General features: G+C 69.4%; 49 protein-coding genes, 4 tRNA genes and 5 pseudogenes (2 of these 58 only partly in view). 23 read left to right on the top strand and 35 right to left on the bottom strand.

All coding sequences use genetic code 11. The annotated features are described in order from the left end of the window. Together BW730_RS20120 and BW730_RS01575 are read left to right on the top strand one after the other, a co-directional pair. A protein-coding gene (locus BW730_RS20120; protein ID WP_335340876.1) for an IMPACT family protein crosses the window boundary here: on the top strand, window positions 1-205 show its final stretch. Its footprint begins 452 nt before the window's first position; the window shows 205 of its 657 coding nt (coding positions 453-657); its start codon lies off the left edge, out of view; it ends in the stop codon at window positions 203-205. Between the two features lie 45 nt (window positions 206-250). Then, window positions 251-1,096 (top strand): hypothetical protein, encoded by an 846-nt coding sequence (locus BW730_RS01575; RefSeq protein ID WP_077684770.1) that lies wholly within the window; start codon window positions 251-253, stop codon window positions 1,094-1,096. 1 nt (window position 1,097) lies between these two features. On the opposite strand, the gene BW730_RS01570 is transcribed toward BW730_RS01575, so the two are convergent. Beyond that, window positions 1,098-1,589 carry an SRPBCC family protein gene (locus BW730_RS01570; protein WP_077684769.1) on the bottom strand — a complete coding sequence of 164 codons (492 nt, stop codon included), beginning with the start codon at window positions 1,587-1,589 and terminating at the stop codon, window positions 1,098-1,100. Continuing rightward, a complete protein-coding gene (locus tag BW730_RS01565) occupies window positions 1,586-1,945 on the bottom strand; it encodes an ArsR/SmtB family transcription factor (RefSeq protein WP_077687474.1) in 360 nt (119 codons plus the stop codon). The genes BW730_RS01570 and BW730_RS01565 overlap by 4 nt, the downstream gene beginning before the upstream one ends. A gap of 328 nt (window positions 1,946-2,273) precedes the next feature. Between BW730_RS01565 and BW730_RS01560 the strand changes: the two genes are divergently transcribed. Beyond that, window positions 2,274-2,355, top strand: a tRNA-Leu gene (locus BW730_RS01560). A gap of 179 nt (window positions 2,356-2,534) precedes the next feature. On the opposite strand, the gene BW730_RS18940 is transcribed toward BW730_RS01560, so the two are convergent. After that, window positions 2,535-2,813 (bottom strand): 2'-5' RNA ligase family protein, encoded by a 279-nt coding sequence (locus BW730_RS18940; protein ID WP_226997255.1) that lies wholly within the window; start codon window positions 2,811-2,813, stop codon window positions 2,535-2,537. A 59-nt stretch (window positions 2,814-2,872) separates the two neighbouring features. Beyond that, a pseudogene (locus tag BW730_RS20225) lies at window positions 2,873-3,070 on the bottom strand (2'-5' RNA ligase family protein); the annotation flags it as partial. 87 nt (window positions 3,071-3,157) lie between these two features. On the opposite strand from BW730_RS20225, the gene BW730_RS01550 reads away from it, so the two are divergent. The 6 genes from BW730_RS01550 to BW730_RS01525 all read left to right on the top strand — a co-directional run bounded on the left by BW730_RS01550 (window position 3,158) and on the right by BW730_RS01525 (window position 9,549). Further along, window positions 3,158-3,565: a VOC family protein gene (locus tag BW730_RS01550; protein WP_077684767.1), complete on the top strand. Its 408-nt coding sequence runs from the start codon at window positions 3,158-3,160 to the stop codon at window positions 3,563-3,565. A gap of 244 nt (window positions 3,566-3,809) precedes the next feature. Then, a complete protein-coding gene (locus BW730_RS01545) occupies window positions 3,810-5,186 on the top strand; it encodes an ABC transporter substrate-binding protein (RefSeq protein WP_077684766.1) in 1,377 nt (458 codons plus the stop codon). 74 nt (window positions 5,187-5,260) lie between these two features. Then, complete coding sequence (locus tag BW730_RS01540; protein WP_077684765.1) at window positions 5,261-6,289, top strand: carbohydrate ABC transporter permease; 1,029 nt, start codon at window positions 5,261-5,263, stop codon at window positions 6,287-6,289. Continuing rightward, a complete protein-coding gene (locus BW730_RS01535) occupies window positions 6,286-7,125 on the top strand; it encodes a carbohydrate ABC transporter permease (protein WP_077684764.1) in 840 nt (279 codons plus the stop codon). Before BW730_RS01540 ends, BW730_RS01535 begins: the two co-directional genes overlap by 4 nt. Further along, complete coding sequence (locus BW730_RS01530; RefSeq protein WP_077684763.1) at window positions 7,125-8,573, top strand: GH1 family beta-glucosidase; 1,449 nt, start codon at window positions 7,125-7,127, stop codon at window positions 8,571-8,573. Before BW730_RS01535 ends, BW730_RS01530 begins: the two co-directional genes overlap by 1 nt. Further along, window positions 8,554-9,549 (top strand): LacI family DNA-binding transcriptional regulator, encoded by a 996-nt coding sequence (locus tag BW730_RS01525; protein ID WP_077684762.1) that lies wholly within the window; start codon window positions 8,554-8,556, stop codon window positions 9,547-9,549. The genes BW730_RS01530 and BW730_RS01525 overlap by 20 nt, the downstream gene beginning before the upstream one ends. A 7-nt stretch (window positions 9,550-9,556) precedes the next feature. On the opposite strand, the gene BW730_RS01520 is transcribed toward BW730_RS01525, so the two are convergent. From BW730_RS01520 to BW730_RS01510, 3 genes are all read right to left on the bottom strand, one after another. Continuing rightward, window positions 9,557-10,894: a DNA polymerase IV gene (locus tag BW730_RS01520; protein ID WP_077684761.1), complete on the bottom strand. Its 1,338-nt coding sequence runs from the start codon at window positions 10,892-10,894 to the stop codon at window positions 9,557-9,559. A 34-nt stretch (window positions 10,895-10,928) separates the two neighbouring features. After that, window positions 10,929-12,314 (bottom strand): FAD-binding oxidoreductase, encoded by a 1,386-nt coding sequence (locus tag BW730_RS01515; RefSeq protein WP_077684760.1) that lies wholly within the window; start codon window positions 12,312-12,314, stop codon window positions 10,929-10,931. 258 nt (window positions 12,315-12,572) lie between these two features. Next, the gene (locus BW730_RS01510; protein WP_077684759.1) at window positions 12,573-14,438 is read right to left on the bottom strand and encodes an AAA family ATPase; all 1,866 of its coding nucleotides are present in this window, start codon (window positions 14,436-14,438) and stop codon (window positions 12,573-12,575) included. A gap of 174 nt (window positions 14,439-14,612) precedes the next feature. On the opposite strand from BW730_RS01510, the gene BW730_RS01505 reads away from it, so the two are divergent. Further along, the gene (locus BW730_RS01505; protein WP_077684758.1) at window positions 14,613-15,572 is read left to right on the top strand and encodes a hypothetical protein; all 960 of its coding nucleotides are present in this window, start codon (window positions 14,613-14,615) and stop codon (window positions 15,570-15,572) included. Here the strand turns inward: BW730_RS01505 and BW730_RS20220 are convergent. Together BW730_RS20220 and BW730_RS01495 are read right to left on the bottom strand one after the other, a co-directional pair. Beyond that, window positions 15,520-15,732, bottom strand: a complete 213-nt coding sequence (locus tag BW730_RS20220) for an NAD(P)-binding protein (RefSeq protein WP_077684757.1) — start codon at window positions 15,730-15,732, stop codon at window positions 15,520-15,522. The genes BW730_RS01505 and BW730_RS20220 overlap by 53 nt on opposite strands. 39 nt (window positions 15,733-15,771) lie before the next feature. Then, entirely contained in the window at window positions 15,772-16,287 is a 516-nt protein-coding gene (locus BW730_RS01495; protein ID WP_077684756.1) for a dihydrofolate reductase, read from the bottom strand. Window positions 16,288-16,520: 233 nt separating this feature from the next. Between BW730_RS01495 and BW730_RS01490 the strand changes: the two genes are divergently transcribed. Next, window positions 16,521-17,684 carry a M20 metallopeptidase family protein gene (locus BW730_RS01490; protein ID WP_077684755.1) on the top strand — a complete coding sequence of 388 codons (1,164 nt, stop codon included), beginning with the start codon at window positions 16,521-16,523 and terminating at the stop codon, window positions 17,682-17,684. 2 nt (window positions 17,685-17,686) lie between these two features. Here the strand turns inward: BW730_RS01490 and BW730_RS01485 are convergent, their stop codons facing one another. The 6 genes from BW730_RS01485 to BW730_RS01455 all read right to left on the bottom strand — a co-directional run bounded on the left by BW730_RS01485 (window position 17,687) and on the right by BW730_RS01455 (window position 21,338). After that, complete coding sequence (locus tag BW730_RS01485) at window positions 17,687-18,877, bottom strand: peptidoglycan-binding protein (RefSeq protein WP_077684754.1); 1,191 nt, start codon at window positions 18,875-18,877, stop codon at window positions 17,687-17,689. Window positions 18,878-18,962: 85 nt separating this feature from the next. Further along, window positions 18,963-20,045 carry a UDP-N-acetylmuramate dehydrogenase gene (locus tag BW730_RS01480; RefSeq protein ID WP_077684753.1) on the bottom strand — a complete coding sequence of 361 codons (1,083 nt, stop codon included), beginning with the start codon at window positions 20,043-20,045 and terminating at the stop codon, window positions 18,963-18,965. Next, entirely contained in the window at window positions 20,038-20,862 is an 825-nt protein-coding gene (locus BW730_RS20115; protein WP_335340875.1) for a MaoC/PaaZ C-terminal domain-containing protein, read from the bottom strand. The genes BW730_RS01480 and BW730_RS20115 overlap by 8 nt, the downstream gene beginning before the upstream one ends. Before the next feature lie 75 nt (window positions 20,863-20,937). Next, complete coding sequence (gene rpmG, locus BW730_RS01465) at window positions 20,938-21,108, bottom strand: 50S ribosomal protein L33 (RefSeq protein ID WP_077684751.1); 171 nt, start codon at window positions 21,106-21,108, stop codon at window positions 20,938-20,940. Between the two features lie 43 nt (window positions 21,109-21,151). Next, a tRNA-Met gene (locus tag BW730_RS01460) sits at window positions 21,152-21,227 on the bottom strand. Between the two features lie 38 nt (window positions 21,228-21,265). Continuing rightward, window positions 21,266-21,338, bottom strand: a tRNA-Thr gene (locus BW730_RS01455). A 602-nt stretch (window positions 21,339-21,940) separates the two neighbouring features. On the opposite strand from BW730_RS01455, the gene BW730_RS01450 reads away from it, so the two are divergent. Further along, the gene (locus BW730_RS01450) at window positions 21,941-22,891 is read left to right on the top strand and encodes a DUF559 domain-containing protein (protein WP_145952674.1); all 951 of its coding nucleotides are present in this window, start codon (window positions 21,941-21,943) and stop codon (window positions 22,889-22,891) included. Here the strand turns inward: BW730_RS01450 and BW730_RS01445 are convergent. Continuing rightward, the gene (locus tag BW730_RS01445) at window positions 22,888-23,598 is read right to left on the bottom strand and encodes a purine-nucleoside phosphorylase (protein WP_077684749.1); all 711 of its coding nucleotides are present in this window, start codon (window positions 23,596-23,598) and stop codon (window positions 22,888-22,890) included. The genes BW730_RS01450 and BW730_RS01445 overlap by 4 nt on opposite strands. Window positions 23,599-23,660: 62 nt before the next feature. Further along, window positions 23,661-23,743 (bottom strand) — tRNA-Tyr (locus tag BW730_RS01440). Between the two features lie 197 nt (window positions 23,744-23,940). Between BW730_RS01440 and BW730_RS01435 the strand changes: the two genes are divergently transcribed. The 3 genes from BW730_RS01435 to BW730_RS01425 all read left to right on the top strand — a co-directional run bounded on the left by BW730_RS01435 (window position 23,941) and on the right by BW730_RS01425 (window position 25,899). Further along, the gene (locus BW730_RS01435; RefSeq protein WP_077684748.1) at window positions 23,941-24,432 is read left to right on the top strand and encodes a YajQ family cyclic di-GMP-binding protein; all 492 of its coding nucleotides are present in this window, start codon (window positions 23,941-23,943) and stop codon (window positions 24,430-24,432) included. A 73-nt stretch (window positions 24,433-24,505) separates the two neighbouring features. Continuing rightward, complete coding sequence (locus tag BW730_RS01430) at window positions 24,506-25,006, top strand: GNAT family N-acetyltransferase (protein ID WP_226996972.1); 501 nt, start codon at window positions 24,506-24,508, stop codon at window positions 25,004-25,006. After that, window positions 25,003-25,899, top strand: coding sequence for an exodeoxyribonuclease III (locus tag BW730_RS01425; RefSeq protein WP_077684746.1), 897 nt, complete (start codon window positions 25,003-25,005; stop codon window positions 25,897-25,899). The genes BW730_RS01430 and BW730_RS01425 overlap by 4 nt, the downstream gene beginning before the upstream one ends. Here BW730_RS01425 and mptB read toward each other — a convergent pair. Genes mptB through BW730_RS01405 form a run of 4 tightly spaced genes read right to left on the bottom strand, consistent with a single transcriptional unit; the run spans window position 25,875 to window position 28,570 of the window. Continuing rightward, window positions 25,875-27,365: a polyprenol phosphomannose-dependent alpha 1,6 mannosyltransferase MptB gene (gene mptB, locus BW730_RS01420; RefSeq protein ID WP_077684745.1), complete on the bottom strand. Its 1,491-nt coding sequence runs from the start codon at window positions 27,363-27,365 to the stop codon at window positions 25,875-25,877. The genes BW730_RS01425 and mptB overlap by 25 nt on opposite strands. Further along, window positions 27,358-27,675, bottom strand: a complete 318-nt coding sequence (locus tag BW730_RS01415; protein WP_077684744.1) for a 4Fe-4S binding protein — start codon at window positions 27,673-27,675, stop codon at window positions 27,358-27,360. Before BW730_RS01415 ends, mptB begins: the two co-directional genes overlap by 8 nt. Further along, complete coding sequence (locus BW730_RS01410) at window positions 27,672-28,181, bottom strand: NADH-quinone oxidoreductase subunit C (RefSeq protein ID WP_077684743.1); 510 nt, start codon at window positions 28,179-28,181, stop codon at window positions 27,672-27,674. The genes BW730_RS01415 and BW730_RS01410 overlap by 4 nt, the downstream gene beginning before the upstream one ends. After that, the gene (locus tag BW730_RS01405; protein ID WP_077684742.1) at window positions 28,178-28,570 is read right to left on the bottom strand and encodes an NADH-quinone oxidoreductase subunit B; all 393 of its coding nucleotides are present in this window, start codon (window positions 28,568-28,570) and stop codon (window positions 28,178-28,180) included. The genes BW730_RS01410 and BW730_RS01405 overlap by 4 nt, the downstream gene beginning before the upstream one ends. A 264-nt stretch (window positions 28,571-28,834) precedes the next feature. Between BW730_RS01405 and BW730_RS18930 the strand changes: the two genes are divergently transcribed. The 6 genes and pseudogenes from BW730_RS18930 to BW730_RS01375 all read left to right on the top strand — a co-directional run bounded on the left by BW730_RS18930 (window position 28,835) and on the right by BW730_RS01375 (window position 38,020). Then, window positions 28,835-29,632: an SWIM zinc finger family protein gene (locus BW730_RS18930; protein WP_077684741.1), complete on the top strand. Its 798-nt coding sequence runs from the start codon at window positions 28,835-28,837 to the stop codon at window positions 29,630-29,632. Beyond that, window positions 29,569-31,782: a DEAD/DEAH box helicase gene (locus tag BW730_RS01395; protein WP_077684740.1), complete on the top strand. Its 2,214-nt coding sequence runs from the start codon at window positions 29,569-29,571 to the stop codon at window positions 31,780-31,782. The genes BW730_RS18930 and BW730_RS01395 overlap by 64 nt, the downstream gene beginning before the upstream one ends. A gap of 59 nt (window positions 31,783-31,841) precedes the next feature. Beyond that, a complete protein-coding gene (locus tag BW730_RS01390) occupies window positions 31,842-33,749 on the top strand; it encodes a 2-oxoacid:acceptor oxidoreductase subunit alpha (protein ID WP_077684739.1) in 1,908 nt (635 codons plus the stop codon). Then, window positions 33,749-34,791 (top strand): annotated as a pseudogene (locus tag BW730_RS01385) (2-oxoacid:ferredoxin oxidoreductase subunit beta). The gene BW730_RS01390 and the pseudogene BW730_RS01385 overlap by 1 nt, the downstream one beginning before the upstream one ends. Further along, entirely contained in the window at window positions 34,788-36,023 is a 1,236-nt protein-coding gene (locus BW730_RS01380) for a hypothetical protein (protein WP_145952672.1), read from the top strand. Before BW730_RS01385 ends, BW730_RS01380 begins: the two are co-directional and overlap by 4 nt. A gap of 51 nt (window positions 36,024-36,074) precedes the next feature. Beyond that, a pseudogene (locus BW730_RS01375) lies at window positions 36,075-38,020 on the top strand (M13 family metallopeptidase). Window positions 38,021-38,041: 21 nt separating this feature from the next. Here BW730_RS01375 and BW730_RS01370 read toward each other — a convergent pair. The 3 genes from BW730_RS01370 to BW730_RS01360 form a co-directional block, all read right to left on the bottom strand. Continuing rightward, window positions 38,042-39,250, bottom strand: coding sequence for a hypothetical protein (locus BW730_RS01370; RefSeq protein WP_077684737.1), 1,209 nt, complete (start codon window positions 39,248-39,250; stop codon window positions 38,042-38,044). A 91-nt stretch (window positions 39,251-39,341) separates the two neighbouring features. Continuing rightward, complete coding sequence (locus BW730_RS01365) at window positions 39,342-40,898, bottom strand: SLC13 family permease (protein ID WP_077684736.1); 1,557 nt, start codon at window positions 40,896-40,898, stop codon at window positions 39,342-39,344. Window positions 40,899-40,922: 24 nt separating this feature from the next. Next, a complete protein-coding gene (locus BW730_RS01360; protein WP_077684735.1) occupies window positions 40,923-41,411 on the bottom strand; it encodes a DUF1269 domain-containing protein in 489 nt (162 codons plus the stop codon). Window positions 41,412-41,594: 183 nt separating this feature from the next. Here BW730_RS01360 and BW730_RS01355 point away from each other — a divergent pair, with 183 nt between their 5' ends. Together BW730_RS01355 and BW730_RS01350 are read left to right on the top strand one after the other, a co-directional pair. Then, window positions 41,595-43,874 (top strand): winged helix-turn-helix domain-containing protein, encoded by a 2,280-nt coding sequence (locus tag BW730_RS01355; RefSeq protein WP_077684734.1) that lies wholly within the window; start codon window positions 41,595-41,597, stop codon window positions 43,872-43,874. Continuing rightward, on the top strand, window positions 43,829-44,251 hold the full coding sequence (locus BW730_RS01350) for a helix-turn-helix transcriptional regulator (protein WP_226996970.1): 423 nt from the start codon (window positions 43,829-43,831) through the stop codon (window positions 44,249-44,251). The genes BW730_RS01355 and BW730_RS01350 overlap by 46 nt, the downstream gene beginning before the upstream one ends. Here BW730_RS01350 and BW730_RS01345 read toward each other — a convergent pair. The 11 genes and pseudogenes from BW730_RS01345 to BW730_RS01295 form a co-directional block, all read right to left on the bottom strand. Continuing rightward, window positions 44,248-45,738 carry a leucyl aminopeptidase family protein gene (locus tag BW730_RS01345; protein WP_077684732.1) on the bottom strand — a complete coding sequence of 497 codons (1,491 nt, stop codon included), beginning with the start codon at window positions 45,736-45,738 and terminating at the stop codon, window positions 44,248-44,250. The genes BW730_RS01350 and BW730_RS01345 overlap by 4 nt on opposite strands. Window positions 45,739-45,849: 111 nt before the next feature. Beyond that, the gene (locus tag BW730_RS01340) at window positions 45,850-46,410 is read right to left on the bottom strand and encodes a hypothetical protein (RefSeq protein ID WP_077684731.1); all 561 of its coding nucleotides are present in this window, start codon (window positions 46,408-46,410) and stop codon (window positions 45,850-45,852) included. Between the two features lie 2 nt (window positions 46,411-46,412). Next, window positions 46,413-47,377, bottom strand: a pseudogene (locus tag BW730_RS01335) (polyprenyl synthetase family protein). 19 nt (window positions 47,378-47,396) lie between these two features. Then, window positions 47,397-48,983, bottom strand: coding sequence for an NADH-quinone oxidoreductase subunit NuoN (gene nuoN, locus BW730_RS01330; protein ID WP_077684730.1), 1,587 nt, complete (start codon window positions 48,981-48,983; stop codon window positions 47,397-47,399). Beyond that, on the bottom strand, window positions 48,980-50,491 hold the full coding sequence (locus BW730_RS01325) for an NADH-quinone oxidoreductase subunit M (RefSeq protein ID WP_077684729.1): 1,512 nt from the start codon (window positions 50,489-50,491) through the stop codon (window positions 48,980-48,982). Before BW730_RS01325 ends, nuoN begins: the two co-directional genes overlap by 4 nt. A gap of 16 nt (window positions 50,492-50,507) precedes the next feature. After that, window positions 50,508-52,412 carry an NADH-quinone oxidoreductase subunit L gene (gene nuoL / locus BW730_RS01320; RefSeq protein WP_077684728.1) on the bottom strand — a complete coding sequence of 635 codons (1,905 nt, stop codon included), beginning with the start codon at window positions 52,410-52,412 and terminating at the stop codon, window positions 50,508-50,510. 13 nt (window positions 52,413-52,425) lie between these two features. Further along, window positions 52,426-52,725, bottom strand: a complete 300-nt coding sequence (gene nuoK / locus BW730_RS01315; RefSeq protein ID WP_077684727.1) for an NADH-quinone oxidoreductase subunit NuoK — start codon at window positions 52,723-52,725, stop codon at window positions 52,426-52,428. Then, the gene (locus BW730_RS01310) at window positions 52,722-53,534 is read right to left on the bottom strand and encodes an NADH-quinone oxidoreductase subunit J (protein ID WP_145952972.1); all 813 of its coding nucleotides are present in this window, start codon (window positions 53,532-53,534) and stop codon (window positions 52,722-52,724) included. Before BW730_RS01310 ends, nuoK begins: the two co-directional genes overlap by 4 nt. Window positions 53,535-53,539: 5 nt before the next feature. Further along, the gene (nuoI, locus tag BW730_RS01305; RefSeq protein ID WP_077687473.1) at window positions 53,540-54,085 is read right to left on the bottom strand and encodes an NADH-quinone oxidoreductase subunit NuoI; all 546 of its coding nucleotides are present in this window, start codon (window positions 54,083-54,085) and stop codon (window positions 53,540-53,542) included. Between the two features lie 8 nt (window positions 54,086-54,093). Next, window positions 54,094-55,449, bottom strand: a complete 1,356-nt coding sequence (nuoH, locus tag BW730_RS01300) for an NADH-quinone oxidoreductase subunit NuoH (RefSeq protein ID WP_077684725.1) — start codon at window positions 55,447-55,449, stop codon at window positions 54,094-54,096. A 3-nt stretch (window positions 55,450-55,452) separates the two neighbouring features. Beyond that, a pseudogene (locus BW730_RS01295) lies at window positions 55,453-56,609 on the bottom strand (NADH-quinone oxidoreductase subunit G) (it continues 1,242 nt past the right edge of the window).

The following is a 56,609-nucleotide window of genomic DNA, read 5'->3' as shown; positions in this document are numbered from 1 at the left end:
GGGCGCCGTCGAGGACCAGTTGCGCGGGCTGGTGCTGCCTTCCGGAACGCCGGTGCAGGTCGACGGGGTCGACTGGACCGACCGGGCGCACATCCGGGTCGCGGTGCCGTCCTCGTCGGTTGCTGAGCTCGACGTTGCGCTCGCCAGCCTGTCCGCTGGTTCGCTGACCGCGGTGCCCGTCGACGAGCGCTGGGTCGACTGCTAGGCATCTTGGGCGGCCATTGCGCACCGGAGTCCCTACCATGAGCCCGTGGCGACCCTTGCATTCCTCGACCCACTGACCCGCTGGTGGTGGCGATTGGTCGGTCGCGAGATCGACATCACCGAGCTCAGTTGGCTTGACGCGCCGTCGAGCCGCACGAGCATGGTCGACGACGACGCCTGGATGGCGCAGTGGGCTGAGCGACTACATGGCAGCGTCGAGAGGCGATCGCCCGGCGCCGGGCTGATCCCTCACATGAGCGAGCTTGCTGGCCCCGGCCTCGACCCGGCCGACATCGCCGAGGAGATCCGCGACTTCTACGAGCACACGTCCGCTTGGTCAATGGAGGCGTGGGCTGAGTGGAGCCCGCTGTTCTGGCCAGGCGGTGAACTGATCTCGCGGCTGTTCGGCAAGCGGGTGCAGCAACTTGCCCTTCCCATGCGGGCCCTCGACGTGGCGCGCGGCATGGACAGCACCGTCAGCGTGATCAGGGACGCGGACGGCGTGCAGCAGACCGCTGGCTGGATCCGCCGGCTGCGCTCCAACGGCGACAAGGTGTTCTCCGGCGCCTACCGCGTCGGTCGGCTCCCCGCGTCGGACCGCGCCAGCGTCCACGTCACCTTCCCCCTCGAGAACGGCAGTGTGCAGGTCTACCTCCGGCCGCGCGTCGAGGCAGATGGCTCATTGTGGCTCGAATCTCTCCCCGGGTCGTTCGGCGGGGATGGCGCCTACATGGTTGTCCGGTTCGGCCGGCGCCACTTCGCCACCCGCGTTCCGGTGCACGAGACGTTCCACCTGTACCTCGATGAGTCCCGCGTGCTGCGCACCGATCACGTCTTGAAGCTGTGGAGCGCGACGGTGGTGCGCCTGCACTACAAGCTGACGCCTGCCTGAGTCAGGCCTCGACGCCGGGGAGCAGCGCCTCCAACTTGTCGTAACCCTGCTGGACGCCCGTCTCCATGCCCGAGGCAAGCCAGGCGTCGCGCCCCTCGAAGCTGTCGCACAGCGACTCGCCGATCAAGCGGGTGGTGCCGTCGCCAAGGTCCTCAAAGCGCAGCGTCTCGAGCGAGACCTCGTCGGGCATGCCCTCCCAGGTGAAGGTCTGGACGATGCGGTCATCGCGCACCGTGTGGAAGCAACCGCGGAAGCCGTACTCCTCGTCGCCGCGGCGGTGGATGTAGCGCCAGGAGCCTCCGCTGCGGGCGTCCCACTCGACGATCTCGTTGGCGAGGTCGTCCGGGCCGTTCCACTTGGCGAACAGTTCGGGGTCGATGTGGGCCTTCAGGAGTTGGGCAGGGGTGCCGCGGAAGTCGCGCGTGATGCGGATCAGCGGGACGTTCTGGTCGGCCTCGATGGCTGCCTGGGGGTAACGCGTTGGGGTGTTCATGACACCGCTCCTTCCGTGAGTCCTCCGTCGTCGGAGGCGTCGTTGAGGTCGTCGAGGACATCGTCGAGGCGCCGGAAGCGGGCCTCGGCCTCGCGGCGGTAGCGCTCGATCCACTTCGTCATGAGGTCGAACACGTTCGCCTCGAGGTGGACGGGCCTTCGCTGCGCGTCGCGCCCCCGTGTCACGAGCCCTGCCCCCTCGAGCACCTTGAGGTGCTTCGAGATCGCTTGGACGCTCACGTCGTAGGGCTCGGCGAGCTCCCCCACCGTCGCGTCGGCGGCCGCGAGCCGGGCGACCATGTCGCGCCGGGTCGGGTCGGCAAGCGCCGCGAAGACCTTGGAGAGCTCGTCCGTCATGACGACCACCTTTCAACCGTTTGGTTGAATACAAGCCTGCGCCCTGCGACCTCCTTTGTCAACCCTCCGGTTGAATAGCGGCGTGTCTTCGGTTTGAAGCCGGCGATCGGCCCCGGCGACGGGCGGGTCTGCGTAGCGTCTGAACATGGACCCCATATTGTGGATCGGCATCATCATCGCCCTCGCGGCAGGAATCGGCTTCGGCGTCGCGTACATGTTCTACAGTTCGCGCCGCAAGCGCGACGACCGCTGACCGAGCGGGCAGGACGACAGCAGACGACACCGACCGGTCACCTGCCCTAGACTGTTCCCGCTCCAAGTGGAGCGGGCCGAAGTGGTGGAATTGGTAGACACGCAGGATTTAGGTTCCTGTGCCTTCGGGCGTGAGGGTTCAAGTCCCTTCTTCGGTACGACACCTAGCCGGGGCCGGTTTCGGGCCCGGCGCGGGAGAGACGGCGCCCCCACGAAGCGCTCCGCATTCGCCCCCCGGATGGCTGTAGCAATGGCTGTAGTAAGTAACAACAGGGCGATGACCCCCAAGCACCTGTCCGCTCCCGCGTGACAACCAAGCCACGTCCTCGAGCCCAGATCAACCCAGCGGATAGCGGGCGACCACCTCGTAGTGCTTGCCCAGCCGCTTCGAGTCGACCAGGCACAACTCCTCCGCCTCCCAGGACCAACCGGGGAACGAGTCGAACACGCCGATCCATCTGCCCGCCTGCACCCCCGCACGGCTCCGCGCCAGCGTCAGGTGACCGACGAAGCGGGTGCCGTCCGCCTCGATGCCCGCGCGGCTCGCCGCCCGACGCGCCCCTGCGGAGAGCTCGGCGAGTTCGCCGTTGCCGTCGCTGACGCCGAGCGCGAGCACCTTGGCGCGCGAGGGTTCGGGAAGGCGATGCCGCCCTCGACCCGGAGCGGGAAGCGCGGCACCTTCGCGGCGACCTCGGCGAGCATCTCACCCAGCGGTTCGACGGCGTCGGGCGGGACATCGGCCATGAAGGACGTCGTGAGGTGCCACGCCTCGGGCCGCGACCAGCGCAGCCTTGCGTCGACCTCGCGGCGAGGCTCCAGCAAGGCATCGAGATCGCGGACGAGTTCCGCGGGCGGAAGCACCGCCGTGAACATGCGAGCACCCATGGATTCAGGGTAACGGCCGCGCACCGTCCAAGCCTCCTCCTACGGTGGTTATGCCCACCCACAAGGAGGAACATCATGCTGAAAATGAACCCCTACCTCGGCTTCAACGGCGAGGCGTCCGAGGCGCTGGCGTACTACAAAGGCGTCTTCGGCGGCGAACTGCGGATCATCACCTTCTCCGAGTTCGGCAGCGGCCCTCCCGGCGCCGACGACCTCGTGATGCACGGCCAACTCGACACGGCCAACTTCACCCTGATGGCCTACGACGACCCGGAGCGCAAGAACCCGACCGGCCGCGGCAACACGACCATCTGCATCTGGGGCGACGACTCAGAGATCGGCCGTGCCTGGTTCGCGAAGCTCGCCGAGGACGGCACGGTGGACGTCGAGTTCGCAGTGCAGCCATGGGGCGACTGGTACGGCACGGTGACCGACAGGTTCGGCGTCTTCTGGGGCATCAACGTGAGCACCGGCCAGAACTGAGCGCCCCGACAGACACGCGTTCGGGGCCGTCCGGCGTACCTTCCCCGGCGACCTCGAAATCCCCTCGCGACGCATCGTCTGCTGACAATGCCCCCGATTGTCTCGTTTTGATAACGATGAGAGAGCGCTCTCTTGACCTTCTCTTCGGAGGGATCTACGGTTCGGTCAACACCTGGAGATCCAGGTTTTTCACGCTCAGAGAGCGCTCTCTCCCGCGCGTGGAAGTACCCACAAAGGAGTGACCGTGACCACCTTCCGCCGCCGCAGTGCCATCGGCGCAGCGTTCGCCTCGCTGGCGTTGCTCGCCACCGCCTGCTCACCAACCGCGACAGACGCCGCGAGCCCCGGCGCCACCGACACCACCAAGCCGGCCACCAGCAAGCCAGCCACCAGTGAGCCGGCCGCGCCCGCAGAGAACATCGAACTGACGATCACCACGTTCGGCACCATGGGCCTCGACGGCCTCTACAAGGAGTACGAACAGGCCCACCCGGGCATCACCATCAAGGCAACCAACATCGACACCGGCGGCAACGCCCTGACCGACTGGCAGACCAAGCAGGCCGCTGGCGCCGGACTGCCCGACGTGCAGGCCGTCGAGGAGGGCTGGCTCAGCAAGGTGATGTCGGTCTCCGACTCGTTCACCGACCTGCGCGACTACGGCGCCAGCGACATCGCCTCCCGCTGGGTTCCGTGGAAGGTCGCCCAGGCGACCGACCAGAAGGGCCGCATCATCGGCTACGGCACCGACATCGGCCCACAGGGCATCTGCTTCAACGGCAAGTCCCTCAAGGCGGCAGGCATGCCGGGCGACCGTGACGGCTTCGCGCAACTGCTCGGCGGCAAGGACGCCACCTGGCAGAAGTTCTTCGACGTCGGCAAGCAGTACCGCGACAAGACAGGCAAGGCCTGGTACGACCAGTCCGGCTTCGTGTGGAACTCGATGGTGAACCAGCTCGACGAGGGCTACTACACCAAGGACGGCAAGCTCAACGTCAAGGACAACGCCCAGCTCAAGGAACGCTGGACGATGCTGGCCGACGCCGCGAAGGCCGGCCTGTCGAGCAACCAGACCCAGTGGGACTGGGGCGGCGGCAAGGCCTTCCTCGACGACTCGTTCGCGACCTTCGTGTGCCCCGGCTGGATGCTTGGCGTCGTCAAGGGCCAGGTCGAGGCAGGCGGCGGAGACGCCACAAGCGGTTGGGACTTCGCAGACGTCTACCCGGGCGGTGCGGCCAACTGGGGCGGTTCGTTCCTGACGGTGCCGACCACCTCGAAGCACCCCAAGGAGGCCGCAGAGCTCGCGGCATGGCTGACCGACGCCAAGCAGGAGGTCGCCTCCTTCCAGGCTGCCGGCGCGTTCCCGAGCGTCGTCGCGGCGCAGCAGGACCCCGGCGTCACCGGTCCGAGCGACCTGACGAAGTTCTTCAACAACGCCCCGGTCGGCGAGATCCTCGCCAAGCGCGCTGAGGGCGTCAAGGCGCAGTTCAAGGGCCCGGACGACTCGGTCATCCAGGAGCAGGTCTTCGGGCCCAGCGTCCAGGCGATCGACTCCGGCAAGGCCGACGGCCAGAAGGCCTGGGACGACGCCATGAAGCTGCTCGACACCGTCGTCGGCTGACCTCTCCCCCGTCCGGCGCGGCGGGCCCTGAATTCCTCCCGGGGCCCGCCGCTGACACCTCACGAGGAGAAACCATGCACGCTCCACACACCGCGACCCCGACCGTCACCCAGCCCCGCTCGTGGCGGTCCCGGCTCAGCAGCCTCGACGTCAAGTACTCGCCCTACGCCTACGTGGCCCCCTTCTTCATCCTCTTCGGGCTGATCGGGCTGTTCCCGCTCGTCTACACGTTCGTGGTCTCCCTCAACGACTGGAACCTGCTCACCGGCCCCGGCGACTGGGTCGGCTTCGCGAACTTCTCCCGCGAACTGGGCGACGCCCTGTTCTGGAACTCGCTGTTCAACACCTTCAGCATCTTCCTGCTGTCCTCGGTGCCGCAGATCATCACCGCCGTGGTGATCGCGGCCCTGCTCGACCAGAACCTGCGCGCCAAGACCTTCTGGCGGCTGTCGGTGCTGATCCCCTATGTCGTCACGCCGGTCGCGGTCGCGCTGATCTTCTCCAACATCTTCGGCGAGAAGTACGGCCTGGTGAACAACGTGCTCGGCTCCATCGGGCTCGACCCCGTGATGTGGAAGACCGAGACCTTCCCCAGCCACGTCGCGCTCGCCACCATGGTGAACTGGCGCTGGACTGGCTACAACACCCTCATCGTGCTCGCCGCGATGCAGGCGGTGCCGCGCGACATCTACGAGTCGGCGGCCATCGACGGCGCGGGCCCCGTCCGGCGCTTCCTGTCGATCACCATCCCCAGCATCCGGCCGACGCTGATCTTCGTCATCATCACCTCGACGATCGGCGGCCTGCAGATCTTCACCGAGCCCAAGCTGTTCAACGCCGCAAGCTCGGTGCCCGGCGGCCCGCAGCGGCAGTACCAGACCACCGTGCTGTACCTGTGGGACCTGGCCTTCAACCGTCAGGAGTTCGGGCGGGCGGCCGCGGTCGCCTGGATCCTGTTCCTGCTGATCGTCGCCATCGGCGTGCTCAACTTCCTGCTCGCGCGCACCATCTCCGGGACCGAGACCCGCCTCGTCTCCCGACGCAGACACACCCGCGCCGCCTCCCTCACGGCCGGGTCCATCACGAAGGAGCCCCGCGCATGAACGCCACCAGGCGACGCCACCTCTACGCCCAGCCGCGCTGGTGGGTCTACGGCATCATCGGCGCCTTCGTGATCGGCGGCGCCTACCCGCTCTACTGGTCCTTCGTGGTCGGAAGCAGCGACAAGACCGCCCTCACCTCCACCTTCCCGCCGCTGCTGCCGGGCGGCCAGTTCTGGGCGAACGCCGCGCAGGTGTTCGCCACCGTCGACTTCTGGAGGGCGCTTGCCAACTCGGTGATCGTGTCGACCGTGATCACCGCCTCGGTCGTGTTCTTCTCGACGCTGGCCGGCTACGCCTTCGCAAAGCTCCGCTTCCGCGGCCGCGAGGGCCTGATGGTCGCGGTCGTGGCGACCATGGCCGTCCCGACCCAATTGGGCATCATCCCGCTGTTCATGCTGATGAAGCAGTTCGGCTGGACGGGCTCGCTCGGGGCTGTCATCGTCCCGACACTGGTGACCGCGTTCGGCGTGTTCTTCATGCGCCAGTACCTGGTCGACGTCATCCCGGACGAACTGATCGAGGCCGCCCGCGTCGACGGTGCAAGCATGATCGGCACCTTCCTGCACGTCGGCGTTCCCGCGGCGCGGCCCGCGATGGGGATCCTTGCCATGTTCACGTTCATGACGGCGTGGACCGACTACCTGTGGCCGCTGCTGGTGGTGCCGCAGAACCCGACGCTGCAGGTCGCGCTCAGCCAACTGCAGTCGGCCAAGTACGTCGACTACTCGATCGTCCTCAACGGCGCGGTGCTCGCGACGCTGCCGCTGTTGATCCTCTTCGTCCTCGCGGGCAGGCAACTTGTCTCCGGAATCATGGCAGGAGCTGTGAAGGGCTGATGAACGCTCACTTCCCACCCACCTTCCTCTGGGGCGCGGCAACGGCCGCCGCCCAGGTCGAGGGAGCCGCCCACCTCGACGGCAAGGAGGACTCCATCTGGGACGTCTTCGCCCGCACTCCCCTCGCGGTCGCCGGGGGCGACACCCCGGAGGTCGCCGCCGACCACTACCACCGGATGCCCCAGGACGTCGCCATGATGCGCGACCTCGGCCTGCAGTCCTACCGGTTCTCGACGAGTTGGGCGCGCGTGCGGCCCGGCGACAGGGAGCCCAATCCCAAGGGCCTCGACTTCTACGACCGGCTCGTCGACGAACTGCTCGGCGCGGGCATCCTGCCGTGGCTGACGCTGTACCACTGGGACCTGCCGCAGGCCGTGCAGGACCTCGGCGGCTGGGCCAACCGGGACACCGCGGAGCGCTTCGCCCGCTACGCGGAGGACGTCTTCGGGGCGCTCGGCGACCGGGTGACGCACTGGACGACCTTCAACGAGCCGCTGTGCTCGTCCCTGATCGGCTACGTCGGGGGCGAGCACGCCCCAGGCCTGAACGACCCACGCGCCGGGCTCGCCGCCCTGCACCACCAACACCTGGCACACGGCATGGCGACGAGGCGACTGCGGGAACTGCGAGACGACCTCAGCATCGGCATCACACTCAACCTGACAAACGCCGTCCCGTTCGACCCGGCCGACCCCGCCGACGTCGACGCCGCCCGACGCCTCGACGGGCTGTGGAACCGGATGTACCTCGACCCTGTGCTGCTCGGCAGCTACCCCGACGACGTGCTCGCCGACCTGGCGGGGCTCGGCTTCGAGGAGGTGGTGCGTGAGGGCGACCTCGCCGTCATCCACCAGCCCATCGACTTCCTGGGCGTCAACCACTACCACGACGACTGCTTCAGCGCTCATCCCGCGCCCGCGTCCGATCCGGTGCTGCCGGTGCCGACGCCGAAGGCCAACCGGTCCTGGTTCGTCGGCTCGGAGCACGTCAGTTGCCCCTCGCGTGGGCTGCCGCGCACCGCGATGGGGTGGGAGGTCAACCCGGACGGGCTGCGGGTGCTGCTGCTCGCCCTGTCCGAGGAGTACCCCGACCTGCCGCCGCTCTACATCACGGAGAACGGCGCGGCCTACGACGACGTGCTGGTCGACGGGGCCGTGGACGACGTGCAGCGCTGGGACTACATCTCGGCGCACCTCGACGCCGTCGCCGCCGCCATGGCCGAGGGTGCCGACGTCCGCGGCTACTTCGTGTGGTCGCTGCTCGACAACTTCGAGTGGGCGTGGGGCTACGCCAAGCGGTTCGGGATCGTCCACGTCGACTACGACACGCAGGTCCGTACGCCAAAGCTGAGCGCCAGGAATTATGCTGCCCTGATCGCACTGAGCGCCGAAACGGGCGCTTCGAGCACAGGGAACGAGGCCGCGAGCGATGAAGAAGCCGACTCTTGAGATGGTCGCGGCGCACGCCGGGGTGTCGCGCGCGACCGTGTCGCGGGTCGTCAACGGCACCCCGACGGTGGAGCCGACCATCGCCTCGCGCGTGCAGCGCTCGATCGACGAGTTGCACTACGTGCCGAACCGGGCGGCCCGCTCGCTCGCGTCGAACCGGGCAGGGGCCGTGGCGCTCGTGGTTCCCGAGTCGACGTCGAAGGTCTTCACGGACCCGTTCTTCGGGGCCGTCATCATGGGCATCGCGGGCGTCCTCGACGACACCGACTTCACGCTGACGATGATCATCGAGTCGGAGGCCAACGCCGAGAAGACACACCGCTACCTCACCGGGGGCAATGTCGACGGCGCGCTCGTGCTGTCGCACCACGCCGGCGACCGCTCCTACGGGTCCCTCACCGACCGGGTGCCGCTCGTCTACGGCGGCCGCCCGGTGGTGGAGGTGCCGGGCGCGGTGTGTATCGACGTGGACAATCTGGCAGCCGCCCGGCTCGCGGTCGGCCACGTGATCGGCAGCGGAAGGCGGCGGATCGCCACGATCGCCGGGCCGCAGACGATGCGCCCGGGCGTCGAGCGCCTCGAGGGGTGGCGCGGCGCGCTCGCCGACGCGGGCCTCGAGCCTGGGCCGATCGCCTACGGAGACTTCACCACGACGTCGGGCACCCGCGCCGCCCGGGAACTGCTGGCCGGGGGCGAGCCGTTCGACGCGATCTTCGCCGCCAACGACCAGATGGCGCTCGGCGCCTACCCGGTGCTGCGCGAGGCGGGCCTCCAGATCCCCGGGGACGTGGCCGTGATGGGCTTCGACGACTCCCCGTTCTCGCAGACCTCTGAGCCGCCGCTGACCACCATGAACCAGCCGATGGTCAGGCTGGGAGCAGAGATGGCGCGCAAACTGCTGGCCATGATCGACAAGCAGCACCCCGAGCCGTTGACGATGCTGCACGCCAGCCTCGTGGAACGCGGCTCGGTCTAGACCTCCGCTATTCGTCGTCGTCGCGCAGCGCGAGCGGAAGCGGGTACAGGTCGGCCGGGTGAAGTGCCGGGTCGTCAGCCACGAAGGTGCGGATCGGGCCGGGCGGCGTCTCGCGGGTCTCGAACCGGACGGTGACGCGGTTCTTGCCTGCGCCCCACACCCATCCCCTGCCGTGCACGTCGTGCTCGACGTCGGCACCCGGGTGGTAGTCCCCGTGCCCGCGGACCCCGCTCAACTCGACCTCGGCGTCGCCGGGCCCCTCCGCTGCCTCGGACGGGGCGGCCTCCTCCTCGCCGAAGAGCTTCTCCTGCGCCGACGTGGTGAACCCGGACACCCCGATGCCGAGCAGCCTGACGCCGCCGCGCACGTCGACCTCGTCGAGCAGCGCCAGCCCCGCTCCCGTGATGTCGTCGCGGCTGTCGGTGGCGCCGCCGAGGCTGCGCGCGATCGTGCGGGTGGTGAAGTCGGCGAAGCGGACCTTGAGGGTCACCGTCCGGGCGAACAGGCCAGCCTTCGCGAGCCGCGCGACGACCTGGCCTGCGTCGCGGCGCAGGATCGCCTGCAGTTGGGCCCGGTCGGTGAGGTCGACCGCGAAGGTGTCCTCGGTGGAGATCGACTTGGGGTCGCGGGAGGCCTCGACGGGCCGGTCGTCGCGCGCCCAGGCGAGCGCCGCGAGCCCGGCACCTGCCGACGGGCCGAGTTCGCGGATCAGCTCGGCGGGGTCGGCGCCGCGCAGGTCCTCGACGGTGTAGAGCCCGATGGTGATGAGGCGCTGCTCGGTCGCCGGCCCGACGCCGGGGATCGCGCGCACGGGCATCGGGGCGATGAAGTCCAACTCCTCGCCGGGCTGGAGGATGCGCGCGCCGTCGGGCTTTGCGGCCTCGCTGGCGAGCTTGGCGAGGAACTTGGCGGATCCGACGCCCACCGATGCGGTCAGGCCTTCGGTGCGGCGGGTCAGTTCGGCGCGCAGCCACGCGACCCGTTCCGCCAGGTCCGCGTCGGCCCAGTCGCTGGGGCCGAGGTCGACGAAGGCCTCGTCGAAGCTGAGCGGCTCCACCAGGGGCGAGACCTCGCGCAGCAACCCCATCACGATCCGCGACGACTCGCGGTAGGCCCCGAACCGGCCGCCCAGGAAGGCCGCGTGCGGGGCGCGGCGCTTGGCCTCCGCGCCGGACATGGCCGAGCGCACCCCGAAGACGCGGGCCTCATAGGACGCCGTCGCGACGACCCCGCGCGGGCCCGAGCCGCCGACCACGACCGCCTTGCCGCGCAGCGACGGCTTGTCGCGCTGCTCGACGGCCGCGAAGAACGCGTCCAGGTCGAGGTGCAGGATGCGACGGGCCACGCCCCGAGGTTAGCCGCTTCGTCGGACGTTTCGCTCAGCCGAGTGCGCGGTTACTGCGCAGGATGCCGCGCGGGTCGGTGGTGGCCTTCACGGCGCGCAACCGCTCGAGGCTCGCCTGGTCCCACCACTGCGCGGCCTGGCCGTGCTCGATGAAGTTCATCACGGTGCGACCCGCGCTGGCGCCTGCGACGCTGCCGATCATCTCCGCGAGCGCGCCATGCATCATCGGTGCCAGTTCCGGGCCGGGCAGTTGGGCGACGCCGTTGATGACGAACGGTTCGGCGATCGGGCCATGACAGCCGCCCGCGCCCGCCCGTGCGAGGGCGCCGCCGAGTTGCCTGATCTGCACGACACCCAGCGGGCACTGCGTCTCCGGGCCGATCACCGAGATGAGCGAGTCGACGGTTGCGTCGTCGAGGTGGTTGAGCAGCGTGGAGCGCATCACGAAGTAGCCGGGCTCCGTCGGCTCCCCGGCGAGTTCGGGCACCCGTTCGACGGGCACCGGCCCGACCGCGTCCATGACGGTGCCAGGCACCGCGCGCAGCGGGGCGAGGAGCTCGTCGAGCTCGGCAGCGCCGCCCAGATGCGTCACGACCACTGCCGTGAAGCGACCGCCGCGCAGCGGTTCGGGGATCTCAGGAAGCGGCGGAAAGTTCAGGGCGTGCCACCATGCCGTGAAGGTGTCGGGCGCCGCGGCGGAGATGTCACGGAAGGCGCGCAGCACGTCTGCCATCGCCTCCGCGGGCCACAGCAGCTGGCCGCCGTGGATCGTCGGCGCGGGATGCAGCGCCAGTTCGAGCGCGACCACGATGGCGAGGTCTCCCCCGCCGCCCCGCAGCGCCCACAGCAGTTCGGGGTCGGTGTTGCCGTCGACCCTGCGCAGCCAGCCGGTGCCGTCGACGACGTCGGCGGCCAGGATCGAGTCGCAGCCAAGGCCGAAGGCGCGGCCGAACCAGCTCAGCCCTCCGCCGAGCGTCAGACCGGTGGCGCTGGGATGCGGGTTGGAGCCGACGAGGAACGTGAGCCCGGTCCCCGCCAAGGCCGCGGCGAGGGCACCGGCGCTGACCCCCGCGCCGATCCTCACGGTGGCGGCCTCCACGTCCACGGAGATGTCGTCGAGCCGACCCGTCCGCACGATCAGCGCGCCCTCGGCGGCGTCGTGGGCGCCATGCCCGGTGGGCTGCACCAACACCTGCACTCCCGCCTCGTCGGCCCACGCGACCGCGGCGGCCACATCGTCGGCGTCTGCGGCGTCGAGCACGGCCAGGGGTTGCTGTTCGACCATCAGCAGCCAGGGTGCCCGCACGAGATCCCAGCCAGCATCCCCTGGGATGCTGAGATGGCCGTTGATCCGCGACCTCAGTGTCGCGATCATCTCCGATGAGAGCTCTGCTCCCGCGTTGATGGACGTGGTCGACATGGGTCCTCCCAGGAACTCGTGCGGGCAGTCCTGACGCCGCCCCCCGGAAAAGACTCGTCGCAGCCTCTGTTGTCCCGCTTGCCCGGCACTTGCCACCCCAGTCACCACCGCGTCGCCGACGGTCTACGGCCCCCTCAAGGGCGCCGTGGGGGGCGGACGAAGCCACGCGGGGAGGCGTCGTGGGGTCGAACCACCCGCAAGGGTGCAGGCAGGCCGAACGCGGTAGCCAGCGGCAAGGTGCCTCGTGGCCCACGCGGGTCAGTCGGCGATCCGGTCCAGGTTCCGCGCGGCACGCATCAGGCGCCCCGCCCGCTCGTGGAGGCGGACGCGCCGAGCGGCGCTCAGTTCGCTCGAGACGCATTTGCGGGCCACGGCGTGCGCGAAGGCGTAGTTGACGCCGTCCTCGACGAGCAGGCCAGCCGAGAGCGCGACGTCGAGGTCGACGAGCACCTCGTCGAGCGGTCGCCCCACCAGTTGGGCGAGCGACTCGGGGGCGATCACGTCCATCACGGAGGCGGCCACCAGCAGGCTCGCCACCGATGCGGGCAGGCCGTGCAGGCGCTCCCGCAGCACGTCGCGGATTCCCTCCGGCAGGTGCGGGTCGGCCGGGTTGAGCGCCGCGTCGTGACCCGGGTCGGCCCCCGCCGCGAGCAGCGCCGCGTACTGCAGCACGAAGAACGGGTTGCCGCCCGTCAGTTCGGCGACGGCGTCGTCGAGTTCCGCGAAGTGGGGCCCAAGTCGGCTGCCGAGCAGTTCCGCGACCGCTTCCTTGGGCAGCGCGTCGACCTTGATGTGTGCTGCACCGCTGCGGGACAGTTGCGCGACGCACTCCAGCAGCGCCGGGCCGGGAACCACGGAGGTGCGCCTGGTCGCGACGAGCAGGATGGGCGCGGGGACCCTGGTGCGGGCCACCAATGCGAGCAGTTGGAGCGTCGCGGCGTCTGCCCAGTGAAGGTCCTCGATCGCGACAAGCAGCGGGGTCGCGCCTGCGGCCTCCCGCAGCAGGGTCAGCACCGACCCGGCGGACGTGGCAGGCCGCTTGGGCGGCTCGTGACGCTCGGCCGGCTCTCCGGTGAGGGGTGCGACGACCTCGGCCCACGGCCACAGCGGTGGCGCGAGCCGGCCAGGATGGTTCTGGCCGCGCACCACCCGGAAGCCGCGCTCGACGGCGAGCCGCGTCAACGCGTCGAGATAGGCGGTCTTGCCGGAGCCGGCCTCGCCCTCCACGAGCACGGCCCTCGCGCTGCGGTCTCCGAGGCAGCCGTCGAGCGCCTCGGCCCCTTGGGCCAGTTGGGCGTCGCGTCCGAACAGCACCGGTTCCCGCACGCGTCTCCCAGGCGTCAGCAGGACCGCCGAGGGTTCGGTCAGGTAGCCGTGCAGCGCCTCGTCGTCGTGGCGCAGGATCGCCTCCTCGACCGACTCGGTGGCGAGGGTCGGGTGGACGCCCAACTCCTCAGCCATCGTCAGCCGGAGGTGGCGCAGCGTTGCCAGCGCGTCCGCCTGCCTGCCGTCGCGGTACTGGGCGAGGGCGAGCAGGCACCAGACCGGTTCCCGGAAGCAGTACTCCTCCGCCATCGCGCGCAGCAGGCGCACCGCCTCCGACCACTTGCCGCCGCGGAGCAGCGCCTTGGCGTGGGCGAGTCGCAGGTCGGCGTACAGGTCGGTGAGCCGGTCGGCGTGGCGGCGCGGGCCCGCCACGTCGATCCCCGCGTAGGGCGGCAGCCAGCGGGCAGCGAGCGCCGCGCACTCGGCCGCGTCCGGCTCACGCTGCGCCAGTAGTCGGGCCGCGCCGTCCTCGAAGCCCCACAGGTCAACGCTGGCGGCCACGGCGTCGAGGAGGTAGCCGGACGGGGTGCTGACGATCAGGCCGTTGGCGCCGCGGGAGCGACCCGGGTCGAGCAGGGAGCGGAGCCGCGAGATCGCGACCTGCAGAAGCCCGAGCGTCGAGGCCCCTGCGTCGGCCCCCCACACGTCGGTCGCGAGTCGGTGGGCGCTGACGGGCACTCCGCGGGAGGCGAGCAGGCAGGCGAGCACCTGACGTTCGCGCGACCGGGAGATCGGCACCTCGTCGGCGTCGATCAGAACCCGGACATGCCCGAAGGCGACGAAACGCACCCCTCCCACAGGAGGATGCTAACCCCGGATCCGGTGGTTTCAGCGGGGTTCCGAGAGGTGCATTCGCGGCGGGCTGCGCGACTCCTAGTCGCGCCATTTCGGCATTTTCGGACCGTCCCGATGCGGCTCCGTTTCACAGCCTCCCCACAGTCGCGGCGGGAAGGTCGGGTGGATACTTGAGGCATGTCCGGTCGCACCGTCCGCGCCGTCGTCACCGGTTGTGCAGTGGCCCTGCTCGTCCACGGGCTCGCGGTCTCCGCGATCCTGATGGTCTTCGATCGCCTCCCCGCCGAGATCGTCACCCATTGGGGCATGGACGGCCCGACGCTGTCCCCCAAGGTGGACGCGTTCCGGTTCCTGTTCTTCTCCGTCGGGATCACCGCGCTGCTTGCGGTCGTCTTCACGCTCGTGTTCAGGCGACTCCACGAGGGCCCGCGGCTGACCGCGTCCCTGGTCGCGGGCGTCGGCTCGCTTGTGCCGCTCGCGGCCGCCTCCTCGACCGTCACACAGGTCGGCGACACGACGCCGCGCACCGACCCAGGCTGGTGGATCGCGCTGGGGCTGGTCGGTGCCCTCGCCGTCGGCGCGTTGACGTCGCTGGCCGTGCCGAAGTCTCCTCCGCGGCCCGTCGCGACCTTCCTGCCCTCGGTCGACCGGTCGGCGCCACGGACCTGGACGACCAGGCTCGACCTGGGCGGCGCCTGGCTGCTGGTGCTCGCTCTGCCGGTGGTTGTCGTCGCCACCATGCTGATCGTCGATCCCCAAGCGTGGCCGATTGCCGTCACCGTCGGCGCCGTGATGGGGCTGGGGATGTTGGGTGGCTGCCTCTGGAGGGTGCTGGCCGACCGCGCCGGGGTGAGCGCCACGTCGCTGTTCGGCTGGCCGAGGCTCTCCTGGCGGCTCGACGAGATCGAGAGCGCCGACGTGGTGACCGACGTCTCCCCGATGCAACTGGGAGGCTACGGCGTGCGCGTGAGCCCTAACGGGTTGCGGTTCGCCTTCCGCCGCGGCGCCGGGGTGCGACTGCTGCTCTCCGACGGCACCACCGTGATCTTCACCACAGACGATGCCGCGTCGGCAGCCCGCACCATCAACGCTCTAGTCTCCGACGAGCGCCGCTCACCGCACCCCGTCGGCCGCTGACGGACTCGTACATGGGCGTGCCGGGCGCGTCGATGTCCCACACGCCGCCGGGTCCGGCGTTGCGCTCGACATGGTCGTAGGCGAGTCCCCTCTCGCGGAGGGCGCGGGCAATCGCCGACCTAGCTGGACCGGCCCCGATGACCAGGATCTGCGCCGACACCTCTGCGTCCTTCCCCGTTGATGACCCGATCGGGGAATGCTAGGCCCGCCAGCCCTCCGCGGGGAGGGTGTTCACAACTTCACCCCTTGGGGTCGGCCGGAACTGGACGAAGTCGTAGCCGACGTGCTGCTCGCGGGACACCTCGGTCCAGTCGTCCGGGGAGACGTAGGGGAACGTCGCCGCTCCGTCGGGGCTCTGATGCACGATGGTCAGGTCGAGTTCGGTCAGGTACGGCCACGCCTCGCGGTAGATCTGGGCTCCGCCGCCCACGAAGCAGATCCTCTCGGGGGTCTGTGCGGCCAGGTCGAGCGCCTCCGTGACGGAGTGTGCCACCTCGACGCCGTCGTGGCGCCAGTTCTCGTCGCGGGTGACGACGATGATGCGCCGGTTCGGCAGCAGGCCGATCTGGTCCTGGGTGCGGCGCCCGAAGATGATCGTGTTGCCGGTGGTGACCCGCTTGAACCGCTTGAAGTCCTCCGGGATATGCCACAGCATGTCGTCTCCGGAGCCGATCACACCGTTGTCGGCCACCGCCGCGATCGCAACAACCCTCATGCTTCTCCTCCGTCGGGCTTGGTCGTGGAGGCTCACGTGCCTCCCCCACATGCCACCTTAACGTCGGCGTCCGCAGCGGGGCTCGGACGTCTCGACCACCTCCGACGCACGGGCCCCTTGGGCCTTCACCGGTGCCCGAGCCCTCTCAAACGGTCCCCGTGCTTGTCGAAGGGTCCGCGACCCGCCCCAAGACGGCCGGCGCTTCGTCACGGTTTGTGACTAGGCTCTCGCCCATGACGTCCGAGTTGCTGCGCGCGCTGAAGGTGGGGATCGCCGAGATCCTGCCGCAGGCCGCCGCGCTCCGGCGCACGCTGCATGCCCAGCCGCGGCTGAGCGGCCAGGAGACCGACACCCGCGACACCATGACGCGCTCCCTCGACTGGCTCGGCTGGACGCCGATCGCGGCGACCGGCGCCTGGAGCCGCACCGGACCCGACGGCCCGGCCGTCGGCCTTCGCGCCGAACTTGACGCGCTTCCCGTCAGCGAGGTGACCGCCGTCGAGTGGGAGTCGCGGGTGCCGGGCGTGATGCACGCCTGCGGCCACGACGTCCACATGGCGGCGCTGTGGGCGTTCCTGAATGCCGCCCGCGGGCTCGACCTGCCCGCCGCGGTCGTGCCGATCCTGCAGCCGCGCGAGGAGGTGACGCCCCCGGGAGCGGGCGACGTGGTGTCCTCCGGACTGCTCGAGGAACAGGAGATCGAGGCCATGATCGGCGTGCACGTCCAGCCGGGCATCGAGGCGGGGATCGTCTCGACCGGAGCGGGCGCCGTCAATGCCGCCTACGACTCGTTCGAGATCGTGGTGTCCGGCTCACCCGCGCACGGGGCGTATCCGCACCTCGCCGTCGACCCCATCACGGCCCTCGCGGCGATCATCGGGGAGGTCTCGTCGCTCCCTGGCAGGCTGATCAACCCGCTGCACGCGACCGTGGTGTCGTTCGGGCAGATCTCCGGAGGCACCGCACCCAACGTGATCCCCGACACGGCTCGCTGCCGAGGCACCATCCGCGCCTTTCACCAGTCCGACCGGGAACTCCTGCACGGCGCCATCGCGCGCACCGCGGAGGGCGTCGCAGCGGGGCGCGGCGCGACGGCCACCACGAGGTTCGTGACGGGCGGCCCTGCGCTGGTCAACGACCCGGGGCTGGTGCGCCGCGCCGATCATCACCTCTCCGGCCTCGGCGTCACTGTCGCCGAGACGCCGTTCCGCTCGTGCGGCTCAGACGACTTCGCCGAGTACGGCACCGCGACGGCGTCGTTGATGTGCTTCGTGGGCACCGGCCGGATCAACGGCGTCGGCCTGCACCATGGCGCCTACCTGCCCGGCCGCGACGCCATCGAACTGGCCGCCGTCGCCTTCGCTGGCGGCTATGCCGCGGCCGTCGACGCGCTCTGAGGTCAGCCGATCAGCTTGGACCAGGTGGCCAGGTCGACCTTGCCCGTGACGCTCACCTTCTTGGCGGCCTGCACTGCCCGCACGGCCTTCTCGGTGGCGGGACCGTAGATGCCGTCGACGGCGATCCGGTGCCCTGCCTCGCGAAGCTCGGTCTGCAGCACGCGCACGCTGGCGGTGCGGGAGCCGCGGCTCAGCGTGGGGAGCAGCTTCGACCAGGTGGCCGCGTCGACCTTCCCGGTCTGGGTGATCTTGTGCTTCTTCTGGAAGGCCTTGACCGCGTTGACGGTCAGCTTTCCGTAGATCCCGTCGACCTTGAGCTTGGCCCCGTTGGCGTTGAGCAGGCTCTGCACCGAGCGGACGCCTGAACCGCGGCTACCCGAGGCGTAGGTCGGCAGGGTGACCTTCGACGGGGCCGGCTTCGAGGGCGCGGGCTTGGTGGGGGTCGGCGCCGGCTTGGTCGGCGTCGGCTTCCCCGGGGTGGGCGTCGGCTTCACCGGGGTGGGGGTCGGCTTGGCTGGGGTGGGCGTCGGCTTCGCCGGCGTCGGGCTGGTGGTCGGCTTCGGGGTCGGGGTCACCGGGAAGCCGGTGCCTGCCTTGTTCAGGTTGTACTTGTACAGGCCGTACTTCTGCATGATGTTGATGACCTGCGAGGCGTACTTCGGGTCGGTCGCGTAGCCGCCCGCCCGCACCTCGGTGACGAACTGGTCGGGGTAGGCCTTGAAGTTGAAGGCCTTGGCATAGCGCGAGTTGCTTGTCAGGAGTCGCCCGTAGTCGAGCAGCGAGTCGCCCCAACTCTTGTAGGTGCGGAACTCGGCCGTGATGAAGTAGGCGGTGCCGTCGGGCCGGTACTCTGCGGTCCGGATCGGCACGCAGCCGGTCTGGTGCGGCGACACGTAACTGGTGCACTTGATGTTGAACAGGGTGTTGACGTCGTAGATCTTCTGCGTCGGAAGGCCAGCGTCGACGGTGACCTTGCCCGTCATCGAGGAGCGGCCCCAGCCGGTCTCCAGCGCCGCCATGCCGATGGCGACCGAGGCGGGGATCCCTGTGCGGCGCTCGTTCTCCTGGGCGGGGCCGACCAACTTCGCGATGAAGTCGTCCTGCACGGTCACCGCCTGGGCCTGTCCTGGAGCCGCAAGGCTCATGCACAACGCGACTGCGGCCGCGCCTGCGGCAGCCTTGATCCAACGCATGGGAACTCCCCGATAGGTGTGTCTTCCGCGTGAGGCTACCGACCGCCACGCGGCGGGGAAAGGTTCTCAACTTGAGGTTGAGGTTCTACAGTTCGACCCCGACGAGGTTCACCTCAGGCACCAGCGCAACGCCGAATCGCTCGGCCACGCCGTCGCGGACCTCGCGTGCCACCGCGACAAGGTCGTTCGCCGTCGCGCTGCCCCGGTTGGTGAGCGCAAGCACATGCTTGGTCGAGAGGCTGGCGCGCTCGTTGCCGAAGCCCTTGGCGAACCCGGCGTGCTGGATGAGCCACGCCGCGCTCGTCTTGACCCGGCCGTCGGCCGTCGGGAAACGGGGCGCGTCGTCGGGCAGCGCGGCCGCCGCATCGGCGTCCAGGATGGGGTTGGTGAAGAACGACCCGGCGCTCCACGTGTCGTGGTCGGCGGCGTCGAGGACCATGCCCTTGCTCGCCCGGATCTGCAGCACCGTCTCGCGGACCAGTCGGGAAGGAACCCGGGCGCCGACCTTCGACTCGAGCCGGTTGGCCAACTCGGCGTAGGCGATCGGCTGGCCGAGCGAACCGAGCGTGAACTGGTAGCCGACCTCGAGCACGACGTAGCGGCCCGGCTCCCGCTTGAACCGCGACGTGCGGTAGCCGAAGCCGCAGTCGACCAGCGCGAAGGTCTTCTGGGTGCGGGCCTGGCGGTCCCAGGTGCGCACGGACGTGATGGTCTGTGCGACCTCGCTTCCGTAGGCCCCGACGTTCTGGATGGGGGTCGCGCCGACGCTCCCGGGGATCCCCGAGAGGGTCTCGATGCCGCTCCACTCCTGGTCGACGGCGTCCGCGACGAAGTCGTCCCAGTTGGCGCCCGCCCCGACCCGCACGGCGGCGCCGCCGCACGTCGACACGTCGGCCTTGATGCCCGCGAAGGCGAGCCGGATGACGGTACCGGGGAAGCCCGCATCCGAGACAAGCAGGTTGGAGCCGCCGCCGAGCACCAGCACGGGCGTGCCCCGCTCGTCGCATTCTGTGACGGCGTCGATGAGTTCGGCCTCGGTCTCGGCGACCACGAAGGTGTCGGCCGGGCCGCCGACACGGATCGTGGTGTGGTCGGCCAGGCGGGTCGAGTCGCTGATCGACGGCTCCTCGGAGGGCACGTCGAAGCGGTCGATGCTGCAGCTAGACAACGCTCACCTCCGCGCGGGCAGCGCCGAGGACTGCCTCGTCGCCGCAGGTGGCGGTGATCGCGATCTTCGCGACGCCTTCGGCGATCTCGGTGACCTTCGCCGAGTAGATGACCTCGGCGCCCTCGTCGGTGTCGGGAACGAGGACAGGCCGGGTGAAGCGCACGAAATAGCTCAGCACCCGGGAGGGGTCGCCGACGGCGTCGGTGACGACCTTGAGGCCTGCGCCCATCGTCCACATGCCGTGCGCGACGACGCCGGGCAGGCCGATCGCCCGGGCGTGCCGGTCGGAGAAGTGGATCTCGTTGAAGTCGGTGGAGGCGCCGGAGTAGCGCACGACCGTGGAACGGGTGACGGGGACGCGGAGCTCAGGCAGTTCCTGTCCGACGGTGAACTCAGGCATCGGCCTCTCCCCTCGTGTGCATGAGTTGCGAGCGCGCCTCGCAGACGCTCTCGCCGTCGACGGCGAGGTCGACGAGGATGGTGACCATGTCGAGGTTGCCGCGGTTGCGGACCTTCTCGATGCTGAGGGTCGCCACGACGGCGTCGCCCGGCACGAGGGGCGACGGTAGGTGAAGCCCTGGTCGGCATGCATGGTGCGGTTCAGCGCGAGGTCGAGCTCAGGGTCGCCGAACAGCGCCTCCCAGGCCTGCGCGGCGATGACGGCCGCGAAGGTCGGCGGGGCGACCGGGGTGTCGCCGAAGTAGGCCGGGTTGTCGTCGCGCAGCGCCTGCGCGAACTCGGCGATCTTGGCGTGGCTGACGATGTAGGGCGCAGCGGGTGGGTAGGTGCGGCCCACGTGCTCGGGCGTGATCGGCATGGATTCACCCTAGCGCGGGCACACGACAACGGCCGCCCCTGTCAGGGACGGCCGTTGGTGAAGACGTTGCGAGGTTCAGCGGGTCTCGCGGTGCAGCTGGTGCACGCGGCAGCGCGGGCAGAACTTCTTCAGCTCGAGACGATCGGGATCGTTACGGCGGTTCTTCTTCGTGATGTAGTTGCGCTCCTTGCACTCGGTGCAGGCGAGCGTGATCTTGGGACGTACGTCCTGAGACTTCTTAGCCATTTCGCTGTTCCTTTTAGCTAGTGAGCGCTTCTGAGCCGGTTTTTGGTGACGAGGGCGGGACTTGAACCCGCGACACAGCGATTATGAGCCGCTTGCTCTACCGACTGAGCTACCCCGTCAGGAGTTCATCCCGCGGGTGGTGCCGCGAGATGAACAGAGCCCCCATGCGGAATCGAACCGCAGACCTTCTCCTTACCATGGAGACGCTCTGCCTACTGAGCTATAGGGGCCAGCCGACGACCAACCATATACGAGGATTCCCGGGCTTCACAAATCGGGCCTCCACACACTCCCGCCGCCCGATCCGGCCCTGCCCGGCCGCCCCAGGGCGGTGGGCCTGTGGATCCTTGAGCATGATTGGCAAGTCGTTGCGCGACGCGGACCATTGCTGCCGAGGTACGCCCAGCGCCGGCAATGGCCGGGACGCCTGGATCGGGGCCGTTCGACCTGGGACACCCCTGCGTCGGGAGTCGCGTTGAGCAGTAGTCCACACTCGTTCGCCGAATCAGCCACGAACCACGGCGTGTCGCACAACGAACCCACAATGCTGCTCAACCGATGTCCACACCACCACGCCAGACCCCTCGCCCGCGGCGACCAACGTTGAGCAGCAATCCACACTCGATCGCCGAATCAGCCACGAACCACGGCGTGTCGCACAACGAACCCACAATGCTGCTCAACCGATGTCCACACCACCACGCCAGACCCCTCGCCCGCCGCGACCAACGTTTGAGCAGTAGTCCACACTCGATCGCCGAATCAGCCACGAACCACGGCGTGTCGCACAACGAACCCACAATGCTGCTCAACCGATATCCACACCACCGCGTTGCCATGGAACGACTGCCGCGCTTCGTCCAATAGTCATTGCATGAGAGAAGACTTAACGGCACTCTTCGCCGACGGAGCCGTCGTCGCCGCCCGCGAGCATCCGCATCTCGCCCGAGCGCTCAACTCCTGCGCGTTTCGAGGCGAGGTCATCCGGGTCCTACCCGGCGTCTATGCCCTACCGGGACAACTGACGCTTACTGCAAGGCTTCAGGCGGCCTGCGCCTACGGAGCCGGCATCGTGATCACGCGCCAGGCGGCCGCGCACTTCACGTGGTGGCCGGAGCTGCCCCTCCCCGACCTCATCGACGCCGCCAGCCCACGCCACGTCATAGTGGGACATGGCTTCAGGTTCGAGCAGCGCTATGTGCGGCCAGACTTGACGATGCGCCGCTTCGGCATTGCCCTGACGGCGCCCGAACTTACGGTCCTCGATCTCATCGACGACATGGGGCCGATCGCCATCGACGAGGCACTCAAGCGACGCGCTGTGACGCTCCAACGGCTGCGCCGCGCGTTGCATCTGACGCGGGGCAGGCGAGGCAACACGTTGCGGCGCGAGCTCGTTGAGGACTCGAGAGACGAGCCGTGGTCAGAGCTGGAACGCGAGGCGCATCGCAGGTTGCGGTCCGCGGGGATCGACGGCTGGCGCACCAACTACCACGTCCGGGCGGAGGGAAAGTCGTATCGCATCGACATCGCACTCCCGGACATCAAGCTCGGGCTGGAGCTGGACGGTGCCACGTTCCACGACACTGATGCGGCGTTCCACACGGACCGTCGCCGCGACCGAGCGCTGGCACGCGGAGGCTGGCAGATCATCCGGTTCACGGCCCAGTCTCTGGACGAGATCGAGGGGACCGTGCTCAGCATCCGCCAGCAACGCTCCGGCGGCGGTCGGCCCCGTGAACAAGGCCGCCCGACTCTGAGGCGGTCAGCGAGGTGGGCCTAAGCCTTCAGCCCAGCGATCGCCGCCTCGAGCGCATCCTGGAACAGGGTCTCCCGCTCGTCCGCGGTGAGGTCGCCCGAGCCGTCGAACAGGTGGTCGGAGACGGTCAGCACCGCCAGCGCCTCGGCCCCCGCAGCCAGCGCGCAGGCGTAGAGGCCCGCGGCCTCCATCTCGACGCCGAGGGTGCCGAGCTTCTCCAGCGCGGGGACGATGTCCATCCGCGAGCTGTAGAAGAAGTCGCTGGTGTAGACCGGCCCGATGTGGACCCTCTTGCCCGACGCGCGGGCCTGGTCGACGGCGCCTCGCAGCATGTCGAAGGACGGCGCGAGCGACAAGGTAACGCCCGGGATGTCGATGGTCGACACGCTGGAGTTGGTGTGCGCAGAGGACGCGACGATGACGTCGCGGACGGCGACCTGCTTCGAGATGCCGCCGCAGGTGCCGACGCGGCAGATTCGCTTGACGCCGAACTGCGAGTACAGCTCGGTGGCGTAGATCGACAGGCTCGGCACGCCCATGCCGGAGGCCATCGCCGTCATCGGGACGCCGTCGATGGTTCCGGTCCATGCGCCGATCCCCCGCACGTCGGAGACCAGGCGGGCCCCCTCCATCCGCGTCTTGGCGATGCGCTCGGCGCGCTTCGGGTCGCCGGGCATGATGACGAGTTCTGCGATGTCGCCGGGCTCGCACGCGATGTGTGGGGTGGCCATCGTCGGCCTCCTTCTCTGCAGGAAATGATTAAGGCCCCGAATCAATCCGATCCGGGGCCTTGTGGCAGGTGTTGGATTTGAACCAACGTAGGACAACGCCGACGGTTTTACAGACCGCTCCCTTTGGCCACTCGGGCAACCTGCCATGCCGGTTTACCGGCGCGGACGAGCATAGCAGCAGGGTCGCGGCGACGGCAAAGCGGCGGGCCATCCTCGCGGCGGGCTGGCACAATGGCCTGACGAAGAGCAGTTTCCGCGCTCGTTGCCGCCCATGAGCGCGCCCACAAGCGCCGGGGGCGACGAGCGACGGAGACTGCCGAAGGCCACCCACCGGAGGACACCATGGCAGCGGATAGCTCGTTCGACATCGTCAGCAAGGTCGACCGTCAAGAGGTCGACAACGCCCTGAACCAGGCGGCCAAGGAGGTGTCGCAGCGCTTCGACTTCAAGAACACCGACGCCAAGATCGCGTGGTCAGGCGAGTCGATCGAACTGGAGGCCGTCTCGGAGGAGCGCGTCAAGGCGGTCCTTGACGTGTTCCAGTCGAAGCTCGCCCGCCGCGGCGTCAGCCTCAAGGCCCTCGACGCGGGCGACCCGCGCCCCTCCGGCAAGCTGTGGAAGATCACGGCGACCACCAAGGAGGGCATCAAGCAGGAGGACGCCAAGAAGATCACCAAGCTGATCCGCGACGAGGGCCCCAAGGGCGTCAAGGCGCAGATCCAGGGCGACGAGTTGCGCGTCTCCTCGAAGAGCCGTGACGACCTGCAGGACGTCCAGAAGCTGATCAAGGATCAGGACTACGACTTCGCCGTCCAGTACGTCAACTACCGCTGACGATCGCCACCGTCCGTGCTGATCTTGAGCCACCCAACCACACACCCGGAGAACGCCCTTGCTAGCCCTCAGAGTGCTGCGTCCTGACGACGCGGCCGACGTCCTTGCCGCCTTCCAGTCCGACCCCGGGATGGCGCGACAGGGCACCGTCACGACGATCGAGCAGGCCGACGGGTACGTCGCGGGGCTGCTGACCGGGGAGCGGCACCACGCCTTCGCCATCACCGACGACGACCGGCTCGTTGGGCTCGTCGGGATCACCGTCGACGCCGCCAACAAGGTCGGCTGGTTCTGGTATTGGATGAACAAGTCGCACCGCGGCCGCGGCTGGGCGTCCAAGGCGGCCACCGCCGTCGCCAACTGGGCCCTCACCTCCGGAGGCTGCGAGCGGCTCGAACTCGGCCACCGCGCCGACAATCCGCTCTCCGGGAACGTCGCGGGCGCGGCGGGATTCGTGCACGAGGGCCGCGAGCGCGGCAAGTTCCTGATCGACGGCGAGCGCGTCGACGTGCTGACCTACGGCCGCCTGGTGGGCGACCCGTGGCCGCAGGCCGTGCTGGACATCACCCGATGAGGCGCATCGGCACCCACAACGTCAACGGCATCCGCGCGGCCATGCGCCGCGGGTTCCGGCCCTTCTGGGACGCGAGGAAGGCCGACGTGATCGCTCTGCAGGAGGTGCGCTGCCGCATCGACGACCTCCCCCTCGATGCGTTCGACGGCTACCACGTCACGCTCGACCCCGGGCAGTTGGCCGGCCGCAACGGCGTCGCCGTCCTCACCCGCGAGGCCCCGGTGCGGGTCCGCAGCCTCGCCGACGCCGCCGTCGCGATCACCCCCGGCGAAGAGCCCCGCGAGGTGCCAGCCGAGCGGATCGTCGGGCGCGACCTCGCCCCGTTCGCGGGCGAGGGCCGCTACGTGGAGGTCGACCTCGCAGACGCGCCGCTGCGGATCGGGTCGCTGTACCTGCCGAAGGGCGCCGCATGGCCGCACGAGGAGGGCACCGAAGAGAAGTACCTGCGCAAGATGCGCTTCATGCGGGGGCTGGCCCGGGCGCTCACGGCATCGAAGCGCGAGGCCGCGGCAGACGGCCGCGAACTGCTCGTGATGGGCGACTTCAACATCGCCCACACCAGGCAGGACCTGCGCAACTGGCGCAGCAACCAGAAGTCCGAGGGGTTCCTCCCCGAGGAGCGCGACTGGTTCGGCTCGGTGACCGGCCCGCGGCGGATGGTCGACGTGGTGCGGAGCATGCATCCCGACGACGACGGCCCCTATAGCTGGTGGTCCTGGCGCGGTCAGGCCTTCGCCAACGACTCGGGCTGGCGCATCGACTACCACCTCGCCTCCCCGAGGCTCGCGAAGGCCGCGACTGAGGCGCACGTCGCCCGCGAGGCCAGCTACGAGGAGCGGATCAGCGACCACTGCCCCGTCATCGTCGACTACGACACGTCTGCGCTCGGCTGAAGCTCCTTCTCCTCCATCGGCTGACTCAGCTCGTGTGAGTGCATCGTCCAGTAGGTGGCGACGAACAGGATCAGCACCAGCATCCACAGCCCGTTGCGGATGCCGAAGTTCATGGCGTTGAAGCCGAGCAGCACGACGGTGGCCACGATGGCGGCGCGCAGCGCGCGGGTGCTCGGCTTGGTCATCGGCAGCAGCACCGCTCCCCACAGCAGGTACCACGAGTGGATGGCGGGGGCGCACAGCGCGAACCAGATGAACGAGTAGCTGATGAAGTGCAGCGGCCGCCGCCCGAGGTGCTTCCAGGCGAAGTAGACGATGCCGAGCGCGCCGACGACGCTGCCGACGCCGCGGAAGAAGGTGATGGCGCCGCGCCCGCCCGGGTCGAGGCCGAGCCAGTTGATCGGGTACTGCACGATGTGGCCGAGCACGGTGAACGGCGAGACGGTGTCAACCATGCCCGGCACGTTGATGGCGTTGATCCAGCCGAAGCCGAGACCGGAGGCGAACGAGATCGCCGCGAACACGGCCACCGAGATGGCCAGCGACGCGGTCGCCTTGCCGACGGCCCACGCGACGGCGCGCGGCCGCCACGACGTCCACGGGACCACCAGGAACGGCAGCGCAACGGCGGCCAGGAACGCGGGCTGCTTGATGGCGGCCGCGACCCCGATCACCAGCGCGCCGAGCCACCAATGCCGGTACCGCATGGTCAGCCAGATGCCGAGCAGCATCAGGCCGGTCATCTGCGAGTCGTTGTGCGCGCCGCCGATGAAGTCGATCACCAGGATCGGGTTGAGCACCGAGAACCAACTGGCCGCCGCCGGGTCGACGCCGACCCTCCGCGCGATCCGCGGCACCAGGCGCCCGATCAGTGCGACCCCGATCAGCGCCGGCACCCGCATCAGGACGGCGGACAGGAACGGGTCGAACCCCGCCAGGATGACGATGCCGTGGCTCATCCACAGCGACAGCGGCCCGTACGGCGCCGTCGTCTCCCGCCACACCCAGGCGACCTGGTCGGCGTAGTAGCCGGGCAGGATGCCCGGCCCGACGGCGTAGGGGCTCATGTTGTTGTGGATCAGCCAGCCGTGCGCCGCGTAGGAGTAGGCGTCGTGGCTGAAGATCGGCGGGCCGAACAGCATCGGCAGCGCGATGATGGCCAGCACCGCCCAGTGCCTGAGCTGGGGCCGCCCCTGCGCGCGGCGCTTGGCGGGCCGCAGCCGGAACCACGACTCAAGCAGCAGCATCAGCCCGACGAGGGTCGCGATGGTGCCGACCCACTTGGTGGTGGGCCCGTCGATGCCGAGGCCGCGCAGCACGTCCCACATGGGCGAGGCCTGCGGAAGGTAGGCGGGGCTCAGCGAGCCGATCAGGATGCAGAGGCTGCCGACGAAGCCGGCCCAGACCGCCCGCGAGCCGGCCGCCTGCCGGAGGTCACCCAGCGCGCCGGCGAGCCTGCTACGCACCGCTGTCCCTGCCCAACTGCCCCCTGTCGTGGAGCAGGTCGACCAGCCGGTCGGCCGACGGCACGTGCGCGCCGCCCCACACCAGCGCATCGGTGGGGCACTGCTCGATGCAGACGCCGCAGTACATGCACAGCGCCCAGTCGATCGTGAAGGTGTCGAGCACGTTGTGGGTGCGGGGCCGCGCGCCGGGCGCGGGCACGCTCTGCTCCTGGTGCGACGTGAGCGTGATGCACCAGGTGGGGCACTCGCGGGCGCAGATCATGCACGAGGTGCACAGGTCGTCGATCAGGTCGATGGAGCCGTGGATCATCGGATCCTCCTGACGCGGGCCCCGGTCGCCGACAGCGCCACGTCGGCGGCGGTGGCGTCCGGATCGGCGAGGACGGCGGGGTCGGGCACCCCGGGCGGCACCAGCTTGCGTCGGCTCGGGGAGGCTCCCGACTCCCCCGGCTCAAGCGCGCCTGGCCAAGGGGTCGTCTGCCGTTGGGTGAGCAGCACGTCCTTGCGCATCGGCGCGCCTCCGCCGTGGTGGATCAGGGGGCGGTTGTCGCCGCCCTCGAACTCGACGCCGAAGAAGTCGTGGGCCTGCCGCTGCAGGAAGGCCGCGCCGCGGAACAGGTCGGTCAGGTCGGGCAGTCGCGGGTCGGACCGGTCGGTGCTGGCCTCGATCCGGCGTTCCTCGCCCGTGTCGGGGTTCAGCAACCGCACGATGACCCGGATCTCGTCGCTGTGGCCGACCTCGTCGACGGCTGTCAGGCCGAGCAGGAAGGTGTGGCCGGCGCCCTTTGCGGAGGCGACGTCGTCGTGCAGGCTCATGAGGCGCGCTCCGCGGCCAGGTAGTCGTGCAGGGCGCTGGGCGGCGGAGGGCAGCCCGCGATGAAGTGGTCGACCGGCACCAGAAGTTCGGCTCCCCTGACGACGGCGTAGGAGTCCCAGTAGGGCCCGCCGACACAGGCGCAGGCACCGAACGCGACCACCTTCGACCCCTCGGGGACGGCGTCGAGCACCTGGGTGATGGCCGGAAGCATCGGACGGGTGATGGTGCCGGACAAGGTGACGACGACCTTCGAGCCGTGCGGGATCTCACCGATGGCGACGCCACCCCTGCTCCCGGCAGCGGCCTGGGTCTCCAGCGCACAGCAGGCCAGCGGCACGTCGACGACGTACACGGACCCGTCGTCGAACCAGTCCCTCGCTGCAACCATGCGTCGCAGTCTACGGCGAATCGGAATGCCCACCTTCTCTCCGAGCCGAGGTGCGCATAGACTCACGAGTTCGATGATCACTTTCCCTGACTGGGTCCGCGAGGCCTCCGACGCGGCGCTCAACCGACACTTTGGCGCGAGCACCGTCGCCCGGGGCAGGCAATACGCCAACCTCGGACGGGTGGGAGAGATCCAGGCCAGCGGCACGTTGGCGACCGCTCCGGTGCGGGGAAGCGGGTACCGCGCCTACACCTCAAGCGTCGCGTGCTCGGGGGCATCGACACCCTGGTCGCGACCTGCAGTTGCCCGATGCGCTACGACTGCAAGCACACCGTCGCGCTGATCCTCACGATGCGCTCGCCGGCACAGCACCGCACCGCGCCGACCTGGCAACAGATCCTCTCCCCGTTCGCGGGCACCGCGTCGGTGACGGGTAAGCCGCTCGCGCTGCAGGTCACCGAGGAGGGCGCCAACCTGGCGCTGCGGCCGCTGCGCAAGGGGGCCCGAGGCAACTGGGTCCGCACGGGCGCCACCTGGGACGAGGTCGCCACCCAAGGAGGCGACTTCGTCCCCGTTCAGCGCGACGCGCTGCTTGCGCTGCTGGAGTGCCGCACCGGAGGACCGTTTCGGCCGCGCACCGACTCGCTGCTGATCACCGACCTGCTCCCCGCGTTCTGGCCCGCACTCCGCAGGGCCGTCGACGCGGGCGTCGCGCTGGTCGCTGGCACCTCGGTCACTGGGCGCGACCTGCCCGATCCGACGCTCTCGCCCGACCCGTTCGAACCCATCGCCGCGATCCTTCCGGGGCCCGCAGGGTCGCTGACGGTCGACCCGATGCTCTCCACGCCGCTCGGTGTCATCCCGCTCCCCCGCGGGCCTACCTCGGCAGGCCCGCGCACGGCGTCGCGTTCGCCGTCGGGGACTCCATGTGGCTCGCACCGTTGTCCCGCACGCTTGACCCCGCTCAGCAGGCGCTCTTCCAGCAGATCCGGGTCTCGGTGCCCGCCTCCGACATCGACGACTTCGCGACCAGGTTCCTGCCCCGGCTGCGCGCCCGGATGAGCGTCGCGGTCGACGAGACGCTCGACCTGCCGGAGCCGAGCGCCCCGCATCTGCTGTGCCGCGTCGAGTTCCGTGAGACGTCCGCCTCGGTGCACTGGGGCTTCAGGTACCGGTTGGGCGAACGCACGATCGACGTGGGCCTGGCGGGCGGCGACGACAAGATCGCGCGCGACCCGCGCGCCGAGGCCGAGCTCAGCGCCGCGGTCCCGCAGGGAACGTGGAAGTCCGGCGACGACTTACTTCCCGCGTTCCTGACGGGGCGCGGCCTGATCAAGTTCGTGTCATCGGCGCTGCCCGCACTGCGGGCGGACGACCGGGTGGAGGTCGACGTCAACGTGGAACCGCCGCGCTACCGGGAGGCGGACGAGCCCGCCCAGGTGCGGCTCTCGGTCAGCCAGCCGGTGGCGGGCGACTGGTTCGACCTGCACATCGATGTGCGCGTCGGGGACGAGGCGGTCCCGCTTGCCGACCTGATGCGGGCCCTCGCCGCAGGGGACGACCATCTGCTGCTGGCGTCGGGCACCTGGTTCGCGCTCGACGCGCCGGAGTTCGGGGAACTGCGTCAGCTCATCGAGGAGGCCCGGCTGATCGCCGACACCGATGACGACACGTTCCGGCTGCGCCCTGAACATGCGGGGCTGTGGGAGGAACTGGTCCGGCTGGGGATCGTCACCCATCAGGCCGACGCGTGGCGCGACGCCGTCGGCGCGCTCATCGACCCTGAGTCGCTGCCGGACGAGCCGGTGCCTGCAGGGTTGGACGCGACGCTTCGGCCCTATCAGGAGACGGGTTTCCGCTGGCTAAGGTTCCTGTGGCGCACCGGGCTCGGCGGGATCCTCGCCGACGAGATGGGCCTCGGCAAGACGGTCCAGGCGCTGGCCGCCGCCCAGGCCGCCCTGGAGGCGGGCGAACTGACCCGCCCGATGCTGGTGGTCGCGCCGACCTCCGTGATGGGCACCTGGTCGGCCGAGGCGGCCCGCTTCGCGCCCGACCTGCGGGTCGTCACGATCTCCGCGACCGGCGCCAAGCGCGGCGTCCCGCTCCCGGAGGCGGTCGACGGCGCGCACCTCGTCATCACGTCGTACACGCTGCTTCGCCTCGAGGCCGACGCCTACGCGGCGCTTCCCTGGTCGGCGGTGCTGCTCGACGAGGCCCAGTTCGTGAAGAACCACGCGTCGAAGGCCTACCACGCGGTGCGGGCCCTCGACGCGCGCGTCAAGGTGGCGCTGACGGGCACCCCGCTCGAGAACAACGTGATGGACCTGTGGTCGCTGCTGTCGATCACCGCCCCCGGACTGTTCCCGGACCCGAGGCAGTTCACCACCGACTACCGCAAGCCCATCGAGGCCGGCGACTCGGAGGCGCTCGCCCGGCTGCGGCGCAGGATCCGCCCGCTGATCCTGCGCAGGACCAAGTCCGCAGTCGCCGCAGAACTGCCGGTCAAGCAGGAACAGATCGTGCCGGTCGAGCTGGCGCCGGGGCACCGGCGCACCTACGACCGCTACCTGGCGCGCGAGCGCCAGAAGGTGCTGGGCCTGCTCGGCGACCTGTCGCGCAACCGGATCACGATCCTCTCCTCGCTGACGATGCTGCGGCAACTCAGCCTCTCCCCGGCGCTGGTCGACGGCGAAGCGGCGGCCGCTTCCGCCAAGATCGACGCACTGGTCGAGATGCTCGACGAGATCGTCGCGGAGGGGCACCGCGCCCTGGTCTTCTCGCAGTTCACCGGCTTCCTGGCCCTCGTGCGCGAGCGCCTGGACCGGGAGGGCATCGGCTACGAGTACCTCGACGGCCGCACCCGCGACCGGGCCGCGCGGATCGCGTCGTTCCGTGAGGGCGAGGCTCCGGTGTTCCTGATCAGCCTCAAAGCAGGCGGCTTCGGCCTGACGCTGACGGAGGCCGACTACGTGTTCATCCTCGACCCGTGGTGGAACCCTGCCGCGGAGAACCAGGCCATCGACCGGGCGCACCGGATCGGGCAGGACAAGCCGGTCAACGTCTACCGGCTCGTCTCCGCCGACACCATCGAGGACAAGGTGGTGGCGCTGCAGCAGCGCAAGCGCGACCTGTTCGACTCGGTCGTCGGGACCGGGTCCGACGCGAGCGCCCCGCTGAGCGCCGACGACATCATGGGCCTGCTCAGCCCTTAACGGGGGCGTTCACTGTCGGCGCAACGGGCATTGAGGCTGGGTGCCGCGGCGGGCCTAGAATGGCGGGGACGCCCACGAGACATCGAGGAAAGACCGCAGTGCCTGAAACGCTCCCCCTGCAACGAGTCGTCATCCGATTCGCAGGTGATTCCGGCGACGGAATGCAGTTGACCGGCGACCGCTTCACCGCGGAGACCGCCATCTTCGGCAACGACATCGCCACCCTCCCCAACTTCCCAGCGGAGATCCGCGCCCCACAGGGCACGCTGCCAGGCGTCTCCAGCTTCCAGTTGCACTTCGCGAACTTCGACATCGTCACCCCGGGCGACGTTCCAGATGTGCTTGTCGCCATGAACCCGGCCGCGCTGAAGGCCAACCTGCGCGACCTGCCGCGCGGCGGCGTCATCATCGTCGACACCGCCGACTTCACCAAGCGCAACCTCGCCAAGATCGGGTGGGCGTCGAACCCGCTCGAGGACGGCACGCTGAGCAACTACTCGGTGCACGCGATCGACCTGACGGGCCTGGCCACCGGCGCGGTCGCCGAGTTCGAGCTGAGCCGCAAGGACGCGTCGCGCACCAAGAACATGTTCGCGCTCGGCCTGCTGAGCTGGCTGTACTCGCGGCCCACAGATGGCACCGTCGACTTCCTCGCCGAGAAGTTCGCGAAGAAGCCGGTCATCCGCGACGCCAACATCGCGGCGTTCAAGGCCGGCTACGCCTACGGGGAGACCACCGAGGTCTTCGAGGTGCAGTACCACGTCGACCCGGCCCCGATGCCGAAGGGCCAGTACCGCCAGATCTCCGGAAACCTCGCCACCGCCTACGGCCTGATGGTCGGCGCGAACAAGGCGGGGATGCAGTTGTTCCTCGGCTCCTACCCGATCACGCCCGCCTCGGACATCCTCCACGAGTTGTCCAAGCGCAAGGACGTCGGTGTGATGACGTTCCAGGCGGAGGACGAGATCGCCGCGGTCGGCGCCGCGGTCGGCGCGTCCTTCGCGGGGGCGCTCGGCGTCACGTCGACGTCGGGCCCGGGTGTGGCGCTGAAGGCCGAGGCCATCGGCCTCGGCGTGATGACGGAACTGCCGCTCGTGGTGGTCAACGTGCAGCGCTCCGGCCCGTCGACGGGCATGCCCACCAAGACCGAGCAGGCCGACCTGATGCAGTCGATCTGGGGCCGCAACGGCGAGTCGCCCGTCCCGGTGATCGCCGCGAAGTCGTCGACCGACTGCTTCGACACCGCGGTGGAGGCCTGCCGGATCGCGGTGAAGTACCGCACCCCGGTGATCATGCTCTCTGACGGCTACCTGGCAAACGGCGCCGAGCCGTGGAAGATCCCGAACCTCGACGACATCGCGCCCATCGAGCCGAACTTCGCCACCGAGATCAACGGCGAGGTCGCGGGCAAGCCGCACTTCATGCCGTACGAGCGCGACCCCGAGACGCTTGCCCGCGCCTGGGCCGTGCCTGGCACCCCCGGCCTCGAGCACCGCATCGGCGGCATCGAGAAGGCCGCCCTGACCGGCGACGTGTCCTACGACCCGGACAACCACGAACTGATGACGCGCACCAGGCACGCCAAGATCAAGGGCATCGTCCGCGACATCCCCGACGTCGAGGTGGACGACCCGAGCGGCGCCGCGAAGGTCCTCGTGCTCGGGTGGGGCTCGACGTTCGGCCCCATCACCGCCTCCGCGCGACGGGTCCGCAAGACGGGCCGAGACGTCGCGACGGCGCACCTGCGTCACCTCAACCCGATGCCTGCCAACCTCGGCGAGGTGCTGCGCGCCTACGACAGCGTCATCGTCCCCGAGATGAACCTCGGGCAACTGTCGACGGTGCTGCGCGCCCGCTACCTCGTCGACGTCACCACCTACTCGCGGGTCCGCGGGCTCCCCATCTCGATCACCGAACTCGAGTCCGACCTGATCGCAGAGATCGACTCCCTGAAGGAGGAGAACTGATGAGCGCCCCCTCCGGCCTGGCAGGCGTGCCGCTGAGCATCGAGCCACTCACCAAGAAGGACTTCACCAGCGACCAGGAGGTCCGCTGGTGCCCCGGCTGCGGCGACTACGCGGTGCTCGCCGCGTTCCAGTCGCTGATGCCGACGCTCGGCATCAAGCGTGAGAACACCGTCATCATCTCCGGCATCGGCTGCTCCTCGCGGTTCCCGTACTACGTCGACTCGTACGGCATGCACTCGATCCACGGCCGTGCGCCCGCGATCGCCACCGGGGTCGCCATGACGCGTCCCGACCTGAACGTGTGGGTCGTCACGGGCGACGGCGACGCGCTGTCGATCGGCGGCAACCACCTGATGCACGCGCTTCGCCGCAACGTGAACATGACGATCATGCTGTTCAACAACCGCATCTACGGCCTCACCAAGGGCCAGTACTCGCCGACCTCCGAGTTGGGCAAGGTCACCAAGTCGACGCCGTACGGCTCGCTCGACACGCCATTCAACCCGGTCTCGCTCGCGATCGGGCGGAGGCGTCTTTCGTGGCCCGCAGCATCGACTCGGACCGCAAGCACCTGACGGAGGTGCTGACCGCCGCCGCGCAGCACCGGGGCACCTCGCTCGTCGAGATCTACCAGAACTGCCCGATCTTCAACGACGACGCGTTCGAGACGTTGAAGGGCCCCGACGGCGCCCTGATCGCGCTGCGCCACGGCGAACCCATCGTGTTCGCCGACGGCCAGTACTGCGTCACCAGGAAGCCGACCGGCGAACTGGTGGTCGCCCCGACGGCCGATGTCGACCCGGCGTCGATCGTGGTGCACGACGAGACCCGCCAGGACCCGTCGCAGGCCTTCGCCCTGTCGCGCCTGACGGAGCCCGGCCTGCTGCGCCAGGCCCCGATCGGCATCTTCCGCAACGTGGAGCGCCCCACCTACGACGACCTCGCCCGCGAACAGATCGCGACGGTGTGCGCCGATGACCCCGGCACGGCGCTAGCCTCGGTCATTGCCGGTAACGACACGTGGGAGGCCGACGAGCGATGAGCGACGGGCAGCGGGGATGGCGTCCAGCCGTGCCCGGCGCCCGCCCCGCATCCGGGCCGCAGACCCAGCCGACGCCTCCGCGTCCGGCGGAGGAGGCCGCCGTCACCCACGGTGAGCCGCGCTTCGACGCCATCGGCCTGCAGTCGGCGCTGACCCGCGCGCGGGACCAGAGCCGCTTCGTCGCGCCAGAGATCGAACCGGAACTCGAGGCGCGCAGTTTCCCGCTCCGCGCCCTGTTGATCGGCTTCGTCGGGGTCCTGGTGGTCGGCGTCCTCGCAGGCTTCGTCTACGTCACCTACCTGCGCCAGCGCGCGGTCGACCCGCAGGTGCTTGCGAAGCCGACGGGCACCGCGACCAACCAGGTGCGGGCGCAGACGCCGCAGGAGATCGTGACGGCCTATTTCCAGGCGCTCGCCGACGGCGACATCGAACGGGCGCTCGCGATGGGCCCGCGCGGCGGCAACGGCTCGGAGCGGCTCATCACCGAGGCCGCCTACGCCACCACACACGGCAAGACCAAGATCGCGAACGTGCAGATCCGCACCCCGGAGCAGGACGCGACGAGGGTGCAGGTGAGCTACACCGTCTCCGGTCGACCGGTGGAGGCGCAGATCGACCTGGACCGGCTCGACACGGGCGAGTACCAACTCAAGCGAACCACCGTCCCGATCCGGATCAGCATCCCCGGCGGCGACTCGGTGCCCCTTGTCGTCAACGGCGTCGCGATCGACCAGGGCCAGGTCTACGAGGTGGTGCCGGGCGTCTACGAACTGGATACCGGGCTGCCGTTCATCGCGTACTCGGAGGCCTCGACGATCACGGTGGTGACGCTGCAGGCCACCGAGGCGCAGGAGTTCTCCCCGACGCCGCAACTCACCGAGGAGGGTCGCAGCGCGTTCATCAGCGCCGCGAACGCCAGCCTCGAGAAGTGCATGGCGGTGAAACGCAAGGCCCCCGCCGACTGCCCGATCGGGATGAGCGCCGCTGCTCCGGTCGACGAGTCGAGCATCAAGCGCACCATCACCAACTCCCCGTGGACGACCGCGCGGCCCGCGCTGACCTCGAGCGACCAGAGCGTCGCCGAGATGACCGTGACGGTGCAGTACACGTTGGGCTACACGCTGCTGGACGGCGGCCGGCAGCCCGAGCAGAGCGAGCAGGCGGTCGTCACGGTGCGGGCGAACGTGCTCGGCTCCTCCGAGGACCAGGTCGCGCCGATCTGGCGCGTGTGACGCGCGGCGTCCCCCGATGCGTGGCTTGGGCCGGCCACTAGGCTGGCCGGCATGACCGAAGCCATCCAGTTCGCCAACTCCGACCCCGCGATCCGCCCCCAGGACGACCTGTTCCGCCACGTCAACGGCGCCTGGTTGGCAACGGCGACGATCGACGCGGACAAGTCGTCGGCGGGCGGTTTCATCGACCTGCGCGACGCGGCCGAACTGGATGTCCGTGACCTGATCGAGGGCCTGACCCCGACCGACGCAGACTCCGACGACGCGCTGATCGCCCGGCTGTACGCCTCGTTCATGGACGAGCAGCGCGTCGAGGACCTGGGCGCCGAGCCGCTGGCTCCCGTGCTCGCCCGGATCGACGCGATCGACTCCCCTCCGCGCTCGCCGCCCACCTTGGCTGGTCGCTGCGGCACGGCCTGAGCCCGCTGGTTGCGCTGTATGAGGAGTCCGACCCGGGCGACCCGGAGCGCTACGCGGTGTTCAGCACGCAGACGGGCCTCGGCCTCCCCGACGAGGCCTACTACCGCGAGGACGGGCACGCCGAGATCCGCGACGCCTACCTCGCGCACCTGACCCGCGTCTTCGACCTGGCGGGCTTCGCCGACGCCGCCGAGCAGGCCGACGCGGTGCTCGACCTCGAGACACGGATCGCGGCCCACCACTGGGACCGCGTGCGGCTGCGCGACCTGCGCGCCATGTACAACCCCATGTCGCTCGACGCCATCGTGGCGGCAACCCCAGGCTTCGACTGGGACGCCTACCTCGAGGGCGGCGACATCCCCCGCGAGAAGCTGGCCGAGGTGATCGTCTCGCAGCCGTCCTTCCTCGAGGGCGCCGCGCAGCTCGTGGCGTCGACCCCGGTGGAGGCGTGGCGCTCCTGGGCGCGCTGGAAGGCGATCTCCGCCCTCTCCGGCTACCTGTCGCGCGCGTTCGTCGACGAGCGCTTCGACTTCTACGAGAAGACGCTCTCTGGCAACGAGGAGCAGCGGCCACGCTGGAAGCGCGGCGTCGCGCTCGTCGAGGGGGTGCTCGGCGAGGCCGTCGGGCGCAGCTACGTCGGCCTGCACTTCCAGCCGGAGAAGAAGGCGGCGATGGACGCCCTGGTCGGCAACCTGCTCGCCGCCTACCGCGCCTCCATCGAGAAGCTCGAATGGATGACCGACGCCACCCGCGAGGAGGCGCTGCGCAAGCTCGCGAAGTTCACGCCGAAGATCGGCTACCCCGATCAGTGGCGCGACTACTCGGCCCTTGAGGTCGGCGACGACCTGGTCGCCAACGTGCTCGCGGCCAACTCCTTCGAGCTCGACTACACGCTCGGCAGGATCGGCGCCCCCGTCGACAAGGGCGAGTGGCAGATGTTCCCGCAGACGGTCAACGCCTACTACCATCCGCTGCGCAACGAGATCGTCTTCCCCGCCGCGATCCTGCAGCCGCCGTTCTTCAACGCCGACGCCGACGACGCCGTCAACTACGGCGCGATTGGCTCGGTGATCGGCCACGAGATCGGGCACGGCTTCGACGACAAGGGCTCCACCTGCGACGGCGACGGCCGGCTGCGCGACTGGTGGCAACCCGCCGACCGGGAGGCCTTCGAGGCGCTCGCCGACAGGCTGATCGACCAGTACGACGGGCTCGTCCCCGAGGGCGTCGACGGCGGAAGCGTCAACGGCAAGCTGACGGTCGGCGAGAACATCGGCGACCTGGGTGGCCTGGACATCGCCTACGAGGCGTGGATGCTCGCGGGCGGCGACCCCGACGGCGAGCCGATCGACGGCCTGACGCCCGCGCAGCGCTTCTTCACGGGCTGGGCGCAGGCCTGGCGCGGCAAGCGCCGCCCCGAGGCCGCGAAGGTGCTGCTCGCGACCGACCCGCACTCCCCCAACGAGTTCCGCTGCAACCAGATCGTGCGCAACCTCGGAGCCTTCTACGAGGCCTTCGGCGTCACCGCCGACGACGACCTGTGGCTCGACCCCGAGGCACGCGTCACGATCTGGTAGCGCTGGTTGGGTCGGCGCCGCTCAGCGGCCGATCTGCGAGGCGATCAGGCCCGTCACGATCACCGAGGTGATGGTGACGGTCGAGAAGCCGGCGATGATCATCTTCGGCAGGATCGCGCCCTCGATGGCGGCGACCTCCGCGTCGTTCTCGCCGACACCCCGCGCGGCCTCCTGGGAAAGGATCATCGTGCCGGGGAAGCCGAACAGGGCCGTCAGGCCGATCGCGATGCCCATCGGGAAGCTGAAGCCGAGCAGCCTGCCGGCGAGGCCCGCGAACACGACGATGCCGAGCACCCCGACCGCGAAGGCGACAAGCAGCGGCACGGCAAGGGAGGCGACGTCGGAAAGGTCGACGTTGGCGAGCGGCGCGAAGATCAGGATCAGGATCGAGATCATCATCAGGCCGTACGCGTCGATGCCGTCGAGGACGCCCGGCTTGAACACGCCGAGGGCGCGCAGCGCGATGCCGAAGATCAGCGCCACCACGAAGGTGTTGAGGATGCCGCCGGTCAACCGGTCGATCCCGATCGACGCGAGCACCACGAGGCCGACCACGACGAGGGTCCCGGCGGTGGTTGTGAGGAACTTGGGCAGCTTCGACGCCACCTTGCCCTCGTCGGCCTCAGACGTGTCGGCCGCGGTGAGTCGGCCGGCGCGGTACTCGCCCTGGAGGCGCTGGGCCTCGCGGCGCAGGATGGGAGTGGCGAGCGGGAAGCCGATCAGGCCCTGCAGCGCGGCGATCAGGACGGGGAAGACGGCGACCGTGGTGAGGCCGACGCCGAGCGCCGCCTCCTGCACGATGAGGACGGAGATGGTGCCGCCCGAGAGGGCGCCGATGCCCGCCACGACATAGTCCATGGTTTGCGCCACCCCCTCGTAGCGGCCCTGGTGGACGCCGCCGCCGATGATCAGCCCGGCGACGAGCAGCGCCACCCCGATGCCGATCACCGTCGCGACGCCGACGACGAAGGTCCGCCACTGCGCCTTGAAGTCGGCAAGGCTGATCATGGTGCCGAGGTGGACGATGATGAAGCCGACGGAGACGCCGCCGAGCGCCAGAAGCGACGAGGAGGAGAGCAGGTCGTCGGGGAAGATGCCGGTGAGGAAGCCGGTGAGGAAGATGATGGAGGCGACGAACAGCGAGGAGAGCTTGGAGTTCGTCTTCTTGGCCACCAGATCGCTGACGGTCCAGATGGCCATCACGATGACGAATGCGAGTACCGCGTTCATGGGGTTCCTTCAAAATGAGGTCAGAAAACAAGCGAGTTTCCAGGTTCGGGGGCGGGTTCCCCTGCACGCATCACCCAGCCAGGGTGACCGTTCACATAGGCCATATCAAGGGCACGAGCAGGATGCCGACGGCCCCGTAGAGCACGAGCAGCACCAAGCCGAGGCGCCAGTAGTCCCCGAACCGGTAGCCGGCAGCCTCCATCACCATCAGGTTGGCGGGGGTCGCGACCGGCGTCAGTAGCGCCCCGGCGGCGAAGACGGCGATGGACACCAGCACCGGAACCGGGGAGATGCCGAGTTGCGTCGCGGCCGAGATGCCGACCGGGATCACGATCAGCGCGGTGGCGGTGTTGCTGATCAACTGTCCAAAGACGGCCGTGATGACGAACAGGCCCGCGAGCAGCGCGTACGGGCCCGCGTCGCCGATCAGGTCGACGAGCCCGGTGGCCAGTTGCTCCGCTGCCCCGCTGTCCTGCATGGCGGCCGACAGCGACATCATGCCGCCGACCAGGATGACGGTGGTCCAGGAGATGCCGTGGTAGGCCTGGTCGACCCTCAGCACGCGCAGCAGGACGATCGCCACGGCCGCGGTGATGCCGACGGCGGCGGGAGGGAAGGCGCCGGTGGCAAGCAGGACGACCATCAGGGCGAGCACCGCGAGGGCCCGCTTCGCGCCTGCCCCGAGCGGCACCGCCTGGCGGCGCACGTGTTCCGGGTCATCGACGGCGATCAGGTTGGGGTCGGCGGCGGCCCGCTCAAGGGCCTCCCACGGTCCCTGCAGCAGCACGGTGTCACCGACGCCGAGCCGCATGGGGCTTCGCACGTCGTGGCCCTTGTGGTGCATCGCGGCGACCACCAGTTCGCCGCTTGAGGTGTGCATCCCGCGGTAGACCAGGTCGGAGACGAACTCGGAACGGGGGCCGATCATGAACTCCGCCGCGCCGCTGCCCCGGTCCATGAGCGGCTCGCCCTCAACCTGGTAGTGCTGGGCAAGCACCTCGGCGTGGCCTCCAAAGTCGCGCAGCGAGCGTTCTGGGCTCCGCGTCGGGATCAGCCTGCCACCGAACAGGACCGACACCGTGATCGTCAGGACGAGCAGCACCACCCCGACCACCGAGATGCTGAACAGCCCCATCCGTCCGCCGTCCACCTCCTCGACCGCGTCCGAGACGAGCACGGTGACGGGAGAGCCGGTGATCAGCAGCAGCGAGCCCGCATGGGCGGCGAACGCGGTAGGCAACAGCAGTTCCGACGGGGACCTTCCGCCCCGCACGGCGATCACGACGACCACGGGAGTCAGTGCCGCCACCGACCCGTTGGGGCTGATCAGCGCCGTCAACAGCGCGACGGCGAGCATCACGGTGATCAGCAGCCGTGCGCGCGAGTCGCCGCCCTTCTCGATGATGAAGTCGCCGACCCATGCGGTCACTCCGGTCGCCTCCAACGCCTCGCTGACCACGAAGAGCGACGCCACGAACAGCGTCGTCGGGTCGCCGAAGCCGCGGACGGCGTCCTCGAGGCTCAGCACGCCGGTCGCCCACAGCGCCACCGGGACGAGCATCGCGACCCCTGCAACGGGGAGCCGGTCGATGACGAACAGCACCACCGTGACGGCGAGCACGAGCAGGGTGATCAGGCTGTCGGACATCAGCCCAACTCCCCCACTAGTGGATCACTCCGTCGCCGACAATCCGTCGGCCAACGCCAGCTCGTCCTCGTCCGTCAGGGACGTCTTGAGCACCGTTCCTCCGAACGGTGCCATCGCGGCCGCGAACTTGTCGCCCGTGACCTTCGTGGTCAGGATGACGACCGCCGCCAGGCCCGGTTCGAGGAGCCCGTCGACCTTCTCGCGGAAGCCCCTGTTGATGCCGGCCCGTGCCGCCGCCCCTGCGACGGCGCCCCAGGCGCCGCCGACGAGCAGCCCGATCGCGGGGACCAGGAAGAGCAACCCGATCAGCATCCCCCACAACGCCCCGCCGACCGCGCTGGTCGCGACCACCCTGGTCGGAGTGTCGATGTGCTGCTTGCCGTCGTCATCGACCCGGACGACGGCGAGCCCCGTGAGGTTCACGATCCGGTCGCGCTGGAGCTGCAACACCGCCGCGTTGGCCCGATCCGCGGTGTCGTGGTCGGGGTATCCGATGATGATTAGTTCGGACATGTTGGTCTCTTCTCCCTACCTTTGGGTGTGTCAACCCTTGTCGCGGCCACCCTTTGGGGCATCACCCCACACGGGTAATCCGCTCCGGCCCGGTAGGCCCAAGAATGGTGAAAAGTCGCGGCGCGGAGCGCGCCCATGCGACGTACAATCTTTCATCTCTACCCGGCAGGGAGGCGATTTTCCGTGGCCGAGCGTTACGGTGAGCGTCCATACAACGAGGTGCGTTTCCGCATCCCGATCAGTACAGAACGGTTTGTCCACCGACCACGACTCACGGCCCAACTCGACCAGAGCGCACACCTGCCGCTCACCGTTGTCTCCGGTCCTGCCGGCACGGGAAAGACGCTTGCCGTGGCCGACTGGACCAGGCAAGGCACCCAGGCTGGCACCGTCGCGTGGGTCTCCCTCGACAAGGGCGATGCGAGCGTCACGAAGTTCTGGGGATCGATGCTTGCCGCGCTGCGGATCGCAAGCCCCGAGACGATGTCCGAGTTGCGCAAGCACCTGAACCCCGAGTCCGCGTTCCTGCAGGACATCGCGGCCCGGGTGGGGCGCCTGACGCTCGTCCTCGACGACGCGCACGCCATCGAGTCGGGCACCACCATCCAGTGGTTGGAGGACCTCCTGCGATGGCCGCCGGAGGGGCTGCACATCGTGCTGGTGACGCGCCATGAGCCGCCGCTGCCGTTGCAGCGGATGCGCCTGGAGGAGGCCGTCGCGGAGGTTCGCTTCCAGGACCTGACCTTCACCCGCGACGAGGGACGAGCGCTGCTCGCGGAGGGCGGCGTCCACCTGCAGGGCTCGACGCTCGACCAGTTGATGACCTGTACGGGTGGATGGGCCGCCGCGCTGCGGCTGGTGGCGGCTCGGCTGCGTTCCGCCTCGGATCCTGCGGAGACCATCGCCCGCTTCGGCCGGATCGCGTTCCCGATCTCCGAGTACCTGTGGGAGGAGGTGCTGCAGAACCTGCCGTCCTCGTACAACGAGTTCCTGCAGCGCACCTCGGTGTGTTCCAAGCTGTGCGCGCCGCTGGCGGCCGAGCTGAGCGGCGAGGCAGGCGCGGCCCAGATGCTGCAGAACCTGTCCCGCGAGCAGTTGCTCAGCCATGAGCTGGCAGACACAGGCTGCTACCGGGCACACTCGCTGCTGAACACGCTGCTGCACGCCAGGCTGAAGGCCACCCGCCCCCAGCTCGAGCAGGAGCAGCAGCGCATCGCCGCGCTCTGGTACGAGCGGCACGGCCAGTGGATGCAGGCCCTGACGCACGCGGTCGCCTCGGAGGACTGGGACTTCGCGGGCGCGCTGGCGGTCCGTTCGGGCGCCGTCGCTCTGTTCGGCGCCGATCGGCACCGCTTCCTCGACCTGGTCGCCACGATCCCCGGCGCCGCGACCATCGACAACCCGGAACTCGCCGTGACGCTCGCGGCCGCGGCGTACACCCAGCGCGACGCGACCACGGTCGCGGTGCTGCTCGACAGGGCGTCGCCGGGCGTCGACACGCTGCCCGAGCCGCGGCGCAGCATCGCGGCCTTCGCGGTCCACCTCATCACCGCCGGCCAGGCGCACCGCGACAGCGACGGGGTGGCGCTGCGCCGCTCCGCGACGCTCGCGGACAACCTGCTCGCCGGCATCCGGGGCATCGACGCGCCCGGCTGGTCGGAGCACCGCGGGTTGACCACGACCATCCGCGGTGTCGCCGACCTGTGGGCGGGCAATCCCTACTCGGCGTTGGCGCGTCTCAACGAGGGCGCAGCCACCTTGCCCCTCGAGGAGCACACCGCATTCACCGAGGTCTACACGCGCGGCCTGATCGCCGTCGCGGAGGGCATGGCGGGCTGGGTCGACCGTTCGCGCGCGACCGCGGAGGAGGCGATCGAGGTCGCGGAGCGGGAGGGGCACGCCTCGCGCTCCGACACCCAGTGGGCCTGGTTGGCACGCTCGGCCGCCCAGCTTCGGGCAGGCAACCTGGAGGCCGCCAGGGCGTCGCGACAGCGGTGCGCAGAGGTGGCGGGCGCCAAGTTCAGCCCGTTCGTCCGCGTCGAACTGAACCTGCTCGCCGCCCGACATGCCCTCGCCACCGGAGACCCGATCGGTGCCCGACGCCGCCTCGGGCCGCGGGAGGCGAGCTGGAGGCGCGGCGCGGGATCGAGTCGCTTCGGCCGCAACTGGTGGGCCTCCAGGTCGACCTTGCGTTGGCGCAGCACGACTCCGAGCGGGCGGCGCAACTGCTCGACACGCACGAACGCGGCCACGACCGCGAGGTCGGCAACCCGCACCTCGTGCAGGTCGCCCGGGCACGGCTGCTGCTCAGCACCGGCAACCCGGCAGGGGTCCGCGACGCGGTCGCGGAGACCCTTGGCACCGTCGGCTTCCCCGCCGTCCGGGCCTGGGTGGCCGTGTCGGCAGCGGAGGACCAGTTGCGTCGCGATTCGCAGGCCGTCGAGGCCATGGCAGAGGCGCTGAACCTGGCCGCGAGCGACGACGTCGCGCTGCCGCTGGTCCGCCCGAACTACCAGTTGGCGATGGCGCTGCGGCGACACCTCGACCTGGTGGGGACGCACCGCGAGTTCGTCGAGCGGGCGCTGGCCACCATCGCGACGGATCCGGAGGAGGAGGTGCGCACGCTGCTGCCGCTGACCGAGCGGGAGCGCGCGGTCCTGTTCTACCTTCCGACGATGGCCTCGAACGCGGAGATCGCGAGCGCGCTGTGCGTGTCGGAGAACACCATCAAGCAGCACCTCAAGTCGATCTACCGGAAGCTGTCGGTTGGAAGCCGTAGGGAGGCCGTCCGCGTCGCCCGTGCGGCCGGCCTCCTCTACGACGTCGGGGTGTCCGGCTAGGCCGGGATCCGGAAGTTCAGGGCGAGGTCGAGAAGCAGCCTCGCGCCGAATCCGGTGGTTCCGCGGTTGCGCCACCCACGCGCCGCCGAGGCCTGAGCAGGCCCGGCGATGTCGAGGTGGGCCCACGGGACGTCGCCGATGAACTCCTTGAGGAACAGCGCGGCGGTGATGGTGCCCGCCGTCGGGCCGCCGAGGTTGCGCAGGTCGGCGGTGACCGAGTCGAGTTGGTCGCGGTAGTTCGTCACGAGGGGCAGTTCCCAGACCAGCTCGTCGACGCGGTCCGCGGAGGCGCGCACCTGGTCGAGGAGGTCGTCGGAGGTGCCGAGCATCGCGGCGATCTCCGGCCCGAACGTCGCGAGCGCCGCCCCCGTCAGGGTTGCGATGTCGACGATGGCGTCGACGGGTTCCTCCCGCGCCAGGACGAGCGCGTCCGCCATCACCATCCGACCCTCGGCGTCGGTGTTGATGACCTCGACGGTGGTGCCGCCGCGCATCACGACGATGTCGCCCAACCGCAGCGCGGAGCCGGAGGGCATGTTGTCGGTGCACATCAGATAGCCGGTCACCTGAGCTGCGCAGCCCAGGTCACGCAGCGCCGTCATGGCCGCCAGGATCGCCCCGGCGCCCGTCATGTCGTTCTTCATGGTGGCGTGCACCTCGTCGCCGGGCTTGAGCGCGAGGCCGCCGGAGTCGTAGGTGATGCCCTTGCCGACGAGCGTCAGCCGCCCGCTCGGCTCCCCGGCGGGGCGGTAGACGAGCTTGACCATCACCGGAGGCTCGACGCTGCCCAGGTTGATGCCGAGCAGCCCCCCGCAGCCAAGTTCCAGCAGTTCCTTCTCCCCGAACAGTTCGACCTCGAGCCCCGCTGCCTGGCCCACCTCGACGGCGATGTCGCCCAGCCGGGTGGCGGTGAGCATTCCTCCAGGGGTGCCTGCCAGGTCACGGGCCAGTTCGGCCGTCCGCACCAGGATCCGTCCCCTGGCCACGCCGGCCTCGGCGGCCTGACGCCCTTCGTGCGTGGTGAGCAGCGTCAGCCGCTTGAGCGCCGGGGCGTCCGGGGCCTTCCCGATCCGGTACGCGTACCGGGCCAGGACGACGCCCTCGACGGCAGCCGCAGCCGCGGCCTCCGTGTCCACGCCGTCAGGCAGCACGAGCGCCAGCGTGGCAGCCTGTGGCACCTCCCGCGCGAGCACCGCGGCGGCGTCCCTGACCCCGGCCGCGTTCAGGGCGGCGCGTTCCCCCGCTCCAAGGAGCACCTGGATCGGCCCCTTGGGCCCGGCGAGTTGGAGCGAGGTGCCGCGCTTTGCGGTGAAGGCGAGTTCGGTGAGCCGCTCCGCCGTGACACCGAGCGCCTCGGGGGCGGTCTCTGAGTCACACAGCAGCCAGCCGACCGCCCCCGTCTCCTCCGGTACTCCCGGCAGCGTTCCGACGTCGATCTCGACGGAGCGGTCAGGTAGGGCGATCGGGGGATACGGGGCTGTGTGCATGCGACAAGCCTTGCGGCGGGCGCATGGACGGGTCATCACCCAGCCGGGGTGACCCTCGCACGCGCCGTCGACGGCGAACGGAAGGGCTCCGGGACGGGTCCTGGGGGGCGGCTAGCTTGGCTCGTCGGCCCGCGCCACGGCGACGCGGCGGCGCAACTCATCGACGAAGGAGACCGCCTCAATGCTGCGCAGCGGGATCAGGATCGCCATCCTGCCCTCGTGGTAGACGGCGGCGAGCGACTCGGCGACGTCGATGGCGGAGATGGCGTCGTAGGCCGCCTCGAGGTCCATCAGGGCGCCCTCCTGGATCACGTGCTCGGGCGTGAGTCGCCAGGAGGTGGGGCCGACCAGCAGGCCGCCGCGCTTGGCGGCGGCCGCCAGGTTCGGGCCGGTCGAAGAGCGGGGCACGAACCGGGCGACCAGCAGCGTGGCAAGCATGCCGACGACGAAGGCGATGACGGAGTCCGCGACGATAGATCCTGTCAGCCAGCCCATGCCCGCAAGCGCCGGGCCGAGCAGGATCGCGCAGATGGCACCGACGATCAGCGGCGCGACGACCCACAGGCCCCAGCGCTGCTTTCTGCCCGCGGGGGTGCGGGCGAGGGAGGTGTCGAACGTGACATAGTCCTCGACGCTCAACTCGCCCCTCAGGCGGCGATCGTCGGTGGCCACGCTCAGTTGGTCCGGTCGACCAGGTCGCTGCACACCTGGAGCAGCGCGTCCTTCGCCTCGCCCTCGGGCAGCGGCGCGAGGTGGGCACGCGCGACATCGGCGTGCCTCTCGACCTCCGCCTTGGCGCGCCCCATCACGGGGTGCGCGCGCAGCCCGGCGAGCGCCTCGGCCAGCGCCTCGTCGGTGGAGAGGTCGCCGTCGATCAGGGCGAGCAGGTCGGCGTCGGCAGGGTCGTTCTCGGCGCGGAGCATCAGCACGGGGAGCGTCGGGACGCCCTCGCGCAGGTCGGTGCCGGGCGTCTTGCCCGTGGTGTCGGAGGTGATGTCGATCAGGTCGTCGGAGAGTTGGAAGACCAGGCCGACCTCCTCTCCGAAGGCGGACAGCGCGTCGAGCGTGACGCGGTCGGCGCCGGAGACCATCCCGCCGAACTGCGCGGAGGCCGCGATCAGGGAACCGGTCTTGTCTGCGATCACCTGGAGGTAGTGCGCAAGCGGATCGTCGCCCTCGGCGGGGCCCTTCGTCTCGGCGATCTGCCCCTGCACGAGCCGGGCAAAGGTCTCGGCCTGCAGCATCACGTACTCGACGCCGAGTTCGGCGACGGTCGTCGAGGCGCGGGCGAACAGGAAGTCGCCGACCAGGATCGCGACGGAGTTGCCCCACAGCCGGTTCGCCGAGGGTGCCCCGCGGCGCAGGTCGGCGACGTCCATCACGTCGTCGTGGTAGAGGCTCGCCACGTGGGTGAGTTCCATCACCATCGCGGCACGCATCAGGTCGTGCTCGTCAACCTCTCCCCAAACCGGGAGGCCAGGAAGACCAGGAGCGGTCGGAACCGCTTGCCGCCGGCGGAGATGATGTGCCTGGCTGCCTCCGTGACGAAGGGCGAACTCGCTACTGCGACCTCGACCAGGCGCTCCTCGAACGAGTCGAGGAGCACCGTCAACTGGTCTTCAAGCGGGGCTTCCGCCACGACACACTCTCCCTAACGGTCAGCGGATGAACTGGGCAGCGTTGGCGAGCAGCGTCAGTACGCCACCCGGCACCAGGCCGAGCACCAGCGTAGCCGCGGCCGACACGACCACCACAATCCAGGTCCAGAGCGACGGGTCGGTGACCTCGCCGACGGTCGCCTCGTCCGCCTCCTGGAACCACATCGCGACGATGACCTTCAGGTAGAAGTACGCAGCGATCGCCGAGGTCAGCAGCGCCACCAGGACGAGCCAGCCGTAGCCGCCCACCCAGGCCGCCGAGAACACGGTCAGCTTGCCGATGAAACCCGCCGTCGGCGGGATGCCTGCGAAGCTCAGCATGAACAGCGTCATCAGCACCGCGATGAACGGGTTACGCCTGCCGAGGCCCTTCCACGCGTCGAGGCTGTTTGCCTCGCCGCCCGCGCGGCGCACCATGGTGACGATCGCGAACGCGCCGAGCGTCGCGATGCCGTAGGTGAGCAGGTAGAACGCGATGGCGCTGACCGACGAGACGGGGATCCCGACGCCGCCCTGCACCGCGCCGACCACACCGACGAGGATGAAGCCTGCGTGCGCGATGGACGAGTAGGCAAGGAGTCGCTTGATGTCGTTCTGCGCAAGCGCGACGGTCGAGCCGAGCAGCATGGTGGCGACGGCAACGACCGAGAACAGCAACTGCCAGTCCCACTGGGCTCCGCCGAGCGCGACGTAGAAGACGCGCAGCAGGCCGCCGACGGCGGCGGTCTTGGTGGCGACCGCCATGAACGCGGTGACGGGCGTCGGGGCGCCCATGTAGACGTCCGGCGTCCAGGCGTGGAACGGGACGGCGCCGATCTTGAACAGCACGCCGACCGAGACGAGCAGCAGGCCCGCGAGCAGCAGCCACTGGCTACCGATGCCCATCGAGATGGCCGTGTCGACGTCGGAGAGTTGCAGGCCACCGGAGTAGCCGTAGAGCAGCGCGATGCCGTAGAGCATGATCGCAGAGGCGAGCGAGCCGAGCAGGAAGTACTTCAGCGCGGCCTCCTGGCTGAGCAGGCGGCGGCGGCGCGCCATCCCGGTCAGCAGGTACAGCGGCAGCGAGAAGATCTCGACGGCGACGAACAGCACGAGCAGGTTGTTCGACGACGCGAACAGCATCATTCCGAACAGCGCGAACATCAGCAGCGGGAAGATCTCGGTGTGCTCGCGGCGGAGGCGGTCGGCCTCCCGCTCGAGCGGCGAACCGGGAACCGTCGACGCGGAGGACGCGAAGGCCGAGCGGCCGTTGCCGAGTCCCCGCTCCGCGAACAGCGCGACGCCGCCGAGGCCGGTGACGAGCAGGATCGACCAGAACACGTTGGTCGGCCCGTCGATGGCGATCAGGCCCTCCGCGACGATCGCGGGGGCGCGGTCCATCCAGTTCAGGATGGTCAGGGCCAGGGCGGCGATGACGCCGAGCAGCGCGACCGCGGACTGGACCAGGTAGCGGACCTCACGCGGAAGCACCGCCTCGAGCACGATGCCGAGGCAGCCGACCCCCAGCAGCACCAGGAGCGGCGACAGCGCCATCCACTCCGGGCTGACCGCCGGGATGTTCGGGAGAGTCTCCAACAGGTTGATCATCGGTTGCCTTCCTGGACCTGCGGCGCGGGATCGCTCACGCCGACCTTCACCATCGTGTCGCGGGCCGAGTCATCGGCCACCGAGAGGACCGGCTTCGGGAAGAAGCCGAACGCGATCAGGAGGATGAGCAGGGGTGCGACGACCGCCTTCTCACGAAGCGAGAGGTCTGTCGTGACGTGGGTTTCGACCTGCTCCGTGACCGGGCCGGTCATGGTGCGTAGGTACATCCGAAGCACATAGACGGCGGCGAGCACGGTGCCGAGCGTGATGACGGCCGTGTGGATCGGGTAGCGCTGCCACGAGCCCGCCATCACGAGGAACTCGGACACGAAGCTGCCCATGCCGGGCAGCGCGAGCGCCGTCAGGCCGGAGATCAGCAGCACACCAGCAAGCACCGGGGCGACCTTCTGGACGCCACCGTAGGCGTCGATGTCGGCGGTGCCGCGGCGACGGATCATGAATCCGACGACGAGGAACATGGCCGCGGTCGACAGGCCGTGGTTGAGCATGTAGAAGATCGAACCGCTGAGCGACTGCGTGGTGAGGGCGAAGATGCCGAACACCATGAAACCGAAGTGGCTGATCGAGGTGTAGGACACCAGGCGCAGCAGGTCCTTCGACTGGATCGCGAGCAGCGCGCCGTAGATGACAGACACGATCGCCCAGATCAGGATCACCGGGGTGGCCCACTGCGAGGCCTCCGGGAAGATCCACAGGCAGATCTTGATCATGCCGAAGGTGCCGATCTTGTCGAGGATGCCGACAAGCAGCGTCGAGGTACCGGGCGTGGACTGTTCTGCCGCGTCGGGCAGCCAGGTGTGCAGGCCCGCCAACGGCGCCTTCACGGCGAACGCGAAGAAGAAGCCCGCGAACAGCCAGCGGCCGATGTTGGTGCCCATGTCGAGGGCCGCCAGATCGCTGATCAGGAAGCTCGGGTTGCCCGCGGAGGCGGACACGGCGTACAGGCCGGCCACCGCGACGAGCATCACGAGGCCGCCGACCAGCGAGTAGATCAGGAACTTGATCGCGGCCTGGCGACGCTTCGGGCCGCCGTAGCCTGCGATCAGGAAGTACGTGGGGATCAGCGTCGCCTCGAAGGCGATGTAGAACAGCAGCACGTCCTCGGCCATGAACACGAAGAGCGCGAAGCCCTGCAGCAGCAGCGCCAGCCCGAAGAAGACGTTGCTCCCCCACCGCGCGCCCTCGTCGTCGCCGACGTGCCACTCGGCGAGCAGCACGACGGGGACGATGATGACGGTCATCAGGACAAGCAGGGCGCTGATCCCGTCGAGACCGAGCGCGTAGTGCGCGCCGATCACGGGGATCCAGTTCAGGTCGACCGACAGCGCGGCGCCCTGCGTGCTGAGCACGAAGGCGAGCACGCCGAGGATCGCGGTGGTGAGCGCGATGCCGTAGCCGACGACGCGGGCCACCTGGCCCTTCAGGAGGAACACCACCACCGCGCCGAGGATCGGCAGCAGGGCGAGGATGGTCAGAATCAGTGACATGTCTCTCAAGTTCTCCTTAGCCCAGGTGCCCGAGCAGCATGACGGCCGCGAGGACCACGATCCCGACCCCGAGGGTCAGGCCGTAGGTGCGCACATAGCCGTTCTGGGCCTTGCGTAGCCACACGCCGAGCCCGGAGGCGACTGTGGCGGATCCGCGGGCAGCCCCGTCGACCACGGCGTGGTCGAGCGTGGCCAACGCGTCGGCGGTGCCGATCGTCGGGCGGATGACGGCGTACTCGTTGAACGCGTCGCCGTACAGGTCGTTGCGTCCCGCGATGACGAGCGGGTTCTTCGTGGCGGGCTGCACCGAGGCGATGGTGCCCTTGTGCAGGAACCAGCCGATGGCGACACCCACCGCGACGACGGCGAGCGTGATGAAGCCGATCGTCGTGAAGTGGAACAGCGACGGATGCTCCATGGCGGGCTGGCCCGTGGTCGGGGCGAGCCACTCGGTGATCCAGTTGTTCATCAGCAGGCCCGCCACGATCGAGGCCACGGCCAGGATGATCAGCGGGACGGTCATCACCAGCGGCGACTCGTGCGGATGGACGTCCTTCTCCCAGCGCTTCTCACCGAAGAAGGTCATCATCATCAGTCGCGTCATGTAGTACGCGGTGACGCCTGCGCCGATCAGGGCGAGCACGCCGAAGAGCAGGTTCTTGTCGAACGCCGCCTCGATGATGTGGTCCTTCGAGTAGAAGCCGGCGGTGAATGGGAAGCCGATGATCGCCAGGTAGCCCATCGCGAAGGTGAAGAACGTGATCTTCATGGCCTTGGCGAGCGCACCGTAGTGGCGCATGTCGACGTCGTCGTTCATGCCGTGCATCACGGAGCCTGCGCCGAGGAACATGTTGGCCTTGAAGAAGCCGTGCGTGATGAGGTGGAAGATCGCGAACGACGCGCCGATCGGGCCGAGGCCCGCGGCGAGCATCATGTAACCGATCTGCGACATCGTGGAGCCCGCGAGGACCTTCTTGATGTCGTCCTTTGCGGTGCCGATCCAGGCGCCGAACAGCAGCGTGACCGTTCCGACGACCGCGACGGCGGTCTGCGCGATGGGCGCCACCTCGTAGACGGCGTTGGAGCGGACCACCAGGTACACACCGGCGGTGACCATCGTGGCGGCGTGGATCAGGGCCGAGACGGGCGTCGGGCCCTCCATGGCGTCGAGCAGCCAGGACTGCAGCGGCACCTGGGCCGACTTGCCGCAGGCAGCGACGAGCAGGAAGACGCCGAGCAGCGTCGCCCACAGGGGCGACAGACCGGGGGCTCCGGCGTTGACGTCCTCGAAGCGGACCGAGCCGAACATCGCGAGCATCGTGAAGATCGCCATCGACAGGCCGAGGTCACCGACGCGGTTGACGATGAACGCCTTGTTGCCAGCGCGGGCCGCGGACGGCTTGTGCGCCCAGAAGGAGATCAGCAGGTACGAGGCGAGGCCGACGCCCTCCCAGCCGAGGAACAGGACCAGGTAGTTGTCCGCAAGCACCAGGATCAGCATCGCGGCGATGAAGAGGTTCAGGTAGGCGAAGAACCGGCGACGGCGGTCGTCGTGGGCCATGTAGCCGATCGAGTAGATGTGGATCAGCGACCCGACGCCCGTGATCAGCAGCACGAACAGGATCGAGAGCTGGTCTGCGAGGAAGCCGAGCTCGATCGACCAGTTGCCCGTGGCGATCCATTCGTAGACGACCACGTTGACGGCGCGGGCGTCCTCGGGTGAACCGAGTAGCTGGATGAACAGCACAAGGCCCAACACGAAGGACACGATCACCGCGAGGGTGGCCAGGTAGTGGCCCCACGCGTTGGTCGCCTTGCCCGCCAGCAGCAGGATCGCCGAACAGACCAAGGGGATGGCGACGAGCAGCCAGACCAGCAGGCCGGGGCTCGACAGTGCGGAAACGGATTCGAGGAGTTGCACGCTTGAAAACCCCTTAGAACTTCATCAGGTTGGCGTCGTCGACCGAGGCCGAGCGGCGGGCACGATACACGGCCACGATGATCGCGAGTCCGACGACGACCTCCGCCGCCGCGACGACCATCACGAAGAAGGCCGCGATGAGCCCCTCGAGGTTGCCGTGGAAGCGGGCGAACGCGACGAACGCGAGGTTGGTGGCGTTGAGCATCAACTCGATGCTCATGAAGGCGATGATCGCGTTGCGGCGAAGCAGGAAGCCCGCCAGGCCGATCACGAACAGGATCGCCGAGAGAACAAGGAAGCCCTCGGGGTTCATTCGTCGTCTCCTTCGATCTCGGCGTCGCGCGCCTCCAGGACGGCGTAGGCCGCGTGGGTGGGGGCGCGAAGCTCCTCCACGTTGACGACGGCGCCACGCATGGTCAGCGTCTTGCTCACCGACTTCTCCGCGATGGAACCGTCGGGCAGCAGCGCGGGGGTCGCGATGGAGTTGCTGCGGGCGAACACGCCGGAGTTCGGAAGCGGCGTGGGTGCCACCCCCTCCTCGGCGTACATCCGGACCCGCTCCTCGATCTGCTCGGGCTGCGTCTGCTTCTTCTTGAGGCGCTCACCGTGGGCGAGCAGCATCGCGCCGACCGCCGCGGTGATCAGCAGCGCCGCGGTCGCCTCGAACAGGAAGACGTACTTGGTGAACAGGAGGGCGGCGATCGACTGGATGTTGCCGCCGAACTGGGCGTTGGCCTCGGCGAGGCCCGCGGGGGCCCTGCCCATCGTGAACTGGCCGACGGCGCAGATCAGCAGGATGCCGAGGCCGAGCGCCACGAGGAGCGAGGTGACCCGCTGCCCCTTGAGCGTCTCGACGGCGGAGTCGGTGGAGTCGACGCCGACCAGCATGACCACGAACAGGAACAGCATCAGGATCGCGCCGGTGTAGACCACGATCTGGATGACGAACAGGAACGGGGCGTCCTGGGCCGCGTACAGCACGGCGAGCGAGATCATCACGCCCGCCATGGACACGGCCGCATGCACAGGCTTGCGCGCAAGCAGCAGCCCGAGGGCGCACAGCACCGCGATCGGCGCGCACACCCAGAAGGCGACCGTGCTGGCGGCAACCAGCGGGATCATCGGGGTCATTTGGCCGCTCCTGAGGTCGAGCCGGTGCGGGTGTCGGGGGTGCCTGTGTCGGGCAACCCGAGGAAGTAGGCCTGCTCGGTGTCGCCGAGCCGGCGCGGGTGCGGGGGCTGCTCCATGCCCGGCAGCAGCGGGGCGAGCAGGTCCTGCTTCTCGTAGATCATCTTCAGGCGCGTGTCGTCGGAGATCTTGAACTCGTTGGTCATCGTCAGCGCGCGCGTCGGGCAGGCCTCGATGCACAGGCCGCAGAAGATGCAGCGCAGGTAGTTGATCTGGTAGACGTGGCCGAAGCGCTCACCGGGCGAGTAGCGATCGTCCTCGGTGTTGTCGGCGCCCTCGACGTAGATGGCGTCGGCGGGGCAGGCCCAGGCGCACAACTCGCAGCCGACGCACTTCTCGAGTCCGTCGGGCCAGCGGTTGAGCTGATGCCTGCCGTGGAAGCGCGGCATCGTGACCTTTTCCTTGCCCTTCTGCGGGTAGCCCTGCGTGAAGGTCTTGCGGAAGATCGTCTTGAACGTGATGCCGAAGCCGGCCCACTGCTCCATGAAACCCATCAGGAATCCTTCCCTTCAACGACGACCTCGTCGGCCGGTTCCTCGACGCGGGTGCCGTGCACCACGCCGACCAGTTCCGGCAGCACCTGGCCGGGCATCGGCGGCACCGGGTAGCCGCCGGCGAACGCGTCGTAGACCTGTTCGCCTCGCGGTTCCTCGATGGCAGGTTCGGTCGAGGCAGACTTGTTGCCTCCGAAGAACCAGTAGATGACAAGCATCAGGAGCAGCCCGAGGCCGATGGTGGCGTTGCGCCACGGGGTGTTGGCCACGAGGGCGACGATGATGATCCAGGCGAGCGCGATCTCGATGAGGACCTTCCAGCCCAGGTTCATGAACTGGTCGTAGCGGAAGCGGGGCAGGGTGCCGCGCAGCCACACGAACACCGAGATCAGCAACTGGACCTTCAGCACGAACCACAGCGGGCCGAGCCATGGGTTCTCGAGGAAGCCGAAGAACGGCACTCCCTCCGCGAGCCAGTTCAGCGGCCACGGGGTGAGGTAGCCGCCCAGGAACAAGGTGGTGCACACGGCCGAGACGGTCGCCATGTTGATGTACTCCGCGAGGAAGTACAGCGCGTAGCGGAAGCCGGAGTATTCGGTGATGTACCCGGAGACCAGTTCCGACTCACATTCGGGCAGGTCGAAGGGCGCGCGGTTGGTCTCGCCGACCATCGCGATGCAGTAGATCAGGAACGACGGGAACAGCAGCAGCGCATACCAGCCGGGCAGCCCGAAGGAGAACTCGTTGCTGGTGAACGGCACGACGAAGGTCAGCACCGTGCGCTGCGACTCGACGATCTCGTGGGTCGACATGGAGCCGGCCATCAGGAACACACCGACCATCGCGAGGCCCATCGAGATCTCGTAGGAGATCATCTGCGCCGTGGAGCGGATGGAGCCGAGGAACGAGTAGGTGGAGTTGCCTGCCCAGCCCGCGAGCACGATGCCGTAGATGCCGATCGAGGCGATCGCAAGGATGAACACGGCCGCCACCGGGAGGTCGGTCACCTGCAGGCGGGTCTCGACGCCGAACATGGTGACCTTGCCGCCGAACGGGATGACCGTCCAGCAGGTGAAGGCCGCCACTGCCGTCAGTACGGGGGCGAGCGAGAAGATCAGCTTGTCGGCGTTCTTCGGGCGGAAGTCCTCCTTGACGAGCAGCTTCGCGCCGTCAGCCAGGGCCTGTCCGAGGCCGAAGGGGCCGTTCATGATCGGGCCGAGGCGGTGCTGCATCTTGCCGACGAGGCGCCGCTCGTACCAGACGTTGAAGATGGTCCAGACCAGGAGGATGACAAAGAGCGCCACCACCTTGATCAGGATCAGCCACCAGGGGTCGTTGAAAAACCAGTTGGGCATGACTTACTCTCCTTCGTCCGCGAAGACGGCCGAGACCGTGACCGGGGTACCGGGGGCCGCCCAGAGGCGATCGGTCCGGCTGGGGTTCATCGGAACCCAGACGACGTCGTCGACCATGGAGTCGCTCGGATCGACGGGCAGGATGACGGTGTGCTCGCCAACGGTGATCCGGGCGATGTCGCCGAGGCCAAGTCGCTCCGCTGTGGCGCGCGACACGCGGGCGAGGGCCGGGCGTGCGGTGGCCCGCAGCGCGATCTCGTAGTCGTTGCCCTGCGAGGCGTCCAGCAGTTCCCGCCAGGACGCGAGCACCACACCGTCGGCGGGGGCCACCGGAGCGTCGGAGGGAGCCGCGGGGCGCTGCCCGTCCCACTGGCCGAGTTCCGTCAGGTCGGTGAAGGCCTGCTTGGCGGCGCGGAAGCCGAGTTCCGAGCCGAACGCGTCGGCGAGGGCGGCGAGGATGCGCAGGTCGGTCATCGGGGTGACCGGCTGGCGGTTGACGTTGTTGACGCGGCCGACGCGGTGCTCCCAGTTCAGGAAGTTGCCGACCTGCTCCTCCATCAGCGCCGCCGGGAACACGACGTCCGCGCGCTCGGTGACCTGGCTCATCCGCTGTTCGACGCTCACGACGAAGCCTGCGTTGTCGAGGCCCTCGAGCGCGGCGGCCGGGTCCTCCAGGTCGGACGGGTCGACGCCCGCGACCAGGATCGCCTTCAGGGTGCCGTCGGCCAGTGCCGCGAACTGCTCATCCGCGGTGAGGCCCGCCTCCGCCGGGAGGCTTGCGACGCCCCAGTGGGCGGCGACGTCGACTCGGGCGCTCGCGTCGGAGACCGGGCGACCGCCGGGCAGCAGGCCCGGGAGGCAGCCCGCCTCGATGGCCCCGATCTCGCCCGCGCGGCGCGGGATCCACGCGAGGCGTGCCCCGGTCGCGTCGGCCTTGGCTGCCGCGGCGCTGAGCACGCCGGGCAGCGCGGCGGCGCGCTCCCCACCAGGATGACGGTGCCCGCGTCGAGCCCGTCGAGTTCGGTCAGCGCGACCGCCTCGGTGCCGGGGACGACGGGGACGAGCGTCGCCGACAGCTTCTCGGAGCCGCGGGAGGCGAACGGTGCAAGGGTGGTGACCTTGAGGCCGCCGTTGCGCACGCCCTTGCGGAGCCGCAGGAA

This window comes from Tessaracoccus aquimaris, assembly GCF_001997345.1.
GTDB classification, from domain to species: Bacteria; Actinomycetota; Actinomycetes; order Propionibacteriales; family Propionibacteriaceae; genus Arachnia; species Arachnia aquimaris.
The sequence above is the reverse complement of the archived record's forward strand: the minus strand, read 5'-3'. Positions and strand labels throughout refer to the sequence as shown.

What these genes read in the sequence shown, in the direction of transcription:
- BW730_RS01570 (WP_077684769.1), bottom strand. Translation starts at nt 1,589, where the DNA reads ATGAACACCCCAACGCGTTACCCCCAGGCAGCCATCGAGGCCGACCAG.
- BW730_RS01565 (WP_077687474.1), bottom strand. Translation starts at nt 1,945, where the DNA reads ATGACGGACGAGCTCTCCAAGGTCTTCGCGGCGCTTGCCGACCCGACC.
- BW730_RS01550 (WP_077684767.1), top strand. Translation starts at nt 3,158, where the DNA reads ATGCTGAAAATGAACCCCTACCTCGGCTTCAACGGCGAGGCGTCCGAG.
- BW730_RS01540 (WP_077684765.1), top strand. Translation starts at nt 5,261, where the DNA reads ATGCACGCTCCACACACCGCGACCCCGACCGTCACCCAGCCCCGCTCG.
- BW730_RS01535 (WP_077684764.1), top strand. Translation starts at nt 6,286, where the DNA reads ATGAACGCCACCAGGCGACGCCACCTCTACGCCCAGCCGCGCTGGTGG.
- BW730_RS01530 (WP_077684763.1), top strand. Translation starts at nt 7,125, where the DNA reads ATGAACGCTCACTTCCCACCCACCTTCCTCTGGGGCGCGGCAACGGCC.
- BW730_RS01525 (WP_077684762.1), top strand. Translation starts at nt 8,554, where the DNA reads ATGAAGAAGCCGACTCTTGAGATGGTCGCGGCGCACGCCGGGGTGTCG.
- BW730_RS01515 (WP_077684760.1), bottom strand. Translation starts at nt 12,314, where the DNA reads ATGTCGACCACGTCCATCAACGCGGGAGCAGAGCTCTCATCGGAGATG.
- BW730_RS01505 (WP_077684758.1), top strand. Translation starts at nt 14,613, where the DNA reads ATGTCCGGTCGCACCGTCCGCGCCGTCGTCACCGGTTGTGCAGTGGCC.
- BW730_RS01495 (WP_077684756.1), bottom strand. Translation starts at nt 16,287, where the DNA reads ATGAGGGTTGTTGCGATCGCGGCGGTGGCCGACAACGGTGTGATCGGC.
- BW730_RS01490 (WP_077684755.1), top strand. Translation starts at nt 16,521, where the DNA reads ATGACGTCCGAGTTGCTGCGCGCGCTGAAGGTGGGGATCGCCGAGATC.
- BW730_RS01485 (WP_077684754.1), bottom strand. Translation starts at nt 18,877, where the DNA reads ATGCGTTGGATCAAGGCTGCCGCAGGCGCGGCCGCAGTCGCGTTGTGC.
- BW730_RS20115 (WP_335340875.1), bottom strand. Translation starts at nt 20,862, where the DNA reads ATGCCGATCACGCCCGAGCACGTGGGCCGCACCTACCCACCCGCTGCG.
- rpmG (WP_077684751.1), bottom strand. Translation starts at nt 21,108, where the DNA reads ATGGCTAAGAAGTCTCAGGACGTACGTCCCAAGATCACGCTCGCCTGC.
- BW730_RS01445 (WP_077684749.1), bottom strand. Translation starts at nt 23,598, where the DNA reads ATGGCCACCCCACACATCGCGTGCGAGCCCGGCGACATCGCAGAACTC.
- BW730_RS01435 (WP_077684748.1), top strand. Translation starts at nt 23,941, where the DNA reads ATGGCAGCGGATAGCTCGTTCGACATCGTCAGCAAGGTCGACCGTCAA.
- BW730_RS01425 (WP_077684746.1), top strand. Translation starts at nt 25,003, where the DNA reads ATGAGGCGCATCGGCACCCACAACGTCAACGGCATCCGCGCGGCCATG.
- BW730_RS01415 (WP_077684744.1), bottom strand. Translation starts at nt 27,675, where the DNA reads ATGATCCACGGCTCCATCGACCTGATCGACGACCTGTGCACCTCGTGC.
- BW730_RS01410 (WP_077684743.1), bottom strand. Translation starts at nt 28,181, where the DNA reads ATGAGCCTGCACGACGACGTCGCCTCCGCAAAGGGCGCCGGCCACACC.
- BW730_RS01405 (WP_077684742.1), bottom strand. Translation starts at nt 28,570, where the DNA reads ATGGTTGCAGCGAGGGACTGGTTCGACGACGGGTCCGTGTACGTCGTC.
- BW730_RS01390 (WP_077684739.1), top strand. Translation starts at nt 31,842, where the DNA reads ATGGCGGGGACGCCCACGAGACATCGAGGAAAGACCGCAGTGCCTGAA.
- BW730_RS01380 (WP_145952672.1), top strand. Translation starts at nt 34,788, where the DNA reads ATGAGCGACGGGCAGCGGGGATGGCGTCCAGCCGTGCCCGGCGCCCGC.
- BW730_RS01370 (WP_077684737.1), bottom strand. Translation starts at nt 39,250, where the DNA reads ATGAACGCGGTACTCGCATTCGTCATCGTGATGGCCATCTGGACCGTC.
- BW730_RS01365 (WP_077684736.1), bottom strand. Translation starts at nt 40,898, where the DNA reads ATGTCCGACAGCCTGATCACCCTGCTCGTGCTCGCCGTCACGGTGGTG.
- BW730_RS01360 (WP_077684735.1), bottom strand. Translation starts at nt 41,411, where the DNA reads ATGTCCGAACTAATCATCATCGGATACCCCGACCACGACACCGCGGAT.
- BW730_RS01345 (WP_077684732.1), bottom strand. Translation starts at nt 45,738, where the DNA reads ATGCACACAGCCCCGTATCCCCCGATCGCCCTACCTGACCGCTCCGTC.
- nuoN (WP_077684730.1), bottom strand. Translation starts at nt 48,983, where the DNA reads ATGATCAACCTGTTGGAGACTCTCCCGAACATCCCGGCGGTCAGCCCG.
- BW730_RS01325 (WP_077684729.1), bottom strand. Translation starts at nt 50,491, where the DNA reads ATGTCACTGATTCTGACCATCCTCGCCCTGCTGCCGATCCTCGGCGCG.
- nuoK (WP_077684727.1), bottom strand. Translation starts at nt 52,725, where the DNA reads ATGAACCCCGAGGGCTTCCTTGTTCTCTCGGCGATCCTGTTCGTGATC.
- BW730_RS01310 (WP_145952972.1), bottom strand. Translation starts at nt 53,534, where the DNA reads ATGATCCCGCTGGTTGCCGCCAGCACGGTCGCCTTCTGGGTGTGCGCG.
- nuoI (WP_077687473.1), bottom strand. Translation starts at nt 54,085, where the DNA reads ATGGAGCAGTGGGCCGGCTTCGGCATCACGTTCAAGACGATCTTCCGC.
- nuoH (WP_077684725.1), bottom strand. Translation starts at nt 55,449, where the DNA reads ATGCCCAACTGGTTTTTCAACGACCCCTGGTGGCTGATCCTGATCAAG.